Annotated in this window: 41 protein-coding genes and 1 pseudogene (1 of these 42 only partly in view); 26 read left to right on the forward strand and 16 right to left on the reverse strand. The window is 56.7% G+C overall.

All coding sequences use genetic code 11. The features are described 5' to 3' along the window. Both U5A57_RS33530 and iolD read right to left on the reverse strand, forming a co-directional pair. Positions 1 to 440, reverse strand: partial view of a sugar phosphate isomerase/epimerase family protein gene (locus tag U5A57_RS33530; protein WP_321915962.1) — the 5' portion only. It extends 424 nt beyond the left edge of the window; 440 of the gene's 864 nt are visible here — the first part of the coding sequence; the start codon lies at positions 438 to 440; its stop codon lies off the left edge, out of view. Between the two features lie 36 nt (positions 441 to 476). Next, positions 477 to 2,414: a 3D-(3,5/4)-trihydroxycyclohexane-1,2-dione acylhydrolase (decyclizing) gene (iolD, locus tag U5A57_RS33535; RefSeq protein WP_321915963.1), complete on the reverse strand. Its 1,938-nt coding sequence runs from the start codon at positions 2,412 to 2,414 to the stop codon at positions 477 to 479. 231 nt (positions 2,415 to 2,645) lie between these two features. Here iolD and U5A57_RS33540 point away from each other — a divergent pair, with 231 nt between their 5' ends. From U5A57_RS33540 to U5A57_RS33575, 8 genes are all read left to right on the forward strand, one after another. Then, a complete protein-coding gene (locus U5A57_RS33540) occupies positions 2,646 to 4,097 on the forward strand; it encodes a Gfo/Idh/MocA family oxidoreductase (protein WP_321915964.1) in 1,452 nt (483 codons plus the stop codon). Between the two features lie 49 nt (positions 4,098 to 4,146). Continuing rightward, positions 4,147 to 5,088, forward strand: coding sequence for a sugar phosphate isomerase/epimerase (locus tag U5A57_RS33545; RefSeq protein ID WP_321915965.1), 942 nt, complete (start codon positions 4,147 to 4,149; stop codon positions 5,086 to 5,088). A gap of 296 nt (positions 5,089 to 5,384) precedes the next feature. Beyond that, positions 5,385 to 6,905 carry a sugar ABC transporter ATP-binding protein gene (locus U5A57_RS33550; protein WP_321915966.1) on the forward strand — a complete coding sequence of 507 codons (1,521 nt, stop codon included), beginning with the start codon at positions 5,385 to 5,387 and terminating at the stop codon, positions 6,903 to 6,905. 26 nt (positions 6,906 to 6,931) lie between these two features. Next, entirely contained in the window at positions 6,932 to 7,924 is a 993-nt protein-coding gene (locus tag U5A57_RS33555) for an ABC transporter permease (protein WP_321915967.1), read from the forward strand. Between the two features lie 72 nt (positions 7,925 to 7,996). Next, positions 7,997 to 8,917 (forward strand): sugar ABC transporter substrate-binding protein, encoded by a 921-nt coding sequence (locus U5A57_RS33560; protein ID WP_321915968.1) that lies wholly within the window; start codon positions 7,997 to 7,999, stop codon positions 8,915 to 8,917. A gap of 121 nt (positions 8,918 to 9,038) precedes the next feature. Then, positions 9,039 to 10,223: a porin gene (locus U5A57_RS33565; RefSeq protein WP_321915969.1), complete on the forward strand. Its 1,185-nt coding sequence runs from the start codon at positions 9,039 to 9,041 to the stop codon at positions 10,221 to 10,223. A gap of 101 nt (positions 10,224 to 10,324) precedes the next feature. Next, on the forward strand, positions 10,325 to 10,699 hold the full coding sequence (locus U5A57_RS33570) for a Gfo/Idh/MocA family protein (RefSeq protein ID WP_321915970.1): 375 nt from the start codon (positions 10,325 to 10,327) through the stop codon (positions 10,697 to 10,699). Between the two features lie 331 nt (positions 10,700 to 11,030). Beyond that, positions 11,031 to 11,894 (forward strand): MurR/RpiR family transcriptional regulator, encoded by an 864-nt coding sequence (locus U5A57_RS33575; RefSeq protein ID WP_321915971.1) that lies wholly within the window; start codon positions 11,031 to 11,033, stop codon positions 11,892 to 11,894. Between the two features lie 67 nt (positions 11,895 to 11,961). Here U5A57_RS33575 and U5A57_RS33580 read toward each other — a convergent pair whose 3' ends face one another. Continuing rightward, positions 11,962 to 12,930, reverse strand: coding sequence for a helix-turn-helix domain-containing protein (locus U5A57_RS33580; protein WP_321915972.1), 969 nt, complete (start codon positions 12,928 to 12,930; stop codon positions 11,962 to 11,964). A 150-nt stretch (positions 12,931 to 13,080) separates the two neighbouring features. Here U5A57_RS33580 and U5A57_RS33585 point away from each other — a divergent pair, with 150 nt between their 5' ends. The 8 genes from U5A57_RS33585 (at position 13,081) to U5A57_RS33620 (ending at position 24,224) form a co-directional block, all read left to right on the forward strand. Continuing rightward, on the forward strand, positions 13,081 to 14,136 hold the full coding sequence (locus tag U5A57_RS33585) for a carbon-nitrogen hydrolase family protein (RefSeq protein ID WP_321915973.1): 1,056 nt from the start codon (positions 13,081 to 13,083) through the stop codon (positions 14,134 to 14,136). A gap of 53 nt (positions 14,137 to 14,189) precedes the next feature. Beyond that, positions 14,190 to 15,746: a hypothetical protein gene (locus U5A57_RS33590; RefSeq protein WP_321915974.1), complete on the forward strand. Its 1,557-nt coding sequence runs from the start codon at positions 14,190 to 14,192 to the stop codon at positions 15,744 to 15,746. Positions 15,747 to 15,871: 125 nt separating this feature from the next. After that, positions 15,872 to 16,999 (forward strand): porin, encoded by a 1,128-nt coding sequence (locus U5A57_RS33595; RefSeq protein WP_321915975.1) that lies wholly within the window; start codon positions 15,872 to 15,874, stop codon positions 16,997 to 16,999. Between the two features lie 161 nt (positions 17,000 to 17,160). Beyond that, entirely contained in the window at positions 17,161 to 17,541 is a 381-nt protein-coding gene (locus tag U5A57_RS33600) for a BON domain-containing protein (RefSeq protein WP_321915976.1), read from the forward strand. A 253-nt stretch (positions 17,542 to 17,794) separates the two neighbouring features. Next, entirely contained in the window at positions 17,795 to 18,361 is a 567-nt protein-coding gene (locus U5A57_RS33605) for a DsrE family protein (protein WP_321915977.1), read from the forward strand. A 1,386-nt stretch (positions 18,362 to 19,747) separates the two neighbouring features. After that, on the forward strand, positions 19,748 to 21,862 hold the full coding sequence (locus U5A57_RS33610; RefSeq protein WP_321915978.1) for a glycoside hydrolase family 3 C-terminal domain-containing protein: 2,115 nt from the start codon (positions 19,748 to 19,750) through the stop codon (positions 21,860 to 21,862). 639 nt (positions 21,863 to 22,501) lie between these two features. After that, positions 22,502 to 23,551: a carbon-nitrogen hydrolase family protein gene (locus U5A57_RS33615; protein WP_321915979.1), complete on the forward strand. Its 1,050-nt coding sequence runs from the start codon at positions 22,502 to 22,504 to the stop codon at positions 23,549 to 23,551. A 166-nt stretch (positions 23,552 to 23,717) separates the two neighbouring features. Further along, on the forward strand, positions 23,718 to 24,224 hold the full coding sequence (locus U5A57_RS33620) for a cupin domain-containing protein (protein WP_321915980.1): 507 nt from the start codon (positions 23,718 to 23,720) through the stop codon (positions 24,222 to 24,224). Between the two features lie 1,009 nt (positions 24,225 to 25,233). Here U5A57_RS33620 and U5A57_RS33625 read toward each other — a convergent pair. After that, the gene (locus U5A57_RS33625) at positions 25,234 to 25,950 is read right to left on the reverse strand and encodes a TetR/AcrR family transcriptional regulator (protein WP_321915981.1); all 717 of its coding nucleotides are present in this window, start codon (positions 25,948 to 25,950) and stop codon (positions 25,234 to 25,236) included. Between the two features lie 120 nt (positions 25,951 to 26,070). On the opposite strand from U5A57_RS33625, the gene U5A57_RS33630 reads away from it, so the two are divergent. The 5 genes and pseudogenes from U5A57_RS33630 (at position 26,071) to U5A57_RS33645 (ending at position 31,740) form a co-directional block, all read left to right on the forward strand. Continuing rightward, complete coding sequence (locus tag U5A57_RS33630; RefSeq protein ID WP_321915982.1) at positions 26,071 to 27,261, forward strand: alpha/beta fold hydrolase; 1,191 nt, start codon at positions 26,071 to 26,073, stop codon at positions 27,259 to 27,261. Positions 27,262 to 27,759: 498 nt separating this feature from the next. Continuing rightward, a protein-coding gene (locus U5A57_RS33635; RefSeq protein WP_321915983.1) for an IS3 family transposase occupies positions 27,760 to 28,937 on the forward strand; the annotation gives its coding sequence in 2 pieces (ribosomal slippage) (positions 27,760 to 28,027 and positions 28,027 to 28,937; 1,179 coding nt in all). A gap of 89 nt (positions 28,938 to 29,026) precedes the next feature. Further along, positions 29,027 to 30,331 carry an MFS transporter gene (locus tag U5A57_RS33640; protein WP_321915984.1) on the forward strand — a complete coding sequence of 435 codons (1,305 nt, stop codon included), beginning with the start codon at positions 29,027 to 29,029 and terminating at the stop codon, positions 30,329 to 30,331. An 824-nt stretch (positions 30,332 to 31,155) separates the two neighbouring features. Continuing rightward, positions 31,156 to 31,380 (forward strand): annotated as a pseudogene (locus U5A57_RS41730) (helix-turn-helix domain-containing protein); the annotation flags it as partial. Beyond that, positions 31,381 to 31,740 carry a cupin domain-containing protein gene (locus U5A57_RS33645; protein ID WP_321915985.1) on the forward strand — a complete coding sequence of 120 codons (360 nt, stop codon included), beginning with the start codon at positions 31,381 to 31,383 and terminating at the stop codon, positions 31,738 to 31,740. A gap of 271 nt (positions 31,741 to 32,011) precedes the next feature. On the opposite strand, the gene U5A57_RS33650 is transcribed toward U5A57_RS33645, so the two are convergent. From U5A57_RS33650 to U5A57_RS33685, 8 genes are all read right to left on the reverse strand, one after another. Next, positions 32,012 to 33,121 carry a porin gene (locus U5A57_RS33650; protein WP_321916003.1) on the reverse strand — a complete coding sequence of 370 codons (1,110 nt, stop codon included), beginning with the start codon at positions 33,119 to 33,121 and terminating at the stop codon, positions 32,012 to 32,014. A 274-nt stretch (positions 33,122 to 33,395) separates the two neighbouring features. After that, positions 33,396 to 34,607, reverse strand: a complete 1,212-nt coding sequence (locus U5A57_RS33655; protein ID WP_321915986.1) for a MalY/PatB family protein — start codon at positions 34,605 to 34,607, stop codon at positions 33,396 to 33,398. Next, a complete protein-coding gene (locus U5A57_RS33660; protein WP_321915987.1) occupies positions 34,604 to 35,719 on the reverse strand; it encodes a Xaa-Pro peptidase family protein in 1,116 nt (371 codons plus the stop codon). The genes U5A57_RS33655 and U5A57_RS33660 overlap by 4 nt, the downstream gene beginning before the upstream one ends. A 50-nt stretch (positions 35,720 to 35,769) precedes the next feature. After that, positions 35,770 to 37,107 carry an MFS transporter gene (locus tag U5A57_RS33665; protein ID WP_321915988.1) on the reverse strand — a complete coding sequence of 446 codons (1,338 nt, stop codon included), beginning with the start codon at positions 37,105 to 37,107 and terminating at the stop codon, positions 35,770 to 35,772. Between the two features lie 1,789 nt (positions 37,108 to 38,896). Continuing rightward, the gene (locus tag U5A57_RS33670; RefSeq protein ID WP_321915989.1) at positions 38,897 to 39,604 is read right to left on the reverse strand and encodes a response regulator transcription factor; all 708 of its coding nucleotides are present in this window, start codon (positions 39,602 to 39,604) and stop codon (positions 38,897 to 38,899) included. A gap of 1,014 nt (positions 39,605 to 40,618) precedes the next feature. Then, on the reverse strand, positions 40,619 to 40,963 hold the full coding sequence (locus U5A57_RS33675) for a hypothetical protein (protein WP_321915990.1): 345 nt from the start codon (positions 40,961 to 40,963) through the stop codon (positions 40,619 to 40,621). A 557-nt stretch (positions 40,964 to 41,520) separates the two neighbouring features. After that, positions 41,521 to 41,817, reverse strand: coding sequence for a hypothetical protein (locus tag U5A57_RS33680; RefSeq protein ID WP_321915991.1), 297 nt, complete (start codon positions 41,815 to 41,817; stop codon positions 41,521 to 41,523). A gap of 115 nt (positions 41,818 to 41,932) precedes the next feature. Then, on the reverse strand, positions 41,933 to 42,595 hold the full coding sequence (locus U5A57_RS33685; protein ID WP_321915992.1) for a DUF3313 domain-containing protein: 663 nt from the start codon (positions 42,593 to 42,595) through the stop codon (positions 41,933 to 41,935). Between the two features lie 241 nt (positions 42,596 to 42,836). Between U5A57_RS33685 and U5A57_RS33690 the strand changes: the two genes are divergently transcribed. Further along, complete coding sequence (locus U5A57_RS33690) at positions 42,837 to 43,493, forward strand: TetR/AcrR family transcriptional regulator (protein WP_321915993.1); 657 nt, start codon at positions 42,837 to 42,839, stop codon at positions 43,491 to 43,493. 72 nt (positions 43,494 to 43,565) lie between these two features. Then, entirely contained in the window at positions 43,566 to 44,150 is a 585-nt protein-coding gene (locus tag U5A57_RS33695) for a TetR/AcrR family transcriptional regulator (protein ID WP_321915994.1), read from the forward strand. A gap of 72 nt (positions 44,151 to 44,222) precedes the next feature. Here the strand turns inward: U5A57_RS33695 and U5A57_RS33700 are convergent, their stop codons facing one another. From U5A57_RS33700 to U5A57_RS33715, 4 genes are all read right to left on the reverse strand, one after another. Then, on the reverse strand, positions 44,223 to 45,578 hold the full coding sequence (locus U5A57_RS33700) for a paraquat-inducible protein A (RefSeq protein WP_321915995.1): 1,356 nt from the start codon (positions 45,576 to 45,578) through the stop codon (positions 44,223 to 44,225). A gap of 365 nt (positions 45,579 to 45,943) precedes the next feature. Beyond that, on the reverse strand, positions 45,944 to 46,648 hold the full coding sequence (locus U5A57_RS33705) for a PqiC family protein (RefSeq protein ID WP_321915996.1): 705 nt from the start codon (positions 46,646 to 46,648) through the stop codon (positions 45,944 to 45,946). Then, positions 46,645 to 48,210, reverse strand: coding sequence for an intermembrane transport protein PqiB (locus tag U5A57_RS33710; RefSeq protein ID WP_321915997.1), 1,566 nt, complete (start codon positions 48,208 to 48,210; stop codon positions 46,645 to 46,647). The genes U5A57_RS33705 and U5A57_RS33710 overlap by 4 nt, the downstream gene beginning before the upstream one ends. Before the next feature lie 22 nt (positions 48,211 to 48,232). Next, positions 48,233 to 48,811, reverse strand: coding sequence for a DUF3313 domain-containing protein (locus tag U5A57_RS33715; protein WP_321915998.1), 579 nt, complete (start codon positions 48,809 to 48,811; stop codon positions 48,233 to 48,235). A 908-nt stretch (positions 48,812 to 49,719) separates the two neighbouring features. On the opposite strand from U5A57_RS33715, the gene U5A57_RS33720 reads away from it, so the two are divergent. The 3 genes from U5A57_RS33720 (at position 49,720) to U5A57_RS41735 (ending at position 50,800) form a co-directional block, all read left to right on the forward strand. Continuing rightward, a complete protein-coding gene (locus U5A57_RS33720; protein WP_321915999.1) occupies positions 49,720 to 49,872 on the forward strand; it encodes a hypothetical protein in 153 nt (50 codons plus the stop codon). Further along, complete coding sequence (locus U5A57_RS33725) at positions 49,869 to 50,318, forward strand: hypothetical protein (RefSeq protein ID WP_321916000.1); 450 nt, start codon at positions 49,869 to 49,871, stop codon at positions 50,316 to 50,318. The genes U5A57_RS33720 and U5A57_RS33725 overlap by 4 nt, the downstream gene beginning before the upstream one ends. Before the next feature lie 362 nt (positions 50,319 to 50,680). Further along, the gene (locus tag U5A57_RS41735) at positions 50,681 to 50,800 is read left to right on the forward strand and encodes a hypothetical protein (RefSeq protein ID WP_415766519.1); all 120 of its coding nucleotides are present in this window, start codon (positions 50,681 to 50,683) and stop codon (positions 50,798 to 50,800) included. Positions 50,801 to 50,858 lie beyond the last annotated feature (58 nt).

Genomic DNA, 50,858 nt, shown 5'->3' on the forward strand with positions numbered 1-50,858 from the left:
GGGTGCGCTTGAATGTCGAGCTTGATGCCCTCACGCTCGAACACCGGCAGCAGTTCCTCCATCGAGCGCATGAACTGCTGTTCACACACCAGCGCATTGTCGGACTGGCCGCTGAATTCCGTATTCATGAGGTCGCATTCCATGTCCACGGCAACCTGAATCGCGCGCTTCCAGTTGCGCACCGCGGCTTCGCGCATCGCTTCGTCGGGGTGCGACCAGTGGTAGAGCGGCAGCAGCGAGGAGAGCTTGACGCCGTTCTCGCGCAATGCGTGCTTGAACTCGCGCACGCGTGCTTTGTCCACGCGCGGATACTTGTAGAACGGCAGGAAATCTTCCCGCGGCGAGAGTTCGATGTATTCGTAGCCGAGTTCGGCCACTTTCTCGACCATCTGCGGAATCGGCAGATGGCGGTACATGTAGGGATCGAGGGCGATGCGCATGTCGGTTCCTGATTGAGGGTCTGTAGAAAAGGGAGATCAATACCGCCGGGCGCGGTTGAGCGCCAGCTTCATGAGCCGGGATGCTTCGTCGACGGCTGCGCTCGTGGAAACTTCCGGCACGCCCACGTGCCACCACGATCCGTACTTGTGCACCATGGTTTTCGGCAGCACCTTGATGTCGATGAGTGTCGAGACGCTCTGCGTGCGCGCGTCGTCGAGCGCTGCGACAAGTTCATCCATCGACTTGACCGTGTACGTTTTGCAGCCGTAGGCGGCCGCGTTGGCTGCGAAGTCGATGGGCACGAAGCCGCCCGTGAGTGCGCCTGCCTCGCTGTCACGAAAGCGGAACTCAGTCCCGAAACTTCCCATGCCGTGCTCCATCTGCAGGTTGTTGATGCAGCCGAACGTCATGTTGTCGAACAGCAGGACATTGATCTTGCGGCGCTCCTGAATGGAGGTGACGAGCTCGGAGTGGAGCATCATGTAAGAGCCGTCGCCGACGAATGCGAACACCTCCTTGTGCGGCTGCGCGAGCTTCACGCCCAGTGCGGCGTTGACTTCGTAACCCATGCACGAATAGCCGTATTCGACGTGATAGCTGTCTTCTCCCTTCGGTCGCCAGATGCGTTGCAGGTCGCCCGGCAGGCTGCCGGCGGCGGCGACAACCACGTCGCGATCGGTCAGCTTCTCGTTCAGCAGCCCCAGCACCTGGGTCTGCGTGAGTGACGAGCCGGTCAATCGGACGAACTCGTCGAGCACGCCGCGATCGAGGTGGTCATCGATTTCCGGTACGAATTGTTCGGGCGTATAGCGCACCTGATGGACACGCTCTTCCTCGGCGCGCATACGCGCAATCGCATTTGCGATATCGCTTCGGCGGCCGGAAGAGAATGCGATGCCTTCGAATGCTTCCGAAAGCGCATTGATACCTGGTTCGGCATCCGAAACAATCGATACTGCATCGAGCTTGCCGGCGTCGAACGCACTGGTGTTCAGATTGACGAACTGAACCTCGGGAGACTGGAACAGCCACTTCGAGGCGGTCGTGAAGTCCGTATAGCGCGTGCCAACGCCGATGACGAGATCGGCCTCACGTGCGATTTCGTTTGCGGCAAGCGAGCCCGTTTCGCCGATTCCGCCCAGATTGAGCGGGTGATCCCACGCCATCGAGCCCTTGCCAGCCTGGGTGTGCGCAACCGGAATGCCGAATCGCTCGGCGAACCGAACCAGTGCCTTTTGGGCATTGGCGTAGCGCACGCCGCCTCCGCAAACGAGCAGCGGCCGACTCTTGCGAGCAGCGACGGCGGCGGCGCGCGCCACGGCGGCGGCCGTTGGTGGCCGGCGCTCGATGTAGTGCACGCGCTTCGCGAAGAAGTAGTCGGGGTAGTCGAACGCTTCGGCCTGAACGTCCTGCGGAAGGGCGAGCGTCACGGCGCCTGTTTCCGCAGGATCGGTCAGCACGCGCATGGCGTTGATGCATGCGCTCATGAGTTGCTCGGGGCGCACGATGCGATCCCAGTACTTGCTGACCGGGCGGAACACGTCATTGGTGCTGATGGAGAGATCGTGCGACTGCTCGATCTGCTGGAGCACAGGGTCGGGTTGGCGTCCGGCGTGGACGTCGCCAGGAAGCAGCAGCAGGGGGATGCGGTTCGCGGTCGCGGTGGCCGCAGCCGTCACCATGTTCGCCGCGCCGGGGCCGACCGACGACGTACAGGCGTAGATCTGGCGGCGTCTGCTTTGCCTCGCGAAGCCGATGGCCGCGTGAGCCATGCCCTGCTCATTTCTTCCCTGATGCACGACGAGGTCGCCCGCGTCCTGCTCGAGCGCCTGGCCGATGCCGAGGACATTGCCGTGTCCGAAGATGGTGAACACGCCCTTGACGAATTTCGTCTGCTCGCCATCGAACTCGACGTACTGGTTATCGAGAAATCGAACGAGCGCCTGTGCCGTCGTTAGCCTGATGTGACCCATGTGTGATCCGTGCGGTGATGAAAGTGTGTTTGCGGTACTCATGCGATGAGTCGCGCAGCCGGACAGGCTGCCGTTGCATCGCGATGCCGGGTGGGGCAGAAGGCAATACGCACGAGAGGCGGAGGTCTTCGCAGCCCTGGAGGGGAAGAAGGGAAGGTCATTGGCTGTCTCCAACATTTTTCTCTGCCGCGAAGACGCTGACCCGCGGCGGGTGTGTCGTTCGAGCTTTCGATGACAAAGTTAGGCGAGCGTCGTGCAGGCGACAACCGAAACATTGACCATTTCTGGTCAGGCCTCGCAGCCCGGAATCACCGGGGAAAACACCGATCGATGCCGCGCAACCCGGCCGTCATGGATGAACCTGGAAATGCTGCAGGGTGTGACCAGATCTGGTCATTTTTCTTGTTGCGGCGGCAGGGCGCCTCTCTAAACTTCGGCTCACAGACACAAACGACACATCGGCCCCGTTGTTCACCTGACACGGAAAAGGCCTGGCAGCCGGAGACGCATACATGCCATTCCCTAGGCTTCTCCCTATGCCGTTGGACAACGTTGACGTGTCGTCAACTTTTGCGTGACTGGCGGCAGGGCGTTCTCACTCCTGGCGAGCGAATGCACACGATCCAGTCAGACGGGATTTTCAAAAACTTAGGATTTCGATATATGAAGAACAAGCTTCGTGTCGCGGTAGTGGGTGCGGGTCTCATGGGCGCGGACCATGTTGAGCGCATCGCGAACCGGATTGTCGGTGCTGAGGTCGTCGCGGTTGTCGATGTCGATGTGGAGCGCGCACAGCAAGCTGCGAGCAAGGCGCCGGGCGCTACAGCGGAAGCGGATATTGCGCCGGTTCTGGCGGAAGAGCGCGTTGACGCCGTAGTGATTGCGACGCCGGGTTTCCTGCATGAAAAGACTTTGCTTCAGGTTCTCGACCACGGGTTGCCGGTCCTATGCGAGAAGCCGCTTACGCCCGACGCGGAATCGGCATGGCGAATCGTCGAAGCGGAGCGCAAGCTCGGTCGCAAGCTCATTCAGGTGGGCTTCATGCGGCGGTTCGACGCCGAGTACCGGCAACTGCGCGAGATTCTCACGTCGAAGGAACTGGGCGATCCGTTGCTGCTGCACTTCTCGCATCGCAACGGCACAACGCCTGCGAATTTCACGAGCCAGATGCTGGTGAACGATTCGGTGGTGCACGAGTTTGACGGCATCCGCTTCATCACGGGAGAGGAGATCGCCTCGGTGCAGGTGCGGCTCGGTCGTCCGACGCGGCACGCCCATCCTGGCCAGCATGATCCCCAACAGGTGCTGATCGAAACGACAAGCGGGGTGCTTGCCGACGTCGAGATCTTCGTCAACGCGCAGTTCGGCTATCAGGTCGCCGCGCAGGCTGTGTTCGAAGACGGCATCGTCAACATCGGAAGCGATGGCGGCCCGTACGTGCGCAGCGCCGGTCGTTGGGGTGGTGCGGTGACGCCAAGCTTCGTCGAACGTTTCCGTCCCGCATTCGATCTCGAACTGCAGACGTGGGTCGACGCAGCACGCCGAGGAACGATCGACGGGCCTTCCGCATGGGATGGCTACGCGACGGCGGCATGCTGCGAAGCAGGCGTTGCCGCGCAGCAGAGTGGAGAAAAGGTACGCGTATCGCTCAAGGAAAAACCGGCGCTTTACCGCGACGCCTGAGCGCTTGCTGCCCAATTACATTCAATAGATTTAAAGCACGGAGAAAACGATGAAGCTTTCGTTCTGCACGGACAGCCTGGGCTATCTGCCCTTTGAACAAATGCTCGACAAGCTGTGTGAGATGGAGGTGTTCGGTGTGGAAATGACGGCCGGCGGCTGGTCGTCGGCCCCACACCTGCGAGCCGACGAGTTGCTCGCCGACGCTGGCAAGCGGCGTGCGTTGCACGCGGCGCTGGAAAGCCGCGGCATGGAAATCGCAGCGCTCAATGTGTCGGGCAATCCGCTGGATCCGGGCGAACTGGGCAAGAAGCACAAGGCGGACATGGAGAAGACGATCCGTCTTGCCGGCGAACTTGGCGTAAAGAAGATCGTGGCGATGAGCGGTCTGCCGCCCGCGAGTCCGGAGGATAGCGTGCCGAACTGGATTACCTACACCACCAGTTGGCCCGCGACGCTCAAGGGGTGTCTCGACTACCAGTGGAACGATGTCGCGATTCCTTACTGGCGCAAGCTTGTCAGCCAGGCCACTGAAGCCGGCGTCGAGAAGTTCGCGCTGGAGAACTTCAGTGCGATGCTGGTCTGGAATCCCGAAACGCTTTTCCGCCTGCGAGAAGGCGTGGGCCCGATGGTTGGCCTGAATCTCGATCCCAGCCATCTGATCTGGATGGGTGCCGATCCGATCGCCGCTGCGCGCGCACTGGGCGACGCCATTCATCACGTACACGGCAAGGACGCGCGCCTCGAGCGCGGGCTAGTCGACGTGAATGGCCTGCTTGAGACGAAGCCGGTCGAGGAAGTGGGGCGCCGCGCATGGAACTACGTCGCGGTTGGCTGCGGCAAGGATCTTCAGTGGTGGAAGGAATTCTTCTCGGTGGTCCGCATGACGGGATACAACGACTGGGTCTCGCTGGAGATGGAAGACCTCACGATGTCGGTTGAAGCAGGCATCACAACTTCCATCGACGCGCTCAAACAGACGATCAGCAGGTAGCAACGCGTGAGTTCCCGAGTGCCAGCGATCGCCTACCCAAGGGACGTACTGGCACTCAGGAGGAAATCAGAATAATTCATAGATGGAGACAGCACATGTTCCGCATTCAGGAAATCACTCAAATCGCCAGGATTTCGTACTGTCCCCTCGCGTTTTCGGACTGACAAACGAGCGGCGGGCGATATCCGCCCGCAAATCCGTACCCCATCCGTACATCTTCGCGCTTGACGTCGCAACGCCACGCACGGCTGACCCGCGTAAGGGGGCGATGTCGCGCGCATGTGAGGAGCAGGACCATGGCTTTAGAGCAGGAAAACTACGTGCTGGAAATGCGGGAGGTCACGAAGGCATTTCCGGGCGTGCTCGCGCTCGACAAGGTGACACTCAAGGTACGTGCAGGCACAACGCATGTGCTGGTCGGTGAGAACGGCGCGGGAAAGTCTACGCTGATGAAGATCCTGAGCGGCGAGCACCGCGTCGATTCCGGCGAAATCTATTTCAAGGGCGCGCCGTTCGCGCCGCGCGGCCCGAAGGCCGCACTCGAGATCGGCGTGGCGATGATCCATCAGGAATTGAGTCCCGTACTCGATATGACCATCGCCGAGAACATCTTCCTTGGGCGCGAGCCCGCCGCGCCGGGGTTTGGCCCGTTCGCGCGCCCCTTCGTAGATTTCGGCCGTATGGTGCGCGAAACACGCGGGCTGCTCGATCGCCTCGGGCTCAAATACGATCCGCGGCAAAAGATGCGCGAGTTGAGCGTGGCGGGCATGCAACTCATCGAAATCAGCAAGGCGATCTCGCGCGGTGCTTCGCTCATCATCATGGACGAACCGACCTCCGCGATCAGCGACACCGAAGTAGACATGCTGTTCGCGCAGATCCGCGATTTGAAGGCGCGTGGTGTGGCGATCATCTACATCAGCCACAAGATGGATGAGATCTTCCAGATCGCCGACGACATCACGATCATTCGTGATGGCCGGTACGTGGATTCCGGTCCCGCGAGCGCCTACGACGAATCGAAGCTGATCTCGCAGATGGTCGGCCGCACCATCTCGAACATCTTCCCGAAGCTGGAAGCGCCCATCGGCGAAACGGTGCTCGAAGTGCGCAACGCAACGCGGCGCGGCGTGTTCCGCAATATCAGCTTTAGCGTGCGCAGCGGCGAAATCGTGGGCCTCGCGGGGCTCATTGGCGCAGGGCGCACCGAGGTCGCGCGGGCGATCTTCGGGCTCGATCCACTGGACGAAGGGCAGATCGTACTCAAGGGCAACGCGTTGAAGCTGAAAGGCAGCGCGAGCGCAATCAAGCATGGTATTGCGATGGTTTCCGAGGACCGCAAGGCCGAAGGACTGGTGTTGTGCCGATCGGTTCAGGAAAACATCTCTCTCGCGAATCTCGGCAAGTTCGTGAAGCGCGGTTTGATCGACGCCGCTCGCGAGCGCACCGCGGCAAGCGAGATGCGCGAAATGCTGAAAATCAAGACAGCCGACCTGCACACGACGACCGGCAATCTGAGTGGCGGCAATCAGCAGAAGATCGTCATCGCCAAATGGCTGCTAGGTGACCTGAATGTGCTCATTCTCGACGAACCGACGCGAGGCATCGATGTCGGGTCGAAGTCGGAGATTCACCGACTCATGTCGCAATTCGCCCAGCGGGGACTCGCAATCATCATGATTTCGTCGGAATTGCCCGAGATTCTGGGCATGAGCGATCGCGTGATCGTCATGCACGAGGGCGCGGTCATGGGTGAGCTGGATCGCAGCGAGGCGTCGCAGGAACGGATCATGAAATTGGCTACTGGAGGTCAATGATGTTGAACAGCATGAATGGAAAAGCCATGTCGCCGCGTGAAAGCGCGATATCGAGAATCAAGGGCGCAAGTCTCGCGGCGATCTACAGGAAGTACGGAACGGTACTGATCTTTATTGGCATCGTCGTTCTCGCGTCCTTCGTGAGCGATGCGTTTCTGACCGTATCGAATCTGACGAACGTTTTGCGGCAGGTGGTGGTCGTGAGCCTCCTGGCCAGCGGGGTCACGTTCATCATCATTCTCGGTCAGATCGACGTTTCGCTTGGCGCGGTGGTCGCGTTGACGGGCACCATCGCCGCAAGCGTGATGTCCGCAACCGGAAGCATTGCGCTCGCCGTGGCGGCAGGCATTGCGATGGGTATCGTCGTTGGCTTCGTCAATGGCTTCGTCGTCACGCAATTTGGCATTCCGTCGTTCATCACGACGCTCGCGATGACCACCGTCGCACGGGGAGGCGTCCTGCTTTACACGGGCGGGGTGCCGGTGAGCGATCTCGGGAACTTCGGTGTGATCGGCCAGGGTTCCGTGGGCCCCATCCCGATCTCGGTGCTGATTCTCATTGCCGTCCTGCTGGTCTCGTGGGTCCTGTTGAACCGCACAAAATTCGGCCGCTATGTCTACGCCACGGGTGGCAATAGCAAGGCCGCGCTCGCTTCAGGCATCAACACGCGAAAGGTCACGATGACCGCGTTCATCTACAGCGGCATTCTCACGGCCGTTGCCGGCATCGTGCTGATGTCGCGCATCAATTCGGGGCAGCCCGCAGGCGGTGTCGGTTACGAGTTCGATGCGATCACCGCGGTCGTGGTGGGCGGCACGAGCCTGATGGGTGGCACGGGAACGATCATGGGCTCGATGATTGGCTCGCTGATCATCGGCGTCATCAACAACATTCTCAATCTTCTGAACGTGAGTTCCTACTGGCAGCAGATTGCCAAGGGGTTGATCATCGCCGTCGCCGTCATTCTCGACGTGAAGACGAAGAACAGCGGCTCGAAAAGAAAGCCGCAAGCAACCTGAGAGACGGTTCAAAGTTTCGCATTCCAGCAGTCACAACGTAGTGAGAAACCGGTCAGACACCAGGAGGAGCACATGAAGGCATGGAAACGAATCGCCGCAGTCGCAGTGGGATTGATGGTCATGGCGGGCGGCGCCGCCGCGGCGGGAAAGAAGTTTGTGGTTGGCTACACCAATCTCGCCGACACCGACGTATTCACGATGACCCGAAAGACCGCGTTCGGTAACGCGGTCAAGGCTGACCCGGACCTGAGCGTCATCTATACCGATGCGAACGGTGACGTCAGTCGGCAACTCGACCAGATCGACAATTTCATTGCGCAGAAGGTCAGCGCGATCGTCATCGTCCCGGTCGACTATCAAGGCATCGTTCCGGGCGTCGAACGGGCGAACAAGGCGGGCATTCCCGTCATTGCGCTTGGCATTCAGTCAGCCGGCGGCAAATATACCTTCGTCGGCTCGAAGAATTTCGATGCTGGGCGCCTGCAGGGTGAATTCATGGACGCCAAACTGCCGAAGAATGCACAGATCCTGTACCTGCAAGGCACGCCCGGACTCTACCACTCGAAGGAGCGTCTCGCCGGGTTCACGCAAACGCTGGCAAAGCGCCCGGATGTGAAAATCCTCTCGAACCTGCCCGCGGATTACGACCGCGCCCAAGGCATGAAAGTAACCGAGGACTGGGTTGAGCGTTACCAGAAATTCGACGCGGTCATCGCTGCGAACGACCAGATGGCGCTTGGCGCACTCGAAGCGTTGAAGACCGCCGGGCGATTGAAAGGCGTCATGATCTCGGGTGTCGATGGCACGGCCGACGCGCTCCACGCCATCCACGCAGGAGACATGTCGCAGACGATTTTCCAGAATGCAAAGGGACAGGCGGTCGCCGCGTATCAGGTGATCGAAACGATCAAGGGTGGCAAGACGCCGCCGCCGGAAGTGATCGTGCCGTTCGAGTCCGTCACCCAGGACAACGTCGCCTCGTACCTGAAGTAGGCGACGTTCATTCGTTGCCGCTTCGTCTTGCGTCGCGGCAGCGTTGTGCAGGCGAATATAATTCGTAGTACGAATATAAAAGAAAGTAAACCGTCACCACGATCGATAAATGGAGGAGAGAATGAAACGTCTTGTGGCTGTCTCGTTGACGATGGGTTTGGCCGCGGCGGCGAATGCGCAAAGCAGCGTCACCCTGTATGGTATTGTCGACAACGGGCTGCAATATGAAACAGGTTTTGCGCACGGCAACCGCGTATCCGCTGAATCGGGAAACTGGGGCGAATCGCGGTTCGGCCTGAAGGGCAAGGAGGACATCGGCGCGGGTACGTCGGTGAACTTCACGCTGGAGTCTCGGCTCAATACGCAGAACGGCTCGGTTGCCAACGGGTCGCTCTTTGAAGGACAAGCAACGGTCGGTATGAGCAATGATGCGTACGGCTCGTTCCGGCTCGGTAACTTCGGTGCGAGCGCGCTGCTCCAGTATGCGGGCGTGCTCGATCCGCAGCAGACGCAAAAATACTCGTTCGGCACGCTGGTGCGCGGGCGCATGTTTCCGCAAACTGCCAACGGCATCGAGTACAAGACGCCAAGCTTTGGCGGCTTCACAGTTCAGGCGCAGTACAACCTGACGAATTCGACCACGTGGAATGCGGGGAATCCCGGGACCGCGCCGGGACAACTGGGTACCTCCACGGGGCTCGGCAGTTCGCAGGGTCGCTCGGATGGCGTGAAGCTCGAATACAACGCGCACCAGCTCGACTTGCAGGCCATTTACGACGAAATCCGCGATGGCAACGGCAAGTTCAGCAATGTCTATCTTGCGTCACGCTCCATCTTTGCTGCTGGCTCGTACATTTGGGGACCAGTGACCTTGTACGCGGGTTATCAGCATCTTAGCGCGCCGGATGCTTCCGACGCGGGCTATTTCGGCACGAGCGCGCCAACGGCCCTTCCTGCGGGTGTTGGGTTGCCCACCACAGTTGATAGCGGTTGGGTCGGCGCGCAATGGGCTGTAACTCCGGCTACCTACGTTACGGGAGCGGTTTACCACGCCAATGCCAATAAGGGAAACGGCAACGCGACGATGTACACTCTCTCCGGGCAATACCTGCTTTCGAAGCGAACTCGTCTCTATAGCGAAATTGGCTATTTGCACAACAGCTCGACTTCAAACCTCGGATTGAACGGCGGTCTGTATGGCGCGAACGTGAACAACGATCCCGTCAACGGAAATCCGACGAGTACCAATCCCAACTACGGGCACGGACAGTTCGGAGTTTTTGCCGGTGTAGCGACGCAATTCTGACTTTTACGTTGCGTGAAGCTCTGCTGCGGAACGAATAAGTTCCGCGGCGAAGAGCTGGTCTGTACCGCCGGATTGCCCAGTCGGCAGTCACGAGAGACCCTATGAGCAGCTTCAACGTAGGCGTGTTGGGTATCGGCAATATCGGCGAAGTTTGTTTCGCCAATGCGAAGAAGTATCCGATCGTGAACGTACCCTGCTGTGCAGGACGTGACCGTACACGGTCCATTGCGAAGGCGCACCGCCACAGCATTACGCGCTCTTACGCGAATGCCGATGAGCTGCTCGCCGATGCCGATATCGACATTGTGCTGAACCTTACCGTTCCGCAGGCGCGTGGGCCGTTGACCTCGGCCGCACTGCGCGCTGGAGAGCACGTCTATACTAAAAAGCCGCTGAGAATCACCTTCGACGAAGGCGGCGATATTGTAGAGGAGGCGAATGAATGCGAACAGACGCTACGTGGGATGCGCGCTTGACGCCTTTCCGGGGGGCGGCCACAGCTATCCAGAAAGGTTGTCGGCGAAAGAAGGACAAGTCTAGGCGTGACCCGATTTGCGGTCAACCGCGGTCCAGAGTGGTGTCGTCCGAATCCGGCTCTCATTTGTCAGTGTGCAGGCGGACTGTTGAGGAAATGCAAGGCCACAGCAACGACGAGTGCGGAACACCGAGCCGTGGAGAGTGCACCGCGAACTGGCGAGCGTTTCACGGAAGTGTGCCCGGCTCCGGTGTTTCCGACCGCCACGGTTGGACAGTGTGGCGTGTTGTGGAATTGCGTGCTACCGCGATGGTGTTTGTGGCGCATCCTCTATGAAAGTCATCGCAACTCCGCCGAGAACGAGAGAACAGTTCCTGAGACGCATAGCGCAAGAATTCGACGGGATAAGCGGTCGCCTAAAATTGATCGCCCAGTCCGTCGACCAACATTGCGAAGACCTGGGCCATATGGGCATACGGATGTTTGCCCAGCACTGCGGTGTCCATCCCTCCGCGGTCGTGCGCTTTGCACACCATTTTGGCTTTTCCGGCTTTTCAGATATGCGGGCGCTGTTCCGAAGCACGCACGTTCAAGACGTTTCATTAGCATCTAGTGACAACGAGCCGGACGCTTCTGGCGGCGAGCATCGGCAGTTAGCGGACGAATTTCTTGTTCGCAGTATTGCGGGTTTGGAGAATCTACGGCGGACGTTCGATCGACCCGAATTTGCGCGGGCGGTCATTATGCTCGAACGCACTGAAATCGTCTGGATTGTGGGCGCAAATCGCGCTTTCCCGGTTGCCGTACATTTGGAACATGCACTTCGGCTAGCCGGCAAGCGCGTCGGTCATCTGGGGGCTTTCGAGAGCCTGACCATTGATCAAGCGCGAGCTGTGCGGGCTGGTGATCTAATTGTAGCGATATCAGTAGGCCCATGTGCGCAGGAAATTGCAGAAATCGTGCGATACGGTCTAAAGCAGGACGCAGGGATTATTGCTATTACGGATAGTCGGTTGAGCCAAGTGGGGCGTGCGGCCACCGTATCGCTGATCGTGGGAGGTTCCGTGAATTCTGGCTTCGACTTCATAACTGCGGCCACCTCGCTCGTGCAGTGCTTGTGTGCCGCTCTCTTCTCGAGCTATGTCGAACATCCTCCTGACGCTCGCGCTTCTGGATGTGACGTGGTTGTCTATTAAAGCAGGCCGCGACAGGAGAGAGATTCGGAAAGAATCCTCGTTGCCAATTGGTCAGGAAGCTTCGCAACTATGCTTCGCGTCGACGTGCTATCTGATGTGGTCGGAGCTCCCGAGGTGTACATCCAAATCGAGCGCGGAAAGCTCGACTAAAGTGCGCTGGATCATTGAAGCCCCACGAGAATGCAATCTCGCTGATACTGCGGCCGGCCAGGCTCGGATCGCAGATATCTCGGTAGGCTGCATCCAAGCGCTGCGTCCAAATCCAATCGCCCAGCGAGCACGACTCACGGCCCCACGTACGATGCAGGGTACTGGCCGACATTTTCAATTCTGCGGCAATTGACGAAATTGTGAGGGTCGGGTCTCGAAGTCTATTGCGTACAAGGGATTTTACGCGCTCCAGATGGAATAGTCGCAGCTGTGACATTGGTGCCTGTTTGGCTGCAGGAAGTGTAGACAGGCCGGCAATCAGAATTTGCCTAACACTGTCTGCGATTGCGCTCGCGGACTCTGGGGCCAGGGTATCGATGTCACTCGCCAGCGTATGGATCAAGTTGAGCATCAAATGTCCCGCGCCACGTTGACCGTCAATAGTGCTGGCGGTCAGATTATTTGCGCTGGGAAATTCTGTTCGCAGCAACCGTCCAGGCAACATGAGTACGTATTGCCGGAAGTCTGCGTCAAAAAACAAGGTATACGGGCGGGTGCTGTCGTAAAGCGCGAAATCCCCCGGAGTGAGAACCGCTTCTCGCCCATCCTGGACTATACCGCCGCGTCCGTGGGTTTGAATGCTCACCAGAAAATAGTCTTCGCTCGACTGGGAGATCTTTGCGGGCGTGCGATGGACGCGCTGAGCACTTGCTGACACTTTTGTCAGGCAAAGGCTGGCCACTTGTGCGCTGGCGACGCTCCCTTCGATGGGCTTTCCTTCCACAACCTCGCATTCGAGTTGTACGAAGGCATCGCAGACGACATCAGACCAATACTCTAAGCGGAGGCGAGGATCGACTTGGGCGGTGGAGTGTACACGGAACATGTTCTCATTTAGCGCAAATTTGCTCAGACAAAGCAAGTCGGGTGAACGCTGCCGCCGTTGACGGTTTCAGTCAAGAGAGGTGCGACGCCCAGTCAAGCCGCAAGAATATTGCCTTCCTACCATGAAGGCTCCTGACTTGCGAGACACATCATGAGTTTAGTGCATCCAAAATTCCGCGCCGCAGCTATCCAAGCGGCGCCAGTATTTCTTGACCTAAACGCGTCCATCGACAAGGCCGTCGCGTTGATTGCCGAAGCTGCCTCCAAAGGGGCAGATCTCGTGGCGTTCGGAGAGGCCTGGTTGCCTGGCTACCCGTGGTTTATCTGGCTGGATTCTCCGGCGTGGGGAATGCAGTTCATTCAGCGTTACCACGACAATTCGCTGATCTACGATTCTCCCGAGGCGGACCGTATCGCGCAAGCAGCGAAAAAGCATTCCATCATGGTGGTGATGGGGCACAGCGAGAAGCAGGGTGGGAGTCTGTATCTTGGGCAGTGGATCATTGGCGCTGACGGTCGAACGATTGCACGTCGCCGCAAACTCAAGCCAACACACGTTGAGCGTACCGTATATGGCGAGGGTGATGGTACGGACTTGACGGTTTGGGACACGCCATTGGGTCGTGTCGGCGCTCTGTGTTGCTGGGAGCACCTCCAGCCACTGTCCAAATACGCGATGTATGCCCAAGATGAGCAAGTACATATTGCGGGGTGGCCGAGCTTCTCGCTCTATCGAGGTGCGGCTAATGCTTTGGGCCCCGAGGTGAATGTCTCTGCCTCTCGAATCTATGCGGTCGAAGGGCAGTGTTTCGTCATTGCCCCGTGTTCTGTCGTCAGTAGCGAAATGATTGACACGCTGTGCGGCGATAATCCGACCAAACGTCAATTGCTTCAACAGGGTGGTGGGTTTACTTCCATTTTCGGCCCAGACGGAACCCTACTGCATGATCCGTTGCCGGAGCGCGAGGAGGGAATCGTCTACGCGGAGATTGATCTCGGGTTAATTTCGTTGTCTAAAGCGGCAGCAGACCCTGCCGGACATTACTCACGTCCCGACGTGACGCGCCTACTGCTGAATCGGACTCCAGGTAGCCGTGTCATCTTTACACAGGGATCACAGTTTGACGCGACTGCGTTCTCATCACCGGAATCGATCGACCAGAGTAAGGCAAACGATTCGTCCGATGACATTAAAGTCCACGTCTAACAATAGCGAATAAAAGAACTATAAGTAACCGCAAGATTAATATGGAGAATCGCATGCTGCTGAAGCGGAAGTGTTTGCAAGCTATGCTCGCCGTCATGGCATTGGGGGCGGCACAATCGGTATTTGCACAAATTTCTGTCGCAAATGATGGTGGTATCGGGAATGTCCACTTTAGAGTTGAGTGTAATAGTGCTGCGCAAAATGACTTCAATGCGGCAATGGCTTACTACTATTCCTATGATTGGAGCAAAATAAATTCGGCTGTTAATCGTGTGCTTCAGGATGACCGTACATGTGGAATGGCGTACTGGGTGCGCGCTATGGCGGCACTAAACAATCCATTCGGTTGGCCTGCGAGTCTGCCAGCCAGCGCCATGAAAGATGGACCTTCTGCGCTAAACGAGGCACGAAAGACGGGGCTTAAATCCCAGCGTGAGCGCGATTATGTCGATGCACTCTCCGTATTCTTTAATAATGGAGACAAAATCGACCGGCATGTGCGTGCACTGGCCCTCGAGTCGGCCTTCGAAAAACTGGCTAGCAAATACCCGGAGGACTCCGAGGCATCAGTTCTTTACGCGATGATACTATCAGCAAATTCCGATCCTTCGGATAAGCAATACGTTCGCGAGCTAAAGGCAGCTTCGATTCTCGAATCCGTTCGGGCTAAGCAGCCACATCATCCGGGAGTGCTTCATTATCTGATCCATAGCTACGACTACCCGTCGCTCGCAGAGCGCGGATTGACAGCCGCGAGGCTCTACGCAAAGATCGCGCCTGATGCGCCGCATGCTTTGCATATGCCGTCGCATATCTTTACACGGTTGGGCCTCTGGGATGAGTCGATTGTGTCGAATCGGGCCGCATATGCGGCCGCAAGAAGTGGGACTTTACAGGCATTTCACTTTTCCGACTTTATGGCGTACGCATATCTTCAATTGGGACAGGTTGATGCTGCGCGTGAAGTGCTTGTACAAATGCGGGCAAGGCCGATTGTCGACGATCTAGGTGCGGCGTACCCTTATGCTGCCGTCCCTGCCCGTATCGCAATCTCGACTGATTCGTGGAAGGACGCAGCGAACCTCCCGCTCGATCCGGCTGCCGATGCGTATCCTTGGAAGAAATATCCAGAAGCGGAGGCGGAGAACGCCTTTGCACGTGGTATTGGTGCAGCAATGAGTGGTGATCCAGCTAAGGCCCGCGTGGAAGTGGCACGAATGATTTCGCTTCGTGACTCAGCCACCGCAATGAATTTGCCTTACTGGGCAGAGCAGATCGATATTCAAGCCGAAGTCGTACGTGGCCTTGCTATTTTCGCAGATGGAAAGCATAACGAAGGAACAATGGTGCTAGGAGATGCCGCGGCTCGCCAAGACGCAACCGACAAAAGCGCCGTAACTGCAGGAGAGATCGTTTCCGCTCGGGAAATGCTAGCTACCTTGCTGATGAATTCGGGAAAACCGGCCGATGCACTAACGGAGTTTGAGACGGTTCTGGAGCGTGAGCCGAATCTTCGTCGTGCGGTTGTTGGGGCGGCTCGGAGTGCTGAGTTAGCCGGTAATACCACGAAGGCCGAAAAGTATGCCGATATGCTGGCGAACTTAAAGTAAGCTGAAGATCGGTGGCGGTAAAAATGATTACATTCAAATAATTGGTTATCCTAATTATCGACCGCGCGCGTATCGATTTAAATGCGGAGATCGATTATTCTTATAAAGCGACTTGGAGAATTGGTATGTCAGCGTCAAAAAACCTTGCGGCTAACGTCACTTTAGCTGGGGCCATTTTGGCATGGTCGGGTATTGCGGAGGCGCAGAGCAGTGTGACGCTATCGGGAGTTATTGATACTGGCATAATGTATTCTAACAATAATGGTGGTCACGCGAGTTGGTCAACAATCAACGGTCTTCTTACGCCTACGCGGTGGATTCTGTCGGGGACAGAAGATTTGGGCGGAGGGACGCGAGCGATCTTTCGCTTGATTAATCCTTTCAGCGTACAGAATGGGCGTAACACGGGGCGCGCGTTTAACGTGGCCTATGCTGGATTGAGCAATGACCGCTATGGTACCCTGACGCTAGGTCGTCAGTATGACACAACTCTCGATTTTCTCTATATATATGCAGTTAGCAACACGTGGGCACATGTTGGTGATTCTGATAATACGAACGGATCGTTTAAGGTCAGTAACGCAGTCAAGTATTTGAGTCCGAATTGGGCTGGATTGCAATTGGGCGCTACATATGGATTCAGCAATGAAGCGGGCCAATTCAAAAATAACCGGCAAATGTCCACTGGCGCGACATATGCCTATGGGTCGTTTTCGGCTTCGTTGGGAGTTGAGCAACTCGATCATCCCGATTCCCAGCCGGCGGGCGCGGTCGGAACAGCAGGAGGTGGGACGGCTGATGACTATGGCACTCTCATGTTTGCACAGAGCGTCGTTAATCATGCGAGCGTCGCGCGGCAGAGAATTTGGCTGGCTGGTACATCGTATCGCATTGGCCATGTAACTATTGATGGTTTGTATTCGAAAGTGCAATATAAATATCTCGACGGAACGGGACTTACGCTCGATAACTACTTAGCCTATCTCCAGTGGCAAATTGCCCCTTATTTAAGCACGCAGTTGGCATACATTCATACGAATGGTACCTATTCGGGGGTTCCATCGAACATTCGCAATCCAGGTTGGGATCAAATTAATATCGGTGGCCAATATCTACTCTCGAAGAGAACGTTTATTTATGCCATTGCGGTCGGGCAGCAAGGTCGAAACGCAAATGCTCAGATTTTAAATCTCTCATCTTCAAGTACCCGCAGACAGCTTGCAGTCGTGCTGGGAGTCCAGCACCAATTCTAATTTTTTATCTTTGTTTGGACACTTCTCGACAAGGAGAACGACGATGAGAAGTAGACAAGTCGTCTGCCAGTACGAATAAGGCGTGAATCTGGTTCGGTGTGCGCTGACTTCAGTATTGGAGCGATAGTTATCCCTTTGCAATTTATTCGGAGCGAGGTTCGATGAAAAATAATCTTCGAATTGTGAGTTACGTTATCTTGTCGTTGATTTCGTCAGGTGTATACGCGCAGTCACAACCGACAGTTCCACCCGCAGGCGCGCATAGTTCGACGCTCGTTGCGCCAACATCGCGTGCCTCGCGGAAAGCTGAAAAGGCGGCAAACCGGCAGTTTTCAAAAAAGGTGCTTCAGGCGCTCAATAGAGAAAAAGGATTGACTGGCTCGGACATTTCCGTCTTCGGCAATGCTGCAACCGGGGAAGTGACCCTTGCTGGTTTCATTCGTGAACGACACCAAGATGACTTGGCAAAAATGGTTGCAGAAAAGGTGCCGGGGGTGACGTCTGTAACCAGCAAACTTGTGATGCGGGAGAATGTACATTGAATAGTGAAGCGTGACGAGATCGTAATCGGCTAATTCGTTGAGTCGCTCCTACTACACCTGCAAACATATCATCCTTTATGTAGCTAGTATTCCAGATGGTAAAGCTGAAGCATCGTGGGCGGTGCGACGACCGCCGCTCACGCACACGCAGCGTGATGGCCGTGCTCGATGAAATTGCTTGTACACGTGATTTACGTCGCAGGACTATGCTCGTCGATCCGCAGTTGTTCACACTTAACACTATGGAGACGCAATGAAAATCGTCAAGCCATTCGCCGTCGCCGCGCTGGTCTGCGCAGCCGGCGTCTCGCTTTCTGCCCGCGCGCAGCAGAGCGAACCGGACGGCTTCTGGACCACGCCCGTGATTCAGGGCTATGGTCGGATCCACTTCCTGCCCAATGCGGGGTTCAAGCCACAGGCGGACCATACGTACCAGATCGTCTTCGCGTTGACGAAGGGAGGGATGAAGCCGGCCGAGGTGAATCCCGCGCTGGATCGCGTCGCGCGCACCGTGAACTTGTACGTTGCAGCCGGCGTCCCACTTTCGCGCTTGAAGTTCGTCGCGATCGCCTACGGCCCTGCGACGCCGCTTGCGCTTGACGATGCGCATTACCGCGCGGCATACGGCGTGCCGAACCCCAACCTACCGCTGATCGCCCAACTGACGACGGCTGGTGTGACGGTCGCCGTGTGTGCGCAGGCGGTGGCTGAGCAGCACTTCGGCTACGACGCGATCACGCCAGATGTGACGCTCGCGCTGTCCGGCTTGACGACGGTGACGACGCTCGAATCCCAAGGCTACGTGCTGATGCCGCTTTGAACGTCCAATTGGGAGCGTTCATTAGGCATTCATTCGACAACACGGCAGTCGCATGCGGCGTCGGCGCGGTTCGGATTGTCCGCGTCGTGTCGACGCGGGGGATGCCGAAAGCCGGAACGAGAACCATGGGATGTTGCGTCGTGTCCAGAAGCATCGCTGATTGCTTTTGACTCGACGTAGTAGTGCGGTCAGTGACATGTCACTCAAGACCTTCCTTGGGGATGAGGGCGTCGGCGTTTCATGATGCTTCTGATCTTCGACCAGTGACGAACGAGGCCCATAGTGGCTCCTCCATTTCAGGCGCAGAGTGCACCAATGAAAATTGGAGATCATGCGTGTCGCACAAATTTTCCGCAGTAAGTAGGTAGGGATATCACTGCGGGCCATGACGAATTCAGTCAAGAGCGGCGCGACACACAGTCAAGCCGCAGGAAATTCGGCTGTTTACGATGCGATCTCACTCCTTGCAACTGAGGTACGAAATAAGCGGAATGCATCGAAAATCCCGAGGGCCGTCGAAACGGCATCAGCAATACTTTATCTGAGTGCATCTATCGACAAGGCCGTCGTGCTGATCGCCGCTGTAGTTCCAATGGCGCGAAGCTTGTAGCCTTCGGTAGGGCGTGGTTTCCAGGCTATCTGATATTCGGCTGAGACTGCATGGTGTTGATGTATCTGCTACTACATGAGGTTAATTATGTAATTCGGTATCCGCATTAAATATGAGGAAAGGAATTGAAGATTTGGTGCTATCGCTGCGTCGTTTTTTCTGAACTACGGAGCATTTATGGAATTACCGTAAAGTCGTGAAAATCACGGCCAGCGTGGCCCTAGCTGGAATCGTCGGTGCGTCGTGTACGCCTACAAGTATGGAATCGCGCGGATGGAGTAGGTCCGAACGAACGGTTTCTGCTCGCACGCGTCCTACAGGATTCGTGACCGGGGTTGGGATCAATTGAACCTTGGCGCGAAGTATGTCCTACCGAAGCGAACCTCGCTTTGCGCGGTCGCAATAGGGCAGTAGGGGCGCAATGCGAAGGCTGAGATCGCTGACTTCGGGCAGTCGAGCATATGCAGGCACCTTGGGGCGGGTATGGGTGCTCAGCAACGGTACTGCGCAGGTTTCTTGGTGGGCCGTCCCTAGGGATGACTGCGAGCGTTTCGAAAGGGTCGCGTGACGTTCGTAACCGTCTTCGACCGACCTCCAGAGAACATAGGCTGTTTTGAGAGCGGAGAATTGACTTGAATATAGTGCTGCGGCATACGGCGCTCGCGGGAATTTACCCTTTTGTAATATTCCTTGCATCGTGCGCATCGGGATCTCATTCCGAGCCAACTTCATCCAACGCAGATGTCGACGCGCGAGTATCTGCACTCGTTTCACAGATGACGCTTGATGAAAAGGTACAGCTTGTTCACGGCAACGGCGTGCCGGCCCAACGCATCGGCGGTCCCTTTCCGCCAGGCGTGAATGGGGAGAGCTATATTCCCGGAATCCCGAGATTGGGCATTCCGCCGATCGAGAGTGCTGATGGCCCCGCTGGAGTGACGGTTAAACAGACAAACGCGACCGCACTTCCGGCACCCGTGGCGCTCGCTGCGAGTTGGGATCCAAAGGTCGCTGCCCTTTATGGCGGCCGTATCGCGATGGAACTCCGGACGCTTGGCTTCGCAGAATCACTCTCTGGTGGCATTAATCTTACGCGCGAACCACGCAATGGCAGAACATTCGAATATATGGGCGAGGATCCTTTGCTATCTGGGAAAATGGTCGCCTCGCTAACGAAGGGAATCCAGTCGCACAAGGTCATCGGCACGATCAAGCACTATGCGTTGAACGACCAAGAAACGAATCGCATAAAAAGCAACTCAGTTGTTGATGAGCGCACGATGCGCGAGACGGAGCTGCTTGCCTTCGAGATCGCAGTGAAGGAGGGTAGGCCGGGCAACGTTATGTGCTCGTACAACCTCGTGAATGGCACATACGCGTGCGAAAATCGGTACTTGCTCACCACGGTCTTGAAAAACGAGTGGGGCTTCGTGGGTGTCGTTCAGTCCGATTGGGGTGCGACGCATAGCACGGTTAATGCTGCCAATGCTGGGCTCGATGAGGAGGAGCCGGGCGAGGTAGGCGGCGAAGCAGAGAAGGAGATTCCTGCTTTTATTCCGCATTTTAGTTCGAAGCTAAAGGAGGCGGTCGCTGCGGGCACCGTGCCGATGTCGCGCCTGAATGACATGGTTCAGCGAAAACTGCACGTGCTGATCAGCACCGGAATTATGGATGATCCTCCCAAACGGGGTGGCGTCATCGATCGATCCGCAGGTAACATCGACGCGTTGTCAATCGCGCAACAATCGTTTGTTCTTCTGAAGAACGTTGCGCCGTCGAGCGGTCAGCAGGCGGTCCTTCCGCTCGTTCCGAATAAGCTTTCGTCTGTTGTAGTCATTGGTGGGCATGCAGACGCGGGTGTACTTTCCGGTGGTGGCTCGGCCACGGTTCCTGCGGAGAATGGTAATGCGGTTGCAAATTGCCAGTACTACGTGAACACTGCCATGGGTGGGTGTGCAACCTGGTACAAGTCGTCGCCGCTCGCCGCGATCAAGGCGAAGGCGCCTAATGCAGCGGTCACGTACTATAGCGGAACGGATGCGAACGCCGCTGCCACCGCAGCCGCAAACGCTGATGTTGCGATCGTCTTCGCTACGCAATGGGAGGCCGAGGCCCGCGATCTTGGGAGCCTCTCGTTACCGGATACGAGGTCGACTCCGATCAGTGCGGAATACGATCAAAACGCGCTAATCTCGGCCGTCGCGTCGAAAGCTAAACGTGTGATCGTCGTCTTGGAGAATGGGAGCCCGGTGCTAATGCCGTGGCTCGACAACGTTCAAGGTGTGCTCGAGGCTTGGTATCCGGGCGTCCAGGGCGGTCAAGCTATTGCTGACGTGCTGTTCGGGGACGTCAACCCGTCTGGAAAATTGCCGATGACGTTCCCGCAGCGGGATACCGACCTTCCACAGCGTTTGGTTAGCCACACGGACCTGAACGTCAACTATGACGAAGGTCTATTGATGGGGTATCGCTGGTACGACGCCAAAGGAATCAAGCCGTTGTTCCCGTTCGGCTTCGGGCTCTCATATACTACTTTCGCATACTCTGCCATTACAGTCCGATCAGATGGCTCGAGCAATGTCAGAGTGCATTTCACGGTGAAGAACACTGGCACGCTTGCGGGAGCGGAAGTGGCGCAGGTCTATGCGATGTTGCCCACTGGCCTCGGGGAGCCGCCGCAGCGTCTAGTTGGATGGGCAAAGGTCGTCCTCGCACCGGGGCAAGCCCGCCAAATCATCGTGTCTATTCCTGCCGAGCGACTTGCAACCTGGAATACCGGCAAACATGCGTGGCAAATCAATCCAGGCAAGTACGTGCTCAGGGTGGGGGGCTCGTCTCGTGACTCGTCGGCATTGATGCAAGATATTGTGCTGGATTCTGGACGGCTCTAGTCACATACCTTTGCTGAACGTTGGGTTTCCTCCGCTCTTCGAGGTGTGACACCCCACGATCGCGGTGGAAATTGCATTCCGAGGCCTATGTGGTGCGCCAACCGGCGTACAGCGGGGATCTGATCGCCCACGACACGCGTGGGTCAGAGGGGCGCCGGCGAGTGGATGTTGGCACGAGTGAAATGACCTCAGCGAAACGGGAGGGGGCGCGCATCGCGCCGTTCAATTTCCCGTGGATGGTTTGGTGCCCCGCTGTATCTGCCCCGGGGCAGAGATCCTGGCCGGGGTCCGATGGGCGCGGTGAGCAGTTGACGTCACACGACGGTCAGGCTGACCGTCGCCCGATGTGTGTTAGCGTTGCTGCCATCGATCGTCCGCTGGTCGGCAGGGGCTCGCATTCCAATTGCACAAACGTACTGCAGACAATCTCCGACTAATGCGTTAGGCGGAGAAGTGGGTCGATTGGAGCGGTGGAGTCTGTGCAAAGCATAAGCTCGTCAGACATCAGCGCTGTAACTGCGGTGGTTTCTACCGGGAAGACAAGCGTAGTCAAAAAAAGTGCGGCGTACAGTCAAGCCGGAGCGAGACCTTTTCCCTACGATGTGAACTCACTACCCACTACTTGTTATGAGGATAGGAATGAGCGTAGCGCATCCTAAATTCCGCGTCGCGGCAATTCAGGCGGCACCCGTGTTCTTGGACCTTGACGCCTCAGTCGACAAGGCGGTCTCGCTGATCGCCGAGGCTGCATCTAAAGGGGCAAAGCTGGTCGCCTTCGGGGAGGCTTGGTTACCCGGCTACCCTTGGTACATCTGGCTCGGCTCTCCTGGTTGGGGTATGCAGTTTGTCCAGCGATACTACGACAATTCACTGGTCTACGGATCTGCACAGGCAGATCGTATCGCTCAAGCAGCGAAGGAGCATTCGATTGTGGTTGCCATGGGCATGAGCGAGAGGGATGGTGGCAGTCTTTACCTCGCGCAATGGATAATCGATGAAAATGGTCAGACCATCGCACGGCGCCGAAAGCTGAAACCTACGCACGTCGAGCGGACGGTGTACGGTGAGGGCGACGGAACTGACCTCACGGTGTGGCCGACTTCTTTGGGTCGCATCGGTGCACTGTGCTGCTGGGAGCATCTGCAACCACTCTCCAAGTACGCGATGTATGCGCAAAACGAGCAAGTACACATCGCGGCATGGCCGAGTTTCTCGCTGTATCGCGGCGCTGCGAATGCATTGAGTTCGGAAGTGAATATTTCCGCTTCTCGCATTTATGCTGTCGAAGGTCAATGCTTTGTCATCGCTCCAACTTCGCTCGTCAGCAAGGAAATGATTGAAATCCTGTGTGGTGACGATCCTGCTAAGCATCAACTGATTCAGGAAGGCGGCGGTTTCACGAGAATTTTCGGGCCGGACGGCGCGCTGCTCCACGAACCGTTGCCCGAAAACGAAGAAGGCATTGTCTATGCAGACATTGATTTGGGCCTCGTATCGTTGTCCAAAGCTGTAGCAGACCCTGCGGGCCACTACTCGCGCCCGGATGTCACGCAGTTGCTGCTTAATCGCACACCTGGAAGCCGGGTTGTTTATGCGCAGCGAGCGCTTCCGGAGGCCGAGATTGCGCTCGAATCTGCCGAATTTCGAAAAGAGGATGGCGCTGGCCCAGAAGGGGGCGTCGTCGTCTGATGGGAGAGTCGCCGATTGTGGCGCGGACGTATGTGCCGAGGATGCGAGGACGAACGATCGGAAGGCCTCCACAGTTTTCTCGCGAGAGCTACTAACGCATCGCTGACTTCTGTCTTTACGAAAATCCAATCATCAACACTGAATGCCTACCTAAGGGAGGAAAGATATGGGTCCACTGGCTAACGCGCAGAACGATTCGGCTGAGCTGCAAGCGAGAATCGAAAAGGCCATCAGCAAAGTCGTTCGGTTCAGCGACGTGCGTCCGAATTGGCGTCCGGGAACAGATGCAACGTCTTCGCACAGCCCATTGTACAAATACTTTGACAAAGCGGGATCAGGATTTGCAATGGGAATTCCGCCGGCCGCTTTAAGTGACGCATTCCGGCTGAGTGTCGGTGTGGTGGTTCCTGGTGGAGGTGCGTCATTGCATGACCATACTCAAGAAGAGCTTATGTTCGTGGCAAGCGGTAGCTTTGTCATATTTTTTGACGAAGCTCAGGAAAACAAGGTTTGCCTCAACGCTTGGGATGCCATTATGGTCCCGCCGAATGTTCCGCGCGGGTGGCGCAACGTCGGACAAGGGGTCGGGTGCTTTCTGAATATTAGTGAAGCGCATGACAAGATGACGCCTTTTTCGCCTTCTTCTACCGCATCTGAATCCTGCGGAATCTGAGCCAAGTCGAATTCCTATCGACGCAGATATTGAGTCCGGCCGTTGCGGTAAAGCTTTGGGCCATATCTGAAGCGCAAAAACTGCCTTCGGTAGAAATTATCGAGCGCGCAGAAGCGACGGGGTATGACTTGACGGCCCTGATGCGGTACATTGGCGGCGGGATGGGCAGGTCCCAAGTAAGTCATGCGACGGCGCACTCGATTCCTCCGGCCTAGTGGCCACCCTGGCAGTTAGGCGGAACTCTTTCTTCGAAATTGGGTATGGCGGGGTCGACGAGCGGTTTGAGCGGTCGTAGCGCGGGTGGTCCAGCATGAATGCGTCGCAGCCACGGGGCGGCTTGTGCGAAGTAGCTTGGCAAGCCTCTCAGATGCGGCCTACGCTCATCGCACACGATCAATAGCGCGTGCCGCGCGATATTCGCAGATGACCAGATCCGCAGAAACGACCTTTGCCTCGGCAAGGAGCCCGTGCTCAGCCGGCTCATACTGCGGTTTGGCAACGTGCGGTGTGAGCTGCTGTGGCGAGGCAAGTGGGTCAAGATTGCGGCCTCTGGGAGACTCGGCGTCGAGGCACGCGGCGACTTCTGCTGCAGCAAAGGCTCACTGTAAGACATCTCATCGAACCAATGCGTGAACCCGCGACCCCGGCCCGACTATGGGTCGCTTGACGGGACGGTTCAGCGCGCCCACATGAATGATGCGATAGAAGCACGAAGATGGCTGGTTCGGTCGCACCTGGCGGATGCTTGATCTCTTGCGCTGGCGCGTCCACTGTCTCAGGCGAAAAATCCATCGGATCAGTTTCGCCGGCACGTAGCGCTCGGTGCTATTCGAATATCAAGTTTGGATTCGCCTCATGCTCTATCACCAGGCGCGCCTCCGATACGTCCGGCTTTCAGGCAAGCGTGGCCCGATGTCGTCGAAACTCGATCGCCTGACCGGGATGCCTGTGCGCGGAGCTCTCGTCGGTGCCTCTATTGCCACTTTGGTCCTCACAACCTCGGTGGGGTTTACTCTGGCAATTTCTTGTCACGCCGTCGAGACGAAACTGGAGATGTGTTCACTCGGATTTCATCTGACGCTTTCACCGGGTTCCGGTGCTTATCCAAAGGTGCGCTGCCACGCGCCGATTCCGTTGGTCTCACATCTTTCGCTGGTTCAGACTCCGGGAGAAGAGATTTTGGAAGTGCCTTCATTACGCGCTGGAAGATGGATGGATCCCCGGTTGCTTTCGCAAGCACGAGCGACCCTTGAATGCGACCAACCGCTTCCTCCGCTTGAAGTGTGGCACTACGCGCGGGCACGCCGGCATCCCTCAAGACGAAGGCAATGCCTTCGATCCATTTGAGAAAGATTCGCTGGACGCTGGCCCCAATCGGCCCTTGGTTCGAGGTCAGGGCGAGAACTGCCAGAAAGCACGATGTACTCCCTCCCTGGTAGTGGTTCCAAAGATGCTCGATCATCGACTCTAGTCTTTCCTCGGGCGGCTGGTCACCGCGAAGGCGAGCGATTAATTCGTGATCGAAGACGGATTCAACCTCCTCGAGTACCGCCATGACCATCTCATCTTTTCCGTTTGGAAAATGGTGATATAGGCTTGCCCGCCCAAGCCCTGTCTCGTCGGAAATCCGCGTCAGTGTGGCGCCCTCATAGCCGAATTCTCGGAAGACACCTCGTAGTTGCTGAACGATGTCTTCGCGACTGCGTCTGGCTCGATGCTCCTTCATCTGGTGCCCTTCAGTTAAAGGTATGGGAAACCATATTATCGCACACCCGCGTTGACACCCGAACGTTCGGTACAGTAGCATGGATTGCACCGCTACCCCCTGTTTAAGGAACTTACCGCCGTGTCAAACACTATTCCTCTGATTTTTAGGCAGTCGGACGCGCAATTCACGCACGGCATGCGTGATTACTTTGGCTATTGGGATGTCGGCGTCACTGAGGCGACCAATGGTGCGTTCGCAGTCCGCTTTGGACGTGCTAACGGAAAGATGGATGGGATCGCCAGTTGGCACAGGCACGAAACCCAGTTTCGATTGCTCTACATTGTGCGTGGTTGGATGGATTTTGAGATCGAAGGCGTAGGGCGAGTGCGATTGGAGCAAGGAGATGGCATGTACCAGACGCCTGGTCGCCATAGGGAGGTCGGCCACTCGCTTGATTGCCTAATCATGGAGGTAGTCGCTCCTGCCGAGTTCCGGACCGTGGGGCTACCCGAGCCGGAGGTCACCCAGAAGGAAGGAACTGGTCGGTTCGAGTCTGCAGTGGGCTCGATCATGTACGAAATGAATGGGCCCGAGTCGGGGCCGCCAATCGTCCTCCTGCATGGCCTTGGCGGTAACCGGAGTCTTTGGGAGAGCCAGGTTCTGGCTCTTGCAGATCGGTTTAGGGTCGTGACTGTGGACTTGCCCGGCCATGGTGGGGCAGGTCCGTTGAAGCCCGGGGCATCGATCGGTGATGTCGGACAAGCAGTTGGTGCACTGGTAGAACACCTTGGCCTTCAGCAGGTGCATATGGCAGGGCTCTCTCTGGGCGCCTCAGTTGCGCTGGCGGCTGTTTCCAAGATTCCCGAAAAAATACGATCACTGGTCCTTTGCTCCGCTGCGATCTACGTTCCACCGGAAGCGAGAGGCCAGTGGGTCGCGCGCGCAGACATGGCCTTGGACAACAAAGAAAAGCTCTGGGCGCCGGTGCTATCTCGATGGCTCTCAGATGGGTTTGCTTCCGTGCACCAAGATCAGGTGGAGTCCCTTTGCCAGGCATTTCGCCAATCCGATCCGGGTAGTTACGCGGAATACTGCAAGTCGGCGTCGACGTCGGACCTGAGGGTCCATGCAGCGAAAGTGAGGGTTCCGGTATTTATCATCACCGGAAATGAAGACGTTCTCGCAGGACCACCGGTAGCGCGTGACATACAGGAGCTGATTGCGGGATCCAGGGTCGTCGAGATTCCCGACGCAAGGCACCTGCCTAACATCGAGCAGGAGCAAAAATTCAATCTACTCATGCGCGACTGGCTTAATAGCCAGGACTAGCTCACTACGGAGTAGTGTTAATAGACGCTCGCTGGAATCTGCTCTTAGTGGCAAAAGCTCTATTCGTTTCGTCGGACTTGTCGCAATGCTTCAGGGTCAGACATGCCGGAGATTGCGAAGATGCTGTGTATGTTCGGAATACCGGCGGGCTCTATGACAGACGAGGTTTCAATCGTGGTAACAGAAGCAGGAGGGATCGCTCTGCAGGCCGTGTAGTCTTTGGAATCAGTGCCTGTCGTGACTGCTGGATATCGACAGCGAATGTGTATGAAAAAATTCGAACGCCTCCTTTGATGTCCGGTATCACATCGCAGGGCTATCGGCGTGTTCCTCGGACGCAACCATAGGAAAGTTTGTCAAAACTCAAGTCGGTTACCGCAGCAGGAACCGTTGAGTATGGTTGTGGTGTTCGCGCACTTGCAAAGTAGTGTAGTGGTCTAATTTCCTCGGACAGGTCGATAGGAGGACAATCCTGAATCGACGAGGAAAAAGAGCAAGATGACAAGAAGGCGCCGACAATTTGACGCCAGCTTCAAGCTGGAAGTAGTACGGATGGTGCGAGACCAAGGGCTGTCGGTCAGCGAAGTTTGCCGGTCAATGGACCTGGTTGAGACAGCTGTGCGCCGCTGGGTGGCGCAGTACGACGCAGAGCGTGCCGGCGGCCCCGGCGAGGGCAAGCCGCTGACGGCTGAGCAGCAGCGTATCCGGCAGCTTGAGGTGGAAAACCGGCAACTGCGCGAGGACAACGCGCTGCTAAAAAAAGCGTCGGCCTTCTTTGCCCGGGAACTGAAGTGATTTACCGCCTGGTAACTCATTTGCAACAGGAGGCCGTATCGGTCAGTCACGCCTGTCGGCTTTTGCAGGTGAGCCGCTCTGGCTACTATGCGCACCGCAGCGCTGGGCCGAGCGCGAAGAGGTTGCAGGAACAGACACACATCAAGGCAGCATTCGCCGCTAGCGGCGCGAGCTATGGTAGCCGCCGCGTGATGCATGCACTGCGGGAGCAAGGGATACGAATCGGTCGTTACCGGGTGCGTACGGTGATGCGCGAAGCGGGCCTGCGCACGAGTTGGAAGCGCAAGTTCGTCTCGACGACCGACAGCAGGCATACGCTACCTGTGGCAGAGAACGTGCTCGACAGACAGTTTGAAGTTGCCAAGCCCAATCGCGCCTGGGTTTCGGACATAACTTATATTCGCACGGCGCAGGGCTGGCTCTATCTGGCGGTCGTGCTTGACCTGTACTCGCGCAGGGTGGTCGGCTGGTCAATGGCACCAACCATGCCGACTGGGCTGGTCATGTCGGCGTTGACCATGGCGCTGCAGCAGCGTCGGCCAGCGCCGGGACTGGTTCTGCATTCGGACAGGGGCAGCCAGTATGCAAGCGATGAGTACCAGGCGTTGCTGAAGCAGCATCGCGTGGTTTGCAGCATGAGTCGCAAAGGAAATTGCTGGGACAATTCGGTGATGGAGAGATTCTTCCTGAACCTCAAAATGGAGCGCGTGTGGCAGCGTCAGTATGCCAACCACGATGAGGCTCGCCGTGATATCAACCAGTACATCGTCGCTTTCTACAATCCGGTGCGCTTGCACTCCACGCTGGGCTATCTGTCGCCCGCCGCCTACGAGGCGAACCCGACAGCGAAAGAACCTATCTGCCTGTCCGAAATCAGTTGACCACTACAGTAGTTCGAATGGTGTCACGCGGATTATGGGGCCGTGGTGCGTAACTTCCATATCCACATCTTAATCTCGAGAGGAAGAATATGAGTACTGCTCATTCTGGCACGGACGTCCACGCACCGGCTCGCCAGGACGGTTTGTGGCGCATCGCATTGGCTACTATGATCGGATCCGCCATCGAAGCCTTCGATTTTATGGCTTACGGCACCGCTGCCGCGCTGGCATTCAACAGACTGTTCTTTCCGAATTTTGCTCCTTCACTGGCAACACTGGCGGCGTTCGGTGCCTTTGCCAGTGGCATGTTGGCTCGCCCCATCGGCGGAATCTTGTTCGGGCATTTCGGCGATCGCCTTGGCCGGAAATCCATGCTGATGCTGAGCTTGTTGCTGATGGGTTTCTGTACGGTGCTGATCGGCCTGCTGCCAACCTATTGGACAATTGGCATTTGGGCTCCGGTGCTGCTGATCGTGTTGCGCATTTTCCAAGGTCTGTCGATTGGTGGCGAGATGGGAGGCGCCATGCTGATGGCAGTCGAACACGCGCCACCGAAGTGGAAATCTCTGGTCGGTAGTATGCCTCAAATGGCCGCGCCCATCGGCATATTGATGTCATCGGCGGCATTTGCCGGTGTCACGGCGTTGCCAGATTCTTCATTTCTCCTTTGGGGTTGGCGCATTCCCTTTTTGGCTAGTGCCTTGTTGATCGTGGTCGGCGTGTTCGTGCGTATGCGTATCAGTGAGTCCCCGGCCTTCTTGGAGGTAAAGGCGCAGCAGCGCACCGCGTCGTTGCCGGCATGGAACGTGATCAAGACGCATTGGCGACCGCTCGTCCTAACGATCTTGGGGAAGCTGGGCGAAACGACGCTGATCTTCACCATCCTGGTTTTTTCGCTCTCGTACGCTGTCAACCAACTGAAGTTCACGCGGTCGGAGGCGTTAAGCGCACTGTTGTGGGGAGCGGCAGCGATGGCCTTGTCCATTCCGCTGTTCGGATTGGTTGCGGACAAGGTTGGAGCTCGTCGGCTGTACTACTTCGGCGGCACCCTGTTGGCAGTAATGGCAGTGCCGTTGTTCAAGGCCATAGGTAGTGGCTCGTACTCTGCCTACGTCGTGGCCACCATTCTTGCGTTAGCACTGAATTACGCGATTCTCTTCGCGCCGCAATCGAATCTGTACGCTGCACAGTTTCCCGCAGAGCTGCGCTATTCTGGCATGTCGATGGGTATCCAGTTCGCGTCGGCACTAGGCGGGGGACTTGCGCCGATTATCGCCGCAACCCTCGTGGCGAAGTATGCGAGTATCGTGCCAGTCGGGGTGTATGTGGCCGTGCTGGGCGCGCTTGCCGCGACTTCGGCCTATCTGATGCGGCCTAGCTTCAACGAGCGCTGACAGAGAGCGCCGCTGTGTCTGCCGGTACCCCGTGGGAAGTTCAAAACCCCCGTGGCTCGGCCCGCCCACCAACTCCTTCCAAGCCCCAAGAGTGATGTGCCCGCTTCGAGCGCCAGTCGCCTAGACTGGGTCCTGACCACCGAACCGATGGTGCAGTCAGCGTCTGCAAATTCGGCTTTCCGTCACGGCTTGCGGATTGAACCATCGCGCGTTTGCCGTCATCCAGTTGTTAGTCCGCAAAGGGTAGTCAGCAGGTGTCTGATTGGAAAGGGAATTTATACAAGGCGGCAAAGCAGACCTGCGCCAGGCCCAGGTGCGTCTAATCGGGAAAATGCACGAACGTCTATGACACCCCTTTCGGCAGGCTGTAGCACATCCTCACCGCTCATCGTACAAGCACCGCCATTCTTTCGAAAGCTCACCGGATCGCTCTAACGTGAAGCCTCTCTGGGGCAGGCAGTGTTGTACCTTAGCCTCCGCGTAGTAGCATCGCTATCTGGCGCAAGCCGTCTCGCTCAACTTTGCAGAGGTCGCTTACAATCCTACTGGACGCCGTTCCCGGGCTGGCGGCGGTCAAAGCCATCAAGTGGGCGATTGGCCGAGCAACGGCCAATCTCGGATGTCGAAAATTGAGCCAACCCGATTGCGCCTGCAAGAGCTGCTGTGGTGCTGAAGGACGGTAGAGAACGTGTGGCCATCATCTGCGGAGTCCGGCATGGAGCGTGGCGCTCGCGTTGTGCGTGTACATGACATACTCGATAGCTGGTGCATATTCGATCAACGTAGTGACGAAACTCTGAATGCTTTGAGGAGGCGGGGCGGATTTGACTATCAGATCAACGGCAATCCATCAACAGGATGCGTCATTCACTATTGGCCCCCGACTTAGGGCGGCGCGATTGGCGCAAGGTCTCACGCTTCAACAGGTCGCGGATGCTGCCAACGTAACAAAGGGGTACTTGTCGCGTCTCGAAAGAGACGACATCTCACCAACTGTCGGAACTCTCGTAAATCTGTGTAAGACCCTCGGTGTGGACCCGGGGGCCCTGTTGACCATCGAGCAGGTGGAGGTCGTCTCGTTTGGAAGCGTCATTGTGGGTTCAAACGAGGCGCAAGGGATTAGGCATAGTCTGTTGAGCCCGGCTAGCAACAAGCTACTGTCGCTCACCCATACCACAATGGAACCCGGTGCAAGCGCTGGCGAAGAACTGTACCCAATGTTCTGCGAGTCGCAAACGGCGTACGTTCTGAAAGGAAAAATCCGTATCCAGTTTTCGAACAAGGTTGTTGATTTAAATGCAGGAGATGCAATAACCTTTCCTGGACGTGAACCTCACACCTACCATAATTTGGAAAAATCCAAATCTGCTGAATTGATTTGGGTCATGGTGCCGTCGGTTGGACGGTAAAAATTTTTGGCATGTTGCGGCGGGCATTTGCAAGAAGCACGCCTACCTGGTCTGTTCGCGCCGCTTCTTTTGAATATCACGTCAATAAACGGCGTCGAACACGCCATTTACACAAGCATCGACGTTGCGTTGGAGTATAGGCAAGTCCCGGTACTCGCTGAAGCACCGGGACTTAGTCATCGCTTAAATGGCAAATTTCTGTCCGTAATTGCGTAATTCAGCCACTCATGCAAAATGACCACGTGATCAGTGAAGCGTGCAAGCGGCCAGATCAAAACACGTGACTAATGCCAACATGACCGACGACCTGCTTACCATTCGAGGACGGGTTGAAACCGGCAATTTGTGCAACTGCACCGCCACTCGCCTTCTGGACCGCGACGATTGCGTAGAGTGCAGTACGTTTGGAGACCTGGTAGTTGGCGCCAATGTTGAACTGCTGGTATCGCGGCTGCTGGTCTGTGGCGTGGTTTCGGCCGTCGGTGAGCGTATAGCCGCCGAAGAGTGCGAGCGCGGATGTTGCGTTCCAGCTTGTCGCGAGTTCGTAATTCTGAAATTTCACATCCTGTCCGTTCCCAGCACCCTGCTGAAAATTGACGTCAGTGAAGTTGCCGAGGATTCTGACTGATCCGAAGGCATATGACGCGCCGACACCGAAAATCTGTTGACTGCGAGCGTTCTGAAGATACGTGCCGTATACGGAGTTCACATAGCCTCCACCGCTCTGATAGCCGAACACGGTTGTCTGCGGATCGTTAACGCGAAGATAGGCAATTGCGGCAGAAAACTGTCCCACAGAATAGTCCACTCCAGCGCTATAGCTCGAGCCGTTTGAAAATTGCCCGGGTTGTCCTCCGAAGGAATACAGAGCTTCGACGCTGGCGCCACCAATTTTTGGACTCGCGTATTTAATCGCGCTCGGAATCGAGAACGTGTAGTCCAGGTTGTCCACGTCGTTCGGATGCGAGAAGTACCATCCACCGTAGTTAACGTTCAGAGAAAACGACCCTACCATAACGGTCAAAGGGGACCATTGGCGACCCAGAGTAAGAGTTCCGAGCCGTTCATCCTTGATGCCGACGTACGCTTGCCGACTGAAGCCCAATCCAGAACTTAGTGCGCCATTTGTCGCGTCGAAACCGCCCTCCACCTTAAAGATTGCTGACTGCCCCTGACCGAGATCCTCGTTGCCAGTCAGACCCCATCGCGTAGGGATCCCGACCGCGCTAGCCATACGGTACTGATGGGCGCTACCAACATTGCTGGCGAAATCAACGCCCAAGTCAATAGACCCGTAGAGGGTCACGGAGCTTTGCGCATGAACGACAGTAGAAGTCATTAGCGCTACGCTGACACCTATGATTCGCTTTTGATTAGTAATGCAAAATATTAGCGACGAGTGGAATTTATTATGCACGGCTTTCTCCTCAAAAATGCGCTACTAAATAATAGATGGAATCGTCAGGATGTGTGGTTACGTCAGTTCAAAAAAGCGCCTGCACCGTTTTCGCGAGGAGGATTTTCATCCATAAATGGTAAATAATTGCGAACCTTGGCGCATGTGCAGATATCCAAGTTCAAGTATATTTTTGGTTTTTCACAATCATAGAAACGAAAAATGGCGCACGTCTGTATATGATGGATTTGACAAGCAGTCACCGCGAAGCCACGCGAAGTGCATGACCCATTGTGCTGAGCGTCTCCTCAAGTACCGGATAGGGGGTACCAAAGTTCAACCTCAAATATCCGGAACCGCACTCCCCAAAATCAACGCCTTCGCTAGTTTCCACCCCTGAAGAACGCAACATGAATTCGGCTGGACGGTCGCCAATCTGAGCCCGACGAAAATCAAGCCACGCGAGATACGAAGCAAATGGTCGATGGTAGACGACTCCCGGGAGATGCTCCGCAACCATATCTGATAGCCGGCAGCGGTTTCGGTCAAGGTAGGCTAGTACTGAGTTTAACCACGCTCCACCGTTACGATATGCTTCCGTTGTCGCCCAAAGTCCTGCAGTGCTTGCGCCGTGAGCAAGCATTTCAAGTAACCGCTTGCGTATTGGCATGTCCGTATCGTTCGAGACGATCAGATGTGCGGCCTTGATACCGCCCAAATTCCAGCCTTTCGTGGCGGATACGCCAGTCAGCGCATGGTTCTTCGCAACCTCGGTGACGGAAGCGTATGGCGTATGGCAGTGAAGCTGACCGTCGTTGTCCCGAAATGGATAGACGAGAGGTGCATGAATCTCGTCCGCGAAAACGCGAGCCCCGTACCTCTCCACGAGTTCGGAAAGTGCGACGAGTTCGTCGCGGGTGTAAACAGTTCCTGTTGGGTTATGTGGATTACAAAGTATCAGAAGGCGAGCCCCCAACCTGAGTCCACGCTCGATATCCTCGAGGCTCAAAGTCCAACGGCCGCCTGATTGACGAAGTGGGCTCTCGATTACCTTCCTCCCGAGCAATCGTGGCACTATCAAAAGTGGCGGATAGGACGGGGTCGGTACAATAACCGGGCAGCCGGGCGCGCTGAAATACGCAAGGCAAACCTCAAGGGCTCGAAGAAGATCGCCGAGTGTTATTACCTCGTCCGAGGAGATCCGCCATCCATAGTTGAGAAAGAGATATTCCCGAAGCGCATCCGAGGCAGCATCAAGCGCCTTAGGGTGAGCATATCCAAGGTCGCCGCGCATGGCCGATGCCGCATGTGCAGCTGCTATGTCGGCCGCCGGATCAAAATCCATCTCTGCGATTGCCGCTCCGTATTGCGCGCCTGAACTGGACCATTTTGCGCGCTTTAACTCTCTAAGATCCCGGGTGCTATAGTTCTCAAATAGCGGAGACGAGGTGTTATGTGATCCTGAGATCATTTGAGAATTATTCCTCGGTCGAAGTTCGTTAGACGTTCATGGCCCCGATCTGTGATGACGATACTTTCAGAAATATTGAGGCCACGCGCGGAGATATAAGCGTGAAATGTCATTCCAGCCTCGAAATGGAAGTCGGCGTTGTGAGTGACCTCTAGCTTTTCGTAGGTGTTAGGCCAGAACATCATTCCGATACCGTAGAAGGTCTTGTTCGGATATTGGTCGACCCATCCGGTCTTTACAACGCCTTCACGCACTATCCGGTCCGGGACCGAACAATGCACACCTGCTCTAATCGTAGCTAAAGCCTCATCTTGAATGTCGACAAATCGACGGTAGGTGTCGACCATGTGATCGTCGTGTTGGCCGACAACAATGGTGCGCATGCAACGAGCATGATAGTTTTTCTTGTGTGCGCACATTTCAAGGAAAACCAGATCATCGTGTGAGATGACACGATCTTGAAAGCAAGAATGGATATGGTATGCACGTTCACCCGATGCTAGTGGCCCGGGCTCCGCCTGATCACTACCTCCTCGCAAGCCGGCACTAGCTGTCGCGATCATTAGGTCCCTCTCGGTTGCACCAGGAGATACAGCGCCGATTCCAGCCTCATGCATCAGGGACACGGCTTTTCCAGCTTCGCGCATATAGGCAATCTCAGCTTGGGACTTTATAAAACGAAGCGAATCGAGTTGCGTACCAAGATCAATGAAACTTGCGCGAATCGCCCCTCTGACGCGATCCATTATTGTGGTGGTAGCACGCCACGATGCCCCGTCGAAGCCGACGCGCCCTTTTACAGACAGTTCGGCCATCGCACGAATCACGACATCTGGAGCGGATTCGCCGTCGTACCATAGCAGGTATTTGTCGAGCCACGCCGCGGTATCGTTGAAATGAAACTGTTCCGCCTTTCGAAGCACTGTGAGAGGGAGGCCTGAGCTGGGGACGAGAACACATTGAAATGAAGTTCCGTACCCTAATGTGTAGAACCCTGTTAGGTAGGTTACGAGCTCAGGTTCAAACACGAGCAGATAGTCAAGCTCATGTCGAGCCATATATTTCTGCGCGTTTTCGAGTCGAGACTGATATTCAGCAATATCGAACCACATGTTTTCTCTTCTGGGTTGGTGAAGTCTATAGGAAGGAAAAGTGCCGGCGGTTATCGCTCGGCGACCGCGGTCTCGAGCGATTCATTGCCCATGACCGCGTCATGATCTGCAGTGAGGGACTTGGTTTCCGGCATCATTGACACGCCGACTAGTGCAAGCACTGCCATGGCCATCTGGTAGTAAGCGATCGTGAAGCTGCTGCCTGTTGCCTGAGTAAGCCAACCCACGATGAACGGCGCGGTTCCTCCAAACAAGGCTGTGGCTACGTTGAACGCCAAGGTGAAAGCCGTAAAGCGAACCGATCGGGGGAAGAGGACGGTAAGGGCAGCGGAGTATTGCGACGCGTTTGGCGCAAGCGCCAAACCGGCTAGTATCGCTGCAGCAAAGACGTACGTTTGGTTTCCTGATTGAAGCATCATGACCATCGGTACGCTGAAAACGAGATAGATGATCGGAGATGCCGCCAGTAATACTCGGCGCCCAATCCGGTCTCCCAAGCGTCCGAAGATTGGTATAGCGACCAGCATCGTAACCATGACCAACACACTCAACATCAGAGCGGCGTCCCCCGACATCTTGAGGTCGGTTTGTAGGTAGGTCGGCAAATAGGCCAGAATGAGATAGTAGGCGCTGTTTCCGAACGCTACCAAGGCGGCTGTTAGGAACATGGGCCGTGCGGCTCTTCTAAACGAATCCGCCAGCGGCGAGGCAACTTGCTCTCCAGACGCTTTCATTTTCTTGAATACGGGAGAATCCTCGAGGTTTCTGCGTAGTGCGACTGCGAGGAGTCCAAGCGGCAAGGCAATCAGAAACGGTAGTCGCCAGCCCCATGCCTTCCATGCGTCAGCGGACAGCACGTGCATCAGACCGATTACGATAGCTGCCCCGGACAGGTAGCCAAACAGCACGCCAGACTCCAGGACACTTCCAAAGAGCCCTCGCCGGCCAGACGGTGCCACTTCGGCCACGAATGTGTTTGCGCCGCCATATTCCCCGCCCGCCGAAAACCCTTGGATCATGCGCGCCACGACAAGGAGCACTGGGGCGGCCACGCCAATCTCGCTATAGGTCGGGAGCAGGCCAATCAGAGCCGTTCCTAGAGTCATCAGCCCGACGGTCAGCATGAGCATGTCCCGACGGCCGCGGCGGTCTCCTAAGGAACCGATGATGATGCCGCCGATTGGACGGATCAGAAAGGAAAGGGCAAACACTGCGAATGACGCTAGCGCGGCCGCAACCGAGGAGCTCGTCGGGAAGAAGTGTGTTCCGACTGTGATTGCGGCGAAGCTGTACACGCCATAGTCGAACCACTCGATGACATTACCCAGCGACGCGGCGGCCAACGCCCTGCCGCCTGCTGCTCCGCCTCTAACATTGTTCCTGTTCATATGTTCTCCAAGTGTCCCCTTCATCATTCATGTGGTGTATTTCATGAAACTACTGTTTACTATTGTGTAACTCCTCCGGCGATGTCAAGCAATATCAAAATTCGAGGGTGACGCCCCCGGCACGTCGCCGTGCAGGGCGGGAATTTTCGTTCGTCAGGCGGGTACGCTTGCTTCCGCTGGCGTTACGACGCGAGTAGCTTTCAACGTTGAGCTCGAGGATCGTCGAGCGATCGACCAGGGTCATCGATGGCGGCCACCGTCATCGACGGATCGGGGAGCACGGTTCTAGGCGTGCGACGTTCAGTTGGCGGTAGCCATGATCGCAGTACTCCCCTCTGGCTATGACCTAGCTGCATTGGTTCGCAAACATGTGCCGAACTTCGAAAGCAACTACTCGAAAGCTTTTCGTATGGTTCGCAACCACTGGAATGAGGTGCCGTGCCGGGGCGTAGCGTAGTTCGGAGGGGTGCAATATGTCGCGGACAATCGCCAAAGGTCTTGGATGTGACAGGCGGGCTCACGGTTGAGATAGTGCGTGCGCCGCCGGACAATGCGCTCGCGCGATGTCGCAGAGGCCGCCCTGAAGGCCGGCTCCATCGTGTTGATTGCCGACAAGCGTCGGGCTGTTGCGGCGATCAAAACGGACGACCGTATTGAAAGCGACCATTTTGAGGGACGCCACTCGGTTGGTCGTTGATGCGAGCAAACGGAAATTGATGTGGCTTGAGTCGAATTCGCCGGAGCACGGGCCTGTGTCTATCGCAAGGCCACGCGAGCCGCGACTGGAGCAGCCAGCTACGTGTCGTGATCACGATTCCACGGTAAGCGTGGCACCAGCGTCGTCGTGAGTGGAGATCGTGACCTTCAGACTGTCGTGCCGAGCCGAGGGGCAACGACTCACGGCGCGAGTTCGCTGATGCGATTGCTAGCGACGGAACGTCGTCCTGTAGAAGGAATCCCCATCGCTTGCGCGCCGGGCGGGAAGAATGTCAAATTCCGCTCCATCGAGGCTCGCGCCTTTCTGCGAATGCACGCACGCCGTCAATTGCGTCTGCCGACTCGAACACTGGTGCAATATGGTTTTTCTGACGTGAGGAACGTCTCTTCGTTCGCCCAACCGCACGATTTGCTCGCGATTCGTTTCCTTGTGGTCGCTGCCAGTGGCCCGTCTTCGAGGATGCGATCACTTGGATCAGAGGGAAGTTATAGTTGAAATTCAGTAGACGCATCGCGCGTCGTCGAGCCATGGCATCCGGCAACTAGATGAGCACTACGCCGCGCAGCCACAAAGTGCATGCAGGTCTGCAAATGCCAACGGGATTTTCACTTGTACGTCAAGTCCGGATTTCGCGATCTATCCATCCTTGCAACGACAATCACTAAGCGAAGCACGTGACGGGATGAGGGGGGATAAATGATGAACAGAGAGAGTAGATCGGGGCGGTAGCGGGCAAGCTCGTTCAGGATGTGATGACAATGAGTCTCACTGGATGAGTCATTGCTGTGTTTGGTCGCGCCGCCAAGGCAACCGCACTGACCGAAGCGGGCACGGGGGCCGGCACATCCACACAGTGCATCACGCTGGCGCACCGGTGCGACGCAGACGCTACTCGAATGCCCTTCGACGCTTCGTGATGCATTCGATACCCGCATCCGTGCAACCTGTTCTTACGAGCGGCTTGTGGAGGTTCGACGCGAAAGGAGGCGCCATTGCGCTGGCTTCTTGATCAACTGCGCACCCCGGGATATGAGGCGCGAAACGAGTGGCCATTTAACCTCTTCCGAGCATTTATGACGAGCCCACCGCAGCTGCATCAAGCTTGTCAAGACGATAGCCGTAGCCGTAAATCGGGACGATACAATAGCCGTTCTCTGGCCGAAGTCCGAGTTTGACTCGTACGGTGGAAATGTGTGTATCGAGCGTACGCGTGGGAATGTCAGTCAGCTGCTTCCAGACCGTCGCGCGGATTTGAGCTCGCGATAGCGGGCGCGCAAGATTGCGAAAGAGTAGTAGCGAGAGCTGAAACTCCTTCCGGGTAACCGGTAAGCATGTGCCGTGGCGAAAAAGCTTACCCTCCCGAATATCGAACAGGTACTCGCCAAACTGCTGCGAGGTCGCCGCCGCTTCCTGCTGGAAAGTCCGGCGCAAAAGCGAAGAGACGCGCGCGAGAAGCAGGGAGGCGGCGATCGGTTTGGTGACGTAGTCATCGGCGCCGGCATTCAGCGCATGGACGGCGTCCTGCGCGCCCGTGCGGCTTGCCATGAAAAGCACAGGCAGATTCGAGTCGACGTTATTGCGGATCCAGGCAAGTACAGCATCACCCGGAATGTCAACGACGTTCCAGTCGAGCGTCACGAGGTCAAAGGTTTCCCGTTGCATCCGTTGAATCAGCGCGCCGCCCTCGGCAAACACATGGCAGTCGTGGCCGGCAGCGGTCAGCGCCTCGTAGACGAATCGCGACTGGCCAGGGTCATAATCGAGAACCGCGATACGCATAGTGATCAAATCCAGGATCGTAGTCCTTAGGCCGCAATTTCACTGGGCAGCCGATTCGTACTGACTGATCGAACCGGCGAATTCTCACTGGACCGTTGACAGATGTATGTGTTATCGATTTTTTCAGTGCTTGCAGCTGCAAGGACATCCGCGATTGAGGCGGCGTTCATCGGCGGGCGGCCATACATTCGTTGCGATTGAAGGTTCGCTTCTGGTCCTGCGGAACGAAGCGTCGATCCACAATGCAGCATCGTGGCCGCGGGTTGCGGCTTTTGCTTTTGGTCGATGTGCACACGAGCCGCCATTTGCCTGAAACACGGTACAACGTTGAGAATGCGACGCGGGAGCGAAGGCTTGAACTTTTCATTATGGCGGGAATGTCACAAGGATAAAGAAGGATGAGCTGAAAGGAGGGTAGGGAAATCCTGAAAAGAAATGGCGCCGGTACGCTTGCACCTGAAAGCGCTCACATGCGCATGGAAGCGGAGATGAGTCAACGTCAACGTGGATGTCCGCGGGTGACCAGCAGCTTTGTGTTCCGTAGCTCGTACAGGCGATCATTGATATGAAACGGTATCCGATTTCTTGAGAATCCCGTCCGGTCCGAAAATAAAGCTGACGGTGGTTCTGCGGACATTTGTCGTTGCGTACGGTCCGAAATTTGAGATCACTCTGTCCCAAAATGGCGGCTTACCCGTGAAGGTGTAAACCAGAAACGTCGATCCATCCGGTAGGGTGGTTGTTGAAGACGGGGTTCCCAGCCTCCAGATTGCGTATTGCTGAGTTGTCGCGCCGATTGTGAATTCCGAAATACTCTCTGGTTTGACTTCACTTTCTGTCGCAGTCGCAGCACACCCTGCCAGCATGCACGTGAACGCGATTGACAGAGTCAGACTGGCTCTCAGGCGTCTCATTACCTACCTCCAAATAACTTCCAGCGGCTTTTTACTTGTGCAAACGGGATTCTGGACAAGTATTCTGCGGTTGAAATTCGATCACAAAAACAAATGGCGTTTAGTGTATTGTCTTGCATCGACCATGTTGACCTTCACCAGACACGGCTATCGGACTCGTGTGTACATCAACGCGAGACGTCAGCGAACCTGTCGAGCGCATTGCAAGGGCATCGCTTTCGGGGAGCGTTCCAAGCGCAAGGGAAAAATAGGCAAGACCTGCAATCAATCCGGCAGTTGCGCCTACGAAAACCTCGAAGGATTCTGCCCGTCGCATGAGGGAAATAGAGGCCGCGATGAGCGATAGAAATGTGGTCGCCAGCCCTATTATCCAGAACATCGAATACGCACTCGACCAAAGCAGATCGAGAATCGCGCCCACGTCCTGGCCAATGATGTATGCCATCTCTCTGCGCTTGTCTTGACGGTCGGAATCGGGCCACACGGGAGTGGATAGAACACTCAGCTGCTTTGCGATATAAACCCGAACATCACATATCGACGGAAATATTCTCCAAACCGACAGAATTCACGGTTGATTTTCAGATTGGCTCAAGGAAATCTGATTCTTGTGTATGTCGATATTGCTGGTAGATGGAAATCCTTCGGTGAGTCCTGGCACGTCGCCAGAAAATACCATTGCGGTAACGAGCACACAAAAGAGGGCCGTGAGTACCGGGATCGTGCAAACCAGTAGCCTGCGGGATGTCCGCGCGGCGCCGGGCTGGAGTTGGGAGGAAGCATTCATCGTGAAAAATGGCCTGTATGGATAGCGTCATCGGACGGGTTATGACTGCCTGATCTCACATCAACTTTCCTTCAAAACGAGGAGCCCAGCAGTCGCAGGTTTGTCACCAGTACGGTTGAATCAAAGTTGGCCAACTACTACGCGATACACGCAGAGTAAGATCCGCCATAGTGCGTCTGCCACACGCCTGAGCCAGCGACATATAACTGGCCAACTCAATTTCTGGCTTCGCGATGCAGCTGTCGCGCTTCCCCTGATACGGAGAGTCCTTGTTGCGCAACGGCCGGTTGACGTGTGGTTACATCGTGCGCTTCAGGATAGAAGTCAATGAAGACCACCATGTAAATCAGTGCGGCGAACAGTCCGGTCCACGTTGCCCATAGGTCACGCGCTTCGGCACCGGCAAGGAAATGAAGCGGAATGCCAACCAGCAGATAAGCGGCAACGAACACCAGCGCCACCATAACGGGCGAAGGGAGGGGCAGTGCGAAGAGGGACGCGATTCCAGGCATTGGACGCTCCGTCAGCCGATTTGGTTACCTACGAGACCGGATGCACGGCAAGGGCTTTACGCGCACAGTGGCTCCACGCTACTGATCCACCGTGTCGCGCGATGTGTGTTCTTGCTTACCGGAGCTCAGCGACCAACGCGTCGGCGCCCTTGTCGATCCCTGCTTTCGCCGCACCGAGTGAGCCAAAACTCGCGACCAGGTTCATGGCGTTTGGATACTGCCTTGTTACATAAGCATTCAAAAGCTTGTTGTTCGACGCGTCGTAAATCTCGACTGCGTACGAAACGGAGCCGCCAAACATCGCCTTACCGCCGCGAACGGCCTGCACACCGTTATAGACGTTTCCGCCGATATCGAAATGTGTGAACTGACCAAGCACGGGTTTCGTGGTCTCGGCACCCGTGAGGATCAGCTTGACGCGAAGCGTGCCCCGACCGGGCTGCGTAGTCGAGACAAATCTCGTCCCGAGTCTCTGTGTGAAAGACTTCTGGAGGTAAATGGCCAGCGTTGCCCTGTCGGCGTCGCTCATGTCGCCGAACTGGCTGTCAGCACCGTTATAGACGGTGACCGTGTCGACGATCACCCTGGAGTAGGCTTGCCAGTTCACCGTCGTCGAGTAGTTATACGGGATGCGCCCGGTATCGTCGTGGGCATTCGCCTTCAGGTACGAAGACGACGGAATGCCGGAATAGGCGACGGGTTGAACACCGGCACAACCTGCCAGCGAGAGAAACGACAGCGCGAAAAGCAGGTGGCGAACATTCCTGGTGATTGTCATTTTGGGTCCCATGAGAGATACACGGCGGCAACGGCATAAACAAAGGCGTCTGGGCGGTTTGATCTACGACGTCAGCAGGTAATCTCCGCTGTCTTCGCGGAATAATAAAGCCGTCCAGACGGTTCGTATTTTATGCAAGGTGAAGAACTGGAGCGAAGTCTAGCACGAGATACAGAGAAAGCAAAACGTCTGGACGGTTTTTTTAACGAGCCGTATACTCCCTCTCCAGGATGCAGATATTGTGCAAGTGGGCTACAGGAAGCAAGGCACGTTCGATCGCGCCATTTCAGCCTTCCATAACTTTGGGGACAAACTTTTGGCCAGGCAGGAGCGTTCAGAACAGACCCGCAATGCGATCATCGAGGCGGCGTTGACTGTCCTAGCCCGCGATGGGACTGCGAGGCTGACATTCGAGGCTGTTGCCCGGGAATCAGGCCTGAGCAAGGGGGCCGTCACGCATCACTTTCGCTCGAAGGCTGATCTGTTCAAGGGCGTGCTCGCGTATCGCAACGACAGTTTCGAGCAGTTCCGGCGCAACTATCTGCAATCGCGTCCGAAGGATGCCCCACAGCAAACGCTCTCACTCGAAATCGCGGCATTGCGCCAGATGGTGGACGAGAACCGCTCACCTGCGCGGGCAGTCCTTTCGATCCTTGTGGATGACCCGAGCCCAATGGCGTTTATCCGGGAACGATTCGCCGGGCACGTCCGGCAGATCAGGGAAGAGGCCGCCGATCCTGAACTCGCGCTGTTGCGCTGGGAGGCGGCATGGGGCCTCGCACTGTATGCGCTGTTCGGCCTTTCCCCCTTGTCGGACAAGGAGCGCGCTCATCTGTTTGACCGACTGCTTGACGATGACGCATGGACGCGGTTTATCAAGATACCAGATGGCAACTGATACCCCGATAACCGATGAGGTTGCGACCAGGAAGTTGCAACTGACACCAGACATTCCAGTGAGCCGCCAATAATGGATAACGCGACCCGCTCAGAACGGTCCCGAAACACGGCCCTCAAGGCCGCTCTGACCATCCTTTCGAGGGATGGCCTCAACGCACTTACCTTCGATGCACTCGCCCGCGAGAGCGGCATCAGCAAGGGGGGGCTTCTCCATCAGTTCGGCACAAAGGACGGAATCCTGCTGGCATTGCTGGAGTTCCAGAGGCGGTACCTTGAAGAGTTCGCACTCGGATACCTGAATTCCTGCGATGCTTCGGTAAAGGAGCCGGTCCTGCTCGCGCAGATTGCCGTGATGCGTGAAACTGCCAGCCAGCCACATTCCGCCAATCGTGCCGTACTGGCTGCATTGGTCCAGGCACCGGAACTCCTGGAAACCATTCGGGGCGCTCACGCTGCTGATCTCGCCGAGGTCCGCAAGGAGTCAACCGATGGCGATATCGCGGTGCTGCGTTGGGCGGCGGCGGTTGGCATGGCCTTTACCGGGTTGATCGGGCTGTCGCCACTGTCGTCGGAAGAGCGCGAACGGCTTTTCGAGCGGCTGCTCGATGAGCCGTCGTGGACGAGCCTAAGTGCACCCGGGTCGCCGTCAACCTAGGGCAGTGCACTGTACGCGTTCCGGCGATTGTCGCCATTGGCATCGCACCGGCAGGGCCAAAAAGTGGGGCAGTCACGAGCCGGTCGGGCTATTTGAGCCGTTCCTGTCACGCTCATGCGGGCCGGCGTGAGCGTCCCAGATCAACCGTGGATCGAACTGCATCGTGGCCGTCATCGTCAGCAGGACCACGGCTGCAAAGGCGACCGCGCCCCAGCCTGACGTCGCAGAAGCGACAGACCTGAAATTGACGAGCGCGATCGTAAGCGCAATGACAAAAATATCGAGCATTGACCAGCGGCCGAGGCGCTCAATGACCCGGAACAGCTTCGTACCCACCAACGGATGGCAGCGCGAAGTACAACCCGCTGTCCAGGCGAGGAACGCGAGCGCGACGAGCTTGAGTAGCGGGAAAGCGACACTCGCGATGAAGACAACCGTAGCAATCGCCCAGTCCCCACTGCGCCAGAAATGAACAATGCCACTGATGATGCTGTCGTCCTTCGAGCCAAGCATTGTCACGGTATGAAGAACAGGCAGCAGGTTTGCAGGCAGATACATGATTGCGGCGGCGACCAGCAAAGCCTGGGTACGCGTGAGACTGTCCGGTTGCCTGGGATGCATCCTTGCTCCGCACCGGGAGCATTGCTGGGCAGCCGCGCGCGCTTGCGGGGCGGACGGCGCGCCACGACTGGACTCATCGGACTTCCGGCGGGCAACACCGTCGCAGGTTCTGCACGCAACAAGCCCGAGGTCCATCGCGGACACGGAGGGCAACGCGGGAAAGGTCGTGGGTGGCCCTGGCAAGTTATCGCGTTCGCGCGCATCCAGTGTCTCGCGGATGTGCCAGAGGGCACGCGGCTCGAATTCCATGACGACTGCGAGCATGAACGGCAGCGTGCCAAGCGCGAAGAGGGCGGTCTCCGGGGTGACGTATGCTCGGTCAGCAAGCTTCGTTGCAGTGACAACGACCCCGAGGAACAGGACTTCGATCATGACCCATGGCCGCACGAACTGCAGCACACGCAGCACCGCTGAAAACGCGGGAGGAACCACGCCGAGGCGCACAGGTCCGGTAACGTAGAGAACCGCGGCAAGATCGAGAAACGGAAACACGATGGTCACGCAGGCGACCAGGACAGCGAGTGGCCACATGCCTTGAACCCAGAGTGCGCAAACGGTCCCTGTCAGGGTAGTGGCCGATGTGATTCCACCCATCTCGAGCTCGACGACTGGATACGCCTGTGCGATGAAGAAAGTAATCATTGCTGCGAGCGCCAGCGCCAGGACGCGATCGAGTCGCGCCATGTCTGTGCTGGCGATGCTCGCCCCGCAGCGGGGGCAGCGCATTCCCCGAGTCTTCCCGGTCCGGAGTGGGCGCGACAGCAGCAGATCACAATCGGGACAGGCGATGAGGTTGCGGATTTCCATGGTTTTCAGATCGCTCGCCCCGTCAGGCTTCAGACGCGTCCGTCGCATTGCTCAATCCCATGCGCATGGATGCGAGTTCTGCCTCGAGTGCAGCAATCTCGTTCCACTGCTTGAGCACCGTCCCTCGCAGGACTCTGAGTTCTTGATGGACGGCCGCAAGTGCGAAGCGCGCACAAGGTTGCGGACACGATTTGCACCCGGCGTCGGACGGGCTGTCTCGACAGATCCTGCTGCGTGATGGTTCGCCAGTGAGTCGGGTTGTCGCAAGGAACACGTTGACCTCTCCTGCTTGATTGCCACTTCAAGGTAAATACAGCATGACGCGCTGTCGAGTCAGCGTGGGGGCGCTACCAAGGACCAGCGCGCTAGTTCGCCTGTACGCCAGCATCCGCCGTCTGCATCCTTCCACGAACGCATTTCAACGGGGCCGGTGAATCCTGCCGTGCTGCGAGGATCGTTGCTATCTCATTCGACAATTCGGACACTGCCAGCTGATGCCCCTTCACAAGCTCGCCAAAGCCGTCGCTGACGGGCACCGAGTACGTCGAATGGCAGGTCAGCATGGTCGTTCCTGTTCGTGGTTTCACCGTCCACACGGTGTCCAGCAGTGCGTGCGATGCGTACCATGACTCGAATCGCTGCACCACAACGCTAATTCGATAGACCGGTTGATCTGCTGGATAGGGAACGCTCGCGACGTCGAACGTGCCAAGCGCCGCGGAAAGGTTCGCCGACAAACGTTGGCGAAGCTCATCGGCCGGGGCGGTGCTCCAGCGCTCCTGTTCCATGACCTGAACGCGTACGGGATCCTTCTGCAAGACGAGTTGCCGTCGCGCGACCTGTGCTGGAACGACGACAGGCGCCACGTCGATCAGAAAGGCTGGGTGTGAATTTTCGTCGTTGACGACTTTATTTCGTAACGTCTGCGGCGGGGATCCCGTGCCCAAGGTGTAGGTATGCACTTCCGGCACAGCGGTGCACGCCGCAGCAAGCGCGGCGATGCTACACAAAGCAAAAAGCAGCTTAAGGCATCCGGGCTGGTGACTTCGCCTCGTAGTTTTTTGACTCATGGCTTTTCGTCCCTTGGCTTGCCGCGCAGGAGTGACTCCGGATGCTCCTGAAGGTAGACAGCCAGCTCGTTCAGCGATTGCAGCGTGCGATTGAGTTGCGAAACGGCTTGCCGCATATCCGACTGGAGCGGCGAGTCCTGCTGTAACGCTGCCTGCGCTGTACGGAACGTTTCCTGGGCGGTCGCGAGGGTATCGCGGGCCTGAGGCGCAAGTTCGGTGTTCATTTGCGTGAATGCACGATTGGCACTCTGGAGCGTTTGATCGAGGTTGGTGCCGATCCGGTCGAACGGCACACGATCCAGCTTTTTGGCAATATCGCCGATGACCACCTGAAGCTCCTCCAGCGAATTGGGCACAGTCGGTAGTTCCAGCGGTACCCTCGTCATGTCTATGGTGGCCTGCGGGGCGTTCGGAAAGATGTCCAGCGCAATGTAGCGCTGGTTAGTGATAAGACTTCCGGTCCGCAACTGGGCGCGCAAACCCTGAGCCACCAGTTTTTGCAGGAGTGCCTTTCCGCCGTCGTTGTTGCCTTCACCCAGCGACTCCCGGAACTTTCTGCCGAGACGATTGGGAAACAGGTTCACCGTCACAGGCATCGTGAATTCCGACCGTTTCGGGTCGTATTCCACGTCGACTGCAGTGACGCGTCCAAGCTCGATTCCGCGGAAATCGACCGTCGCGCCGACAGACAGGCCGCGCAGCGACTGATTGAACTTCATGACAACGCTTGCAGCAGCACCGTCCGGTGCGCGCATCGCCTCTGCCTGACTGTCGGAAAGCGGGAAAGCGGTGCCGTTGGGCGCTTCATGTGCTGGCTCGTTGTCGGGGCGGGACTGGAACGCGAGACCACCCATGACGACTGTCGCGAGTGACTGGGTATTCAGTCTCATACCGCCCGAATCCAGCCGCAGGTCGACACCACTTGCATGCCACCAGCATGCATCTGCCTTGACAAGTTTGTCGTAAGGCTCATCAATGAAGACCTGGATGGTGACGCCCTTGCCGTCATCGTTAAGGGAGCGTGCGACAACACGTCCGACCTGGAAACGGCGGTAGTAGACTGGCGAGCCGATATCAACGGAGCCGAGGGAATCGCCATCAAGAACATAACGACGCCCCTTCTGGTCGCTGGTCACGATGGGAGGCGTCTCGAGTCCGATGAACTTTTCACGGGGCTGGTCGGAGCGACCAGGATCCATGCCGATATACGCGCCGGAGAGGACGGTACCAAGACCCGAAATACCACCCATTCCGATCCTTGGGCGCACCACCCAGAAGCGGGCGTCTTCAACCGCGAGATTGGTTGAGGTTTTGGCTATCTGTACATCCACAAGGACACGGGAATGGTCGTTAGAGAGGCGGATGGTCTTGACCTCGCCGATCTCCACGTTACGGTATCGCACCTTTGTTCGCCCGGCCTCCAGTCCTTCGGCGGTGAGAAAGCTGATAGTGACAGTCGGCCCTTGTGTCGCGACTGATCGCACAAGCAACGCGATGCCGATCAACGCTGCACCGATCGGTACGAGCCAGATGGTGAGCGGGAGAAATCGTCTGAGGGACATTGAAAGCTGCTGCAAAAGTGAATTACCTGAATTGGGCGATCAGTTCGGCTGCGCCCCGTTCAATGCCGGTTTTGGGGGCGTCTGGCGAGCTCAACCTGGCAGAAAGCCCGCCATCTGGATATCTTTCGATATAAGCTTCAATCAGCTTGTTTGAAGAGGAATCCGAAATTTCTACCGCATAGATGACATATCCTGGCAGCGCCGTGCCTGCACCGGTAAGCGTGAGCCGAACACGAAGCGTGTCGGCTCCGGATTCATTCACCAGATCGAAGCGGGTGGCCAGCGTTTCTGCGAACGTAGCCTGCATGAAATCAGCGAGCTTCGAGCGCTCCGCGTTGCTGACGTGGCGAAACTCTGCATCCGGCCCGCCGTAAAGCTGGACCGGTTCGAGGATGAGTTTTCTGTACCGTGACCAGTCCTGCGGTAACGCATACCGATAGGGCATATGGGTTCCATCCCGGTCGTCGGGATTGACGCGCAGGTACGGCCATGAAGCGAGGCTGGAATACTTGACGGGCTTGACTGCCGAGCACGCCGAGAGTGCGAGGCAAGCGAACAGTGCAAGACCGAGCGCTGCGCAAATCAGGGCTTTGGGGGCCATCGTCAACAGCCATTCGAACGCGGGGGTTGTTAGTTTCCGTATACTCATACGAACCGTCTGGCCGGTTTGCAAATAAGGCGCTTCATAACGACGCTAAATCTGGGAAGCGTCCTGGCTGTCGTAGCGACCTGTACGCGGACGGACGATAGACCGAGGTGGCTCGCGGGTCATACTAACGCAGGTCAGTCGTCATGTAAACCGTCTAGCCGGTTTGTCTTTTATCCCATGTGCGTCGCGGGCATTGGCGGATCCCTCGGCCGGCCGCGTCGCTGCCTTTGGGGGTGACGTGGATTTTTGTGCATTTTCCGGCTAGGGGGACATAAGCCTAGCGCGGTCCCACCTTGTGGCCCTGTATAAATTGTCTTTCCAATCAAGCAACTGCTAACTCCCCCTTGAACGACTCACATTTGTGTGTGATGCCCATAGCAGCCCGAGGGTTCCACTATTCAGGACTCGTAGTTCAGGCTCGGCGACTGGTAGTCGCCACTCATTCGAGATGGTATGCGGGTATTTCTCTTCGTGCTTGTTGGACCCGGTGCCTCCCTGCGGGAGACGCTACGCACTCACTCGGACGTGCGGAGGTTCGTCATGGAAATCGACATTCTCGGCGTCGATCTTGCGAAGCAGATCTTCCAGCTCCACGGCGCGGATTGTCGAGACCGTGTCGTGCATCGATCGAAGGTCTTGAGGAGCTTCTTCTCTGAAACCGCGCGCACATTGAACCCCAAAATGGTTGTCATGGAGGCATACAGGACTGTCCATCACTGGGCGAGGTGTTTGCAGTCGATCGGACCGAAGTTCGGCGAATCAGTCCGCAATATACTGTACCGTTCGTCAAGACAAGTAAGAACGATCGCAACGATGCGGAGGCGGTAGTCGAAGCTGCCAGCCGACCCACGATGCGCAGCATGTCGATCAAATCGGTCGAGCAACAGGCCATCGAGGCGGTATACCGCATGCACGCTATCCTACCGCGCCACCGAACCGCGCTGATCAACCCGATACGTGGCCTGCTCGGCGAGCGCCCCGTTCGAACTATCCGCTTAGAGGATCAAAAATGACCCAAGCGCTGGCTGAGGTTCTGCTACTAGCTTCCATGGTCGTGAACGCGACGCTCTTGATTTTCATTGCTGGCGTGCTTCGGCACGTCATGAACGACATGGACGCAGCGACCTTCAAAGACTTCGTAGGATCCCTGGTACGACACTCAACCAAATCGCCGTTCATGATCATTGCCCTAAACGTCCCGCTGATCGGCGCTATTCCCTATTACTACTTTTATGGATTTGGAAATCGCTGGATCAGCGCAGGACTCGCGCTATGGCTGGCCGGTGGACTCATATCAAAACTCGTCAAGCTCCCGATTTACAAAAGCATAAAGGCAGCCGAACGTGACGATGAAGTTCACCTAGGAGAGCAACGCCGAAGATTGAATGCCGGAAACCTACTGCAGGCCGCATTGAATTCACTAGCTGTAGCTATGATGATCGTTGCATGGTTCAAATGAGCGACGGGCTTCTGTAATTTGAAAAACTGGAGGTGGTGTTTCCGTCTCCTGGATCAAATTCGGGATCCTGTACGCCGGGCGTTGCTGAGCATCCCATCGCGAATGACGCGATTCGAAGCGACGATATGGTAGGCAATTGGCGCGGTGTCCCAGTCGATGTCATTTAAGAGGTCGAAATACTGGATGACTGTACACGTCGGCCATTTTGCGAAATCACCGAGAGAGTCCGTAGGGGATCGAAGGCGGCGAGATAAGGAACCAACGATATTGCCGCTAGAACCCGTCGCGCGCACTACCCACGCTCTTCGATCCGCTCACATGCGCGGCACCCGTTGCTGGAATTAAGGCGTGCCTCCCCAGGCATGGGCTTGGGTCTTTATATCTGCCGTTGCATTGCGCAAGCTCACTACGGAACGATTGAAGTTGAATCTGACGAGAACCATACCGTCTTCACCGTAACAATCTCACGAGGCGCAGCATAGCGACGCGGTCAGAGATCAGGGGAGAGCCTAGCTGTGAACGAGAGCGCGTCGCACGATA

It is taken from the genome of Paraburkholderia sp. J11-2, assembly GCF_905220185.1.
Taxonomy (GTDB): domain Bacteria; phylum Pseudomonadota; class Gammaproteobacteria; order Burkholderiales; family Burkholderiaceae; genus Paraburkholderia.

Coding starts and splice junctions, on each gene's coding strand:
- iolD (WP_321915963.1), bottom strand. CDS start 2,414: ATGGGTCACATCAGGCTAACGACGGCACAGGCGCTCGTTCGATTTCTC.
- U5A57_RS33540 (WP_321915964.1), top strand. CDS start 2,646: ATGACAAAGTTAGGCGAGCGTCGTGCAGGCGACAACCGAAACATTGAC.
- U5A57_RS33545 (WP_321915965.1), top strand. CDS start 4,147: ATGAAGCTTTCGTTCTGCACGGACAGCCTGGGCTATCTGCCCTTTGAA.
- U5A57_RS33550 (WP_321915966.1), top strand. CDS start 5,385: ATGGCTTTAGAGCAGGAAAACTACGTGCTGGAAATGCGGGAGGTCACG.
- U5A57_RS33555 (WP_321915967.1), top strand. CDS start 6,932: ATGTCGCCGCGTGAAAGCGCGATATCGAGAATCAAGGGCGCAAGTCTC.
- U5A57_RS33560 (WP_321915968.1), top strand. CDS start 7,997: ATGAAGGCATGGAAACGAATCGCCGCAGTCGCAGTGGGATTGATGGTC.
- U5A57_RS33565 (WP_321915969.1), top strand. CDS start 9,039: ATGAAACGTCTTGTGGCTGTCTCGTTGACGATGGGTTTGGCCGCGGCG.
- U5A57_RS33570 (WP_321915970.1), top strand. CDS start 10,325: ATGAGCAGCTTCAACGTAGGCGTGTTGGGTATCGGCAATATCGGCGAA.
- U5A57_RS33575 (WP_321915971.1), top strand. CDS start 11,031: ATGAAAGTCATCGCAACTCCGCCGAGAACGAGAGAACAGTTCCTGAGA.
- U5A57_RS33580 (WP_321915972.1), bottom strand. CDS start 12,930: ATGTTCCGTGTACACTCCACCGCCCAAGTCGATCCTCGCCTCCGCTTA.
- U5A57_RS33585 (WP_321915973.1), top strand. CDS start 13,081: ATGAGTTTAGTGCATCCAAAATTCCGCGCCGCAGCTATCCAAGCGGCG.
- U5A57_RS33590 (WP_321915974.1), top strand. CDS start 14,190: ATGCTGCTGAAGCGGAAGTGTTTGCAAGCTATGCTCGCCGTCATGGCA.
- U5A57_RS33595 (WP_321915975.1), top strand. CDS start 15,872: ATGTCAGCGTCAAAAAACCTTGCGGCTAACGTCACTTTAGCTGGGGCC.
- U5A57_RS33600 (WP_321915976.1), top strand. CDS start 17,161: ATGAAAAATAATCTTCGAATTGTGAGTTACGTTATCTTGTCGTTGATT.
- U5A57_RS33605 (WP_321915977.1), top strand. CDS start 17,795: ATGAAAATCGTCAAGCCATTCGCCGTCGCCGCGCTGGTCTGCGCAGCC.
- U5A57_RS33610 (WP_321915978.1), top strand. CDS start 19,748: ATGACGCTTGATGAAAAGGTACAGCTTGTTCACGGCAACGGCGTGCCG.
- U5A57_RS33615 (WP_321915979.1), top strand. CDS start 22,502: ATGAGCGTAGCGCATCCTAAATTCCGCGTCGCGGCAATTCAGGCGGCA.
- U5A57_RS33620 (WP_321915980.1), top strand. CDS start 23,718: ATGGGTCCACTGGCTAACGCGCAGAACGATTCGGCTGAGCTGCAAGCG.
- U5A57_RS33625 (WP_321915981.1), bottom strand. CDS start 25,950: ATGAAGGAGCATCGAGCCAGACGCAGTCGCGAAGACATCGTTCAGCAA.
- U5A57_RS33640 (WP_321915984.1), top strand. CDS start 29,027: ATGAGTACTGCTCATTCTGGCACGGACGTCCACGCACCGGCTCGCCAG.
- U5A57_RS33655 (WP_321915986.1), bottom strand. CDS start 34,607: ATGATCTCAGGATCACATAACACCTCGTCTCCGCTATTTGAGAACTAT.
- U5A57_RS33660 (WP_321915987.1), bottom strand. CDS start 35,719: ATGTGGTTCGATATTGCTGAATATCAGTCTCGACTCGAAAACGCGCAG.
- U5A57_RS33665 (WP_321915988.1), bottom strand. CDS start 37,107: ATGAACAGGAACAATGTTAGAGGCGGAGCAGCAGGCGGCAGGGCGTTG.
- U5A57_RS33670 (WP_321915989.1), bottom strand. CDS start 39,604: ATGCGTATCGCGGTTCTCGATTATGACCCTGGCCAGTCGCGATTCGTC.
- U5A57_RS33675 (WP_321915990.1), bottom strand. CDS start 40,963: ATGGCATACATCATTGGCCAGGACGTGGGCGCGATTCTCGATCTGCTT.
- U5A57_RS33680 (WP_321915991.1), bottom strand. CDS start 41,817: ATGCCTGGAATCGCGTCCCTCTTCGCACTGCCCCTCCCTTCGCCCGTT.
- U5A57_RS33685 (WP_321915992.1), bottom strand. CDS start 42,595: ATGACAATCACCAGGAATGTTCGCCACCTGCTTTTCGCGCTGTCGTTT.
- U5A57_RS33695 (WP_321915994.1), top strand. CDS start 43,566: ATGGATAACGCGACCCGCTCAGAACGGTCCCGAAACACGGCCCTCAAG.
- U5A57_RS33700 (WP_321915995.1), bottom strand. CDS start 45,578: ATGGAAATCCGCAACCTCATCGCCTGTCCCGATTGTGATCTGCTGCTG.
- U5A57_RS33705 (WP_321915996.1), bottom strand. CDS start 46,648: ATGAGTCAAAAAACTACGAGGCGAAGTCACCAGCCCGGATGCCTTAAG.
- U5A57_RS33710 (WP_321915997.1), bottom strand. CDS start 48,210: ATGTCCCTCAGACGATTTCTCCCGCTCACCATCTGGCTCGTACCGATC.
- U5A57_RS33715 (WP_321915998.1), bottom strand. CDS start 48,811: ATGGCCCCCAAAGCCCTGATTTGCGCAGCGCTCGGTCTTGCACTGTTC.
- U5A57_RS33720 (WP_321915999.1), top strand. CDS start 49,720: ATGTCGATCAAATCGGTCGAGCAACAGGCCATCGAGGCGGTATACCGC.
- U5A57_RS33725 (WP_321916000.1), top strand. CDS start 49,869: ATGACCCAAGCGCTGGCTGAGGTTCTGCTACTAGCTTCCATGGTCGTG.
- U5A57_RS41735 (WP_415766519.1), top strand. CDS start 50,681: ATGGGCTTGGGTCTTTATATCTGCCGTTGCATTGCGCAAGCTCACTAC.